Annotated in this window: 53 protein-coding genes and 2 tRNA genes (2 of these 55 cut by a window edge); 36 read left to right on the top strand and 19 right to left on the bottom strand. The window is 60.2% G+C overall.

Going from position 1 to position 57,387, the window contains the following annotated elements; all coding sequences use genetic code 11:
- Positions 1–3,130, top strand: partial view of an AMP-binding protein gene (locus tag AAFX04_13915; GenBank protein ID MEO1046531.1) — the 3' portion only. 2,330 nt of this gene lie to the left of the window's left edge; the window shows 3,130 of its 5,460 coding nt (coding positions 2,331–5,460); the start codon falls outside the window, past its left edge; its stop codon occupies positions 3,128–3,130.
- Between the two features lie 11 nt (positions 3,131–3,141).
- Complete coding sequence (locus AAFX04_13910) at positions 3,142–6,843, top strand: SDR family NAD(P)-dependent oxidoreductase (protein ID MEO1046530.1); 3,702 nt, start codon at positions 3,142–3,144, stop codon at positions 6,841–6,843.
- A gap of 94 nt (positions 6,844–6,937) precedes the next feature.
- Here the strand turns inward: AAFX04_13910 and AAFX04_13905 are convergent.
- A tRNA-Leu gene (locus tag AAFX04_13905) sits at positions 6,938–7,026 on the bottom strand.
- A 349-nt stretch (positions 7,027–7,375) separates the two neighbouring features.
- On the opposite strand from AAFX04_13905, the gene AAFX04_13900 reads away from it, so the two are divergent.
- Positions 7,376–7,573, top strand: a complete 198-nt coding sequence (locus AAFX04_13900) for a hypothetical protein (protein MEO1046529.1) — start codon at positions 7,376–7,378, stop codon at positions 7,571–7,573.
- Between the two features lie 8 nt (positions 7,574–7,581).
- Here the strand turns inward: AAFX04_13900 and AAFX04_13895 are convergent, their stop codons facing one another.
- Complete coding sequence (locus AAFX04_13895; protein ID MEO1046528.1) at positions 7,582–8,448, bottom strand: zinc-ribbon domain-containing protein; 867 nt, start codon at positions 8,446–8,448, stop codon at positions 7,582–7,584.
- 256 nt (positions 8,449–8,704) lie between these two features.
- Here AAFX04_13895 and ftsE point away from each other — a divergent pair, with 256 nt between their 5' ends.
- From ftsE to AAFX04_13875, 4 genes are read left to right on the top strand one after another with little or no spacing between them, the layout of a single operon-like run.
- Positions 8,705–9,451 (top strand): cell division ATP-binding protein FtsE, encoded by a 747-nt coding sequence (gene ftsE / locus AAFX04_13890; protein ID MEO1046527.1) that lies wholly within the window; start codon positions 8,705–8,707, stop codon positions 9,449–9,451.
- On the top strand, positions 9,448–10,344 hold the full coding sequence (locus AAFX04_13885) for an FtsX-like permease family protein (GenBank protein MEO1046526.1): 897 nt from the start codon (positions 9,448–9,450) through the stop codon (positions 10,342–10,344). Before ftsE ends, AAFX04_13885 begins: the two co-directional genes overlap by 4 nt.
- Positions 10,345–10,354: 10 nt before the next feature.
- The gene (locus AAFX04_13880; GenBank protein ID MEO1046525.1) at positions 10,355–10,885 is read left to right on the top strand and encodes a YdcF family protein; all 531 of its coding nucleotides are present in this window, start codon (positions 10,355–10,357) and stop codon (positions 10,883–10,885) included.
- A 6-nt stretch (positions 10,886–10,891) separates the two neighbouring features.
- A complete protein-coding gene (locus AAFX04_13875) occupies positions 10,892–11,635 on the top strand; it encodes a lysophospholipid acyltransferase family protein (protein ID MEO1046524.1) in 744 nt (247 codons plus the stop codon).
- Here AAFX04_13875 and AAFX04_13870 read toward each other — a convergent pair.
- Both AAFX04_13870 and hisC read right to left on the bottom strand, forming a co-directional pair.
- Complete coding sequence (locus AAFX04_13870; protein ID MEO1046523.1) at positions 11,632–12,537, bottom strand: prephenate/arogenate dehydrogenase family protein; 906 nt, start codon at positions 12,535–12,537, stop codon at positions 11,632–11,634. The two genes, AAFX04_13875 and AAFX04_13870, sit on opposite strands and share 4 nt — an antisense overlap.
- Entirely contained in the window at positions 12,534–13,658 is a 1,125-nt protein-coding gene (gene hisC, locus AAFX04_13865) for a histidinol-phosphate transaminase (GenBank protein MEO1046522.1), read from the bottom strand. The genes AAFX04_13870 and hisC overlap by 4 nt, the downstream gene beginning before the upstream one ends.
- 119 nt (positions 13,659–13,777) lie before the next feature.
- Here hisC and AAFX04_13860 point away from each other — a divergent pair, with 119 nt between their 5' ends.
- The 3 genes from AAFX04_13860 to AAFX04_13850 all read left to right on the top strand — a co-directional run bounded on the left by AAFX04_13860 (position 13,778) and on the right by AAFX04_13850 (position 16,181).
- Complete coding sequence (locus tag AAFX04_13860; GenBank protein MEO1046521.1) at positions 13,778–14,938, top strand: homoserine O-acetyltransferase; 1,161 nt, start codon at positions 13,778–13,780, stop codon at positions 14,936–14,938.
- Complete coding sequence (metW, locus tag AAFX04_13855; protein ID MEO1046520.1) at positions 14,935–15,528, top strand: methionine biosynthesis protein MetW; 594 nt, start codon at positions 14,935–14,937, stop codon at positions 15,526–15,528. The genes AAFX04_13860 and metW overlap by 4 nt, the downstream gene beginning before the upstream one ends.
- Positions 15,529–15,605: 77 nt before the next feature.
- A complete protein-coding gene (locus tag AAFX04_13850) occupies positions 15,606–16,181 on the top strand; it encodes a cytochrome b (GenBank protein ID MEO1046519.1) in 576 nt (191 codons plus the stop codon).
- A gap of 28 nt (positions 16,182–16,209) precedes the next feature.
- On the opposite strand, the gene AAFX04_13845 is transcribed toward AAFX04_13850, so the two are convergent.
- Complete coding sequence (locus AAFX04_13845; protein MEO1046518.1) at positions 16,210–16,839, bottom strand: TetR/AcrR family transcriptional regulator; 630 nt, start codon at positions 16,837–16,839, stop codon at positions 16,210–16,212.
- 205 nt (positions 16,840–17,044) lie between these two features.
- Here AAFX04_13845 and AAFX04_13840 point away from each other — a divergent pair, with 205 nt between their 5' ends.
- Positions 17,045–19,462, top strand: a complete 2,418-nt coding sequence (locus AAFX04_13840; protein ID MEO1046517.1) for a TonB-dependent receptor — start codon at positions 17,045–17,047, stop codon at positions 19,460–19,462.
- A 58-nt stretch (positions 19,463–19,520) separates the two neighbouring features.
- Complete coding sequence (locus tag AAFX04_13835; GenBank protein MEO1046516.1) at positions 19,521–19,910, top strand: DUF4345 domain-containing protein; 390 nt, start codon at positions 19,521–19,523, stop codon at positions 19,908–19,910.
- 28 nt (positions 19,911–19,938) lie between these two features.
- Here the strand turns inward: AAFX04_13835 and AAFX04_13830 are convergent, their stop codons facing one another.
- Entirely contained in the window at positions 19,939–20,772 is an 834-nt protein-coding gene (locus AAFX04_13830; protein ID MEO1046515.1) for a caspase family protein, read from the bottom strand.
- A gap of 781 nt (positions 20,773–21,553) precedes the next feature.
- Here AAFX04_13830 and AAFX04_13825 point away from each other — a divergent pair.
- Positions 21,554–22,573, top strand: a complete 1,020-nt coding sequence (locus AAFX04_13825) for a hypothetical protein (protein MEO1046514.1) — start codon at positions 21,554–21,556, stop codon at positions 22,571–22,573.
- Here the strand turns inward: AAFX04_13825 and AAFX04_13820 are convergent.
- Entirely contained in the window at positions 22,570–24,162 is a 1,593-nt protein-coding gene (locus AAFX04_13820) for a peptide chain release factor 3 (protein MEO1046513.1), read from the bottom strand. The genes AAFX04_13825 and AAFX04_13820 overlap by 4 nt on opposite strands.
- Positions 24,163–24,267: 105 nt before the next feature.
- On the opposite strand from AAFX04_13820, the gene AAFX04_13815 reads away from it, so the two are divergent.
- Positions 24,268–25,500: an FAD-dependent oxidoreductase gene (locus AAFX04_13815; GenBank protein ID MEO1046512.1), complete on the top strand. Its 1,233-nt coding sequence runs from the start codon at positions 24,268–24,270 to the stop codon at positions 25,498–25,500.
- Here AAFX04_13815 and pheT read toward each other — a convergent pair.
- From pheT to rpmI, 5 genes are all read right to left on the bottom strand, one after another.
- The gene (pheT, locus tag AAFX04_13810) at positions 25,497–27,935 is read right to left on the bottom strand and encodes a phenylalanine--tRNA ligase subunit beta (protein MEO1046511.1); all 2,439 of its coding nucleotides are present in this window, start codon (positions 27,933–27,935) and stop codon (positions 25,497–25,499) included. The genes AAFX04_13815 and pheT overlap by 4 nt on opposite strands.
- On the bottom strand, positions 27,932–29,044 hold the full coding sequence (gene pheS, locus AAFX04_13805; protein ID MEO1046510.1) for a phenylalanine--tRNA ligase subunit alpha: 1,113 nt from the start codon (positions 29,042–29,044) through the stop codon (positions 27,932–27,934). The genes pheT and pheS overlap by 4 nt, the downstream gene beginning before the upstream one ends.
- Positions 29,045–29,176: 132 nt before the next feature.
- Positions 29,177–30,097 (bottom strand): helix-turn-helix domain-containing protein, encoded by a 921-nt coding sequence (locus AAFX04_13800; GenBank protein MEO1046509.1) that lies wholly within the window; start codon positions 30,095–30,097, stop codon positions 29,177–29,179.
- 465 nt (positions 30,098–30,562) lie between these two features.
- Positions 30,563–30,925 (bottom strand): 50S ribosomal protein L20, encoded by a 363-nt coding sequence (rplT, locus tag AAFX04_13795; protein ID MEO1046508.1) that lies wholly within the window; start codon positions 30,923–30,925, stop codon positions 30,563–30,565.
- Between the two features lie 43 nt (positions 30,926–30,968).
- Positions 30,969–31,172: a 50S ribosomal protein L35 gene (gene rpmI / locus AAFX04_13790; protein MEO1046507.1), complete on the bottom strand. Its 204-nt coding sequence runs from the start codon at positions 31,170–31,172 to the stop codon at positions 30,969–30,971.
- Positions 31,173–31,481: 309 nt separating this feature from the next.
- Here rpmI and AAFX04_13785 point away from each other — a divergent pair, with 309 nt between their 5' ends.
- Entirely contained in the window at positions 31,482–31,919 is a 438-nt protein-coding gene (locus AAFX04_13785; GenBank protein ID MEO1046506.1) for a VOC family protein, read from the top strand.
- Position 31,920: 1 nt separating this feature from the next.
- Here the strand turns inward: AAFX04_13785 and hisN are convergent, their stop codons facing one another.
- From hisN to AAFX04_13765, 4 genes are all read right to left on the bottom strand, one after another.
- Positions 31,921–32,697: a histidinol-phosphatase gene (gene hisN / locus AAFX04_13780; GenBank protein ID MEO1046505.1), complete on the bottom strand. Its 777-nt coding sequence runs from the start codon at positions 32,695–32,697 to the stop codon at positions 31,921–31,923.
- A 17-nt stretch (positions 32,698–32,714) separates the two neighbouring features.
- Positions 32,715–33,122 carry a hypothetical protein gene (locus AAFX04_13775; protein MEO1046504.1) on the bottom strand — a complete coding sequence of 136 codons (408 nt, stop codon included), beginning with the start codon at positions 33,120–33,122 and terminating at the stop codon, positions 32,715–32,717.
- A gap of 27 nt (positions 33,123–33,149) precedes the next feature.
- Positions 33,150–34,085, bottom strand: coding sequence for a ribose-phosphate pyrophosphokinase (locus tag AAFX04_13770; GenBank protein ID MEO1046503.1), 936 nt, complete (start codon positions 34,083–34,085; stop codon positions 33,150–33,152).
- Positions 34,086–34,214: 129 nt separating this feature from the next.
- Positions 34,215–35,036, bottom strand: a complete 822-nt coding sequence (locus AAFX04_13765) for a LytTR family DNA-binding domain-containing protein (protein MEO1046502.1) — start codon at positions 35,034–35,036, stop codon at positions 34,215–34,217.
- A 233-nt stretch (positions 35,037–35,269) separates the two neighbouring features.
- Here AAFX04_13765 and AAFX04_13760 point away from each other — a divergent pair, with 233 nt between their 5' ends.
- From AAFX04_13760 to AAFX04_13695, 14 genes are all read left to right on the top strand, one after another.
- Entirely contained in the window at positions 35,270–35,845 is a 576-nt protein-coding gene (locus tag AAFX04_13760) for a DUF2306 domain-containing protein (GenBank protein ID MEO1046501.1), read from the top strand.
- A gap of 48 nt (positions 35,846–35,893) precedes the next feature.
- Positions 35,894–36,466, top strand: coding sequence for a DUF2306 domain-containing protein (locus AAFX04_13755; GenBank protein MEO1046500.1), 573 nt, complete (start codon positions 35,894–35,896; stop codon positions 36,464–36,466).
- Between the two features lie 51 nt (positions 36,467–36,517).
- Entirely contained in the window at positions 36,518–38,206 is a 1,689-nt protein-coding gene (locus tag AAFX04_13750; protein ID MEO1046499.1) for an NAD+ synthase, read from the top strand.
- Positions 38,207–38,209: 3 nt separating this feature from the next.
- Positions 38,210–39,547, top strand: a complete 1,338-nt coding sequence (gltX, locus tag AAFX04_13745) for a glutamate--tRNA ligase (GenBank protein MEO1046498.1) — start codon at positions 38,210–38,212, stop codon at positions 39,545–39,547.
- 128 nt (positions 39,548–39,675) lie between these two features.
- The gene (locus tag AAFX04_13740) at positions 39,676–40,356 is read left to right on the top strand and encodes a TonB family protein (GenBank protein MEO1046497.1); all 681 of its coding nucleotides are present in this window, start codon (positions 39,676–39,678) and stop codon (positions 40,354–40,356) included.
- 86 nt (positions 40,357–40,442) lie between these two features.
- Positions 40,443–40,901, top strand: coding sequence for a hypothetical protein (locus tag AAFX04_13735; protein ID MEO1046496.1), 459 nt, complete (start codon positions 40,443–40,445; stop codon positions 40,899–40,901).
- A complete protein-coding gene (gene ribD / locus AAFX04_13730; protein ID MEO1046495.1) occupies positions 40,898–41,890 on the top strand; it encodes a bifunctional diaminohydroxyphosphoribosylaminopyrimidine deaminase/5-amino-6-(5-phosphoribosylamino)uracil reductase RibD in 993 nt (330 codons plus the stop codon). The genes AAFX04_13735 and ribD overlap by 4 nt, the downstream gene beginning before the upstream one ends.
- Positions 41,891–42,047: 157 nt before the next feature.
- A complete protein-coding gene (locus tag AAFX04_13725) occupies positions 42,048–42,656 on the top strand; it encodes a riboflavin synthase (protein ID MEO1046494.1) in 609 nt (202 codons plus the stop codon).
- Positions 42,657–42,734: 78 nt separating this feature from the next.
- Positions 42,735–43,736, top strand: a complete 1,002-nt coding sequence (locus AAFX04_13720; protein ID MEO1046493.1) for a hypothetical protein — start codon at positions 42,735–42,737, stop codon at positions 43,734–43,736.
- 137 nt (positions 43,737–43,873) lie between these two features.
- Positions 43,874–45,190: a 3,4-dihydroxy-2-butanone-4-phosphate synthase gene (gene ribB, locus AAFX04_13715; GenBank protein MEO1046492.1), complete on the top strand. Its 1,317-nt coding sequence runs from the start codon at positions 43,874–43,876 to the stop codon at positions 45,188–45,190.
- Entirely contained in the window at positions 45,183–45,725 is a 543-nt protein-coding gene (locus AAFX04_13710) for a hypothetical protein (protein ID MEO1046491.1), read from the top strand. Before ribB ends, AAFX04_13710 begins: the two co-directional genes overlap by 8 nt.
- Positions 45,707–46,129, top strand: coding sequence for a 6,7-dimethyl-8-ribityllumazine synthase (gene ribH, locus AAFX04_13705; protein MEO1046490.1), 423 nt, complete (start codon positions 45,707–45,709; stop codon positions 46,127–46,129). Before AAFX04_13710 ends, ribH begins: the two co-directional genes overlap by 19 nt.
- 138 nt (positions 46,130–46,267) lie before the next feature.
- On the top strand, positions 46,268–47,140 hold the full coding sequence (locus AAFX04_13700; GenBank protein MEO1046489.1) for an alpha/beta hydrolase: 873 nt from the start codon (positions 46,268–46,270) through the stop codon (positions 47,138–47,140).
- Positions 47,141–47,197: 57 nt separating this feature from the next.
- A complete protein-coding gene (locus AAFX04_13695; protein ID MEO1046488.1) occupies positions 47,198–48,832 on the top strand; it encodes a DUF262 domain-containing HNH endonuclease family protein in 1,635 nt (544 codons plus the stop codon).
- A 45-nt stretch (positions 48,833–48,877) separates the two neighbouring features.
- On the opposite strand, the gene AAFX04_13690 is transcribed toward AAFX04_13695, so the two are convergent.
- From AAFX04_13690 to AAFX04_13680, 3 genes are all read right to left on the bottom strand, one after another.
- Positions 48,878–50,074 carry an amino acid aminotransferase gene (locus tag AAFX04_13690; protein ID MEO1046487.1) on the bottom strand — a complete coding sequence of 399 codons (1,197 nt, stop codon included), beginning with the start codon at positions 50,072–50,074 and terminating at the stop codon, positions 48,878–48,880.
- A gap of 199 nt (positions 50,075–50,273) precedes the next feature.
- A complete protein-coding gene (locus AAFX04_13685) occupies positions 50,274–51,086 on the bottom strand; it encodes a DUF1134 domain-containing protein (protein MEO1046486.1) in 813 nt (270 codons plus the stop codon).
- A gap of 172 nt (positions 51,087–51,258) precedes the next feature.
- Positions 51,259–52,515 carry a hypothetical protein gene (locus AAFX04_13680; protein MEO1046485.1) on the bottom strand — a complete coding sequence of 419 codons (1,257 nt, stop codon included), beginning with the start codon at positions 52,513–52,515 and terminating at the stop codon, positions 51,259–51,261.
- Positions 52,516–52,805: 290 nt separating this feature from the next.
- Between AAFX04_13680 and AAFX04_13675 the strand changes: the two genes are divergently transcribed.
- The 7 genes from AAFX04_13675 to AAFX04_13645 all read left to right on the top strand — a co-directional run.
- Positions 52,806–52,897: transfer RNA gene (locus AAFX04_13675), tRNA-Ser, on the top strand.
- A gap of 169 nt (positions 52,898–53,066) precedes the next feature.
- Positions 53,067–53,642 carry a hypothetical protein gene (locus tag AAFX04_13670; GenBank protein MEO1046484.1) on the top strand — a complete coding sequence of 192 codons (576 nt, stop codon included), beginning with the start codon at positions 53,067–53,069 and terminating at the stop codon, positions 53,640–53,642.
- A gap of 95 nt (positions 53,643–53,737) precedes the next feature.
- On the top strand, positions 53,738–54,367 hold the full coding sequence (locus AAFX04_13665; GenBank protein MEO1046483.1) for a DUF6445 family protein: 630 nt from the start codon (positions 53,738–53,740) through the stop codon (positions 54,365–54,367).
- Positions 54,364–55,164, top strand: a complete 801-nt coding sequence (locus tag AAFX04_13660; protein ID MEO1046482.1) for a TIGR03084 family metal-binding protein — start codon at positions 54,364–54,366, stop codon at positions 55,162–55,164. Before AAFX04_13665 ends, AAFX04_13660 begins: the two co-directional genes overlap by 4 nt.
- Positions 55,165–55,248: 84 nt before the next feature.
- On the top strand, positions 55,249–55,935 hold the full coding sequence (gpmA, locus tag AAFX04_13655) for a 2,3-diphosphoglycerate-dependent phosphoglycerate mutase (protein ID MEO1046481.1): 687 nt from the start codon (positions 55,249–55,251) through the stop codon (positions 55,933–55,935).
- A gap of 172 nt (positions 55,936–56,107) precedes the next feature.
- Positions 56,108–56,599 (top strand): 5-(carboxyamino)imidazole ribonucleotide mutase, encoded by a 492-nt coding sequence (gene purE, locus AAFX04_13650; GenBank protein ID MEO1046480.1) that lies wholly within the window; start codon positions 56,108–56,110, stop codon positions 56,597–56,599.
- Between the two features lie 35 nt (positions 56,600–56,634).
- Positions 56,635–57,387: the 5' portion of a 5-(carboxyamino)imidazole ribonucleotide synthase gene (locus AAFX04_13645; GenBank protein ID MEO1046479.1), read on the top strand. Its footprint extends 327 nt past the window's final position; the window shows 753 of its 1,080 coding nt (coding positions 1–753); the start codon lies at positions 56,635–56,637; the stop codon falls past the right edge of the window.

Here is a 57,387-nt window from a genome sequence, read left to right as displayed (position 1 = left end):
TGCGGTGCCCTCGGATTTTCTCGAGGTCGAACAATTTCCCGAGACCCGCAGCGGCAAATATATGCGCCGCATGGTGCGGGCACTGGTCGAAGGCGGCGATCTTGGCGATGTTACCACTTTGCGCAATCCGGAAAGCCTGAACGAGCTCGAACAGGTCGTCAGTGCATGGCAGCGCAAGCAGCGCTTCGCTGAAGACCAGCCGCTGTTCGAGCGCTACCGCTATTTCCTCGTCCAGTATAACAATGTCGGGCCGGGCCAGCGTGTGGCCACCGTCACCGTTTCCAACCCGCCGGTTAATGCGCTGAATGAGCGGGCGATCGATGAGCTGGTGCTGGTGGTCGACCATCTTGAGCGCAAGCAGGATGTCGTCGCACTGGTGTTCAAGGGGGCGGGCAATGCCTCCTTTGTCGCTGGCGCCGATATTCGCCAAATGCTCGAAGAAGTGCAGACAGAAGAGCAGGCGAGTATATTGCCCAATAATGCGCAGCTGGCGTTCAGGAAGATCGAGCAGATGGGCAAGCCCTGTATTGCCGCGATCCAGGGTGTGGCGCTGGGTGGCGGCATGGAGTTTGCGCTCGCCTGCCATTATCGCATTGCGGAGCCGGTGGCACGCTTCGGCCAGCCTGAAATCCGCCTGCGGCTGCTGCCCGGCTATGGCGGTACGCAGCGACTGCCGCGGCTTTTGACAGAGCGTCATGGGGCCACCGGCCTGCGCGATGCGCTCGACCTGATCTTGGGCGGGCGGACAATTGATGCGGCACAGGCCTTGGCAATTGGCGCAGTCGATTCGGTAGTCTCGGGCGCCGATGATGCGCTGTCGCGGGCGCATGCGCTGGTGCGCGAATATGTCGCCTGTGGCGGCGACAGCGTGCTCGGTCAGGCTTTTGCCGAACGCAACAGCCAGATCGCCAACTGGCAACAGCCGGGCACCGCCGATCTCGATGCGGTGCTTGAAGATGACTTTCTCCAGCGCATCCAGGCACAGCTCGACTGGGCCGGGCGCGGCACTGCTGGCCAGCGCGCGCTGGAAGCGGTGCGTACCGGCTGGAGCGAAGGCGTTGCTGCAGGCTATGCGCGCGAAGCGGCACTTTTCGCCGAGGCGATTATCGATCCCGAGGGCGGCAAGACCGGCATACAGCAATTCATCGACAAGCAAAGCCCGCCGCTGCCGGTGCGGCGGGACGGGGTGTGGATCGACGAAGAGCATGACGATCGTGCTGCGGCGCTGATCGCCAGTGGCGACCTTCTGCCTGTCGGCGCGCCCTTTTTTCCGGGCGTGACCCCGATTCCTGCGCACCAGCTCGCCTTTGGCATTGCCCGCGATCCCGATAGCGGTGCGCCGCGCTTTGGCGAACCGGCGGATCATGAGAAAGAGCTGATCGTGCCGGTGCGCGAACCCGCGCCCAATGAGGCGCTGGTCTATATGCTGTCGTCCGAGGTCAATTTTAACGATATCTGGGCACTGACCGGGATTCCGGTGTCGCCATTCGATGCGCATGAAGAAGATGTGCAGATCACCGGCTCGGGGGGTCTGGCGCTGATCGCGGCGCTGGGCAGCGAGGTGCGTGCTGAGGGTCGGCTGGGTGTCGGTGACATGGTCGCGGTCTATTCGGGCACCAGCGATCTGTTGTCGCCCAATGCCGGCAACGATCCGATGTATGCCGGTTTTTCGATTCAGGGTTATGAAACCGAGACCGGCAGCCATGCCCAGTTCCTCACCGTACAGGGGCCGCAGCTGCACCGGGTTCCAGGCGACCTGACGCTGGAGCAGGCGGGCAGCTATGTGCTCAATCTCGGCACTGTAGTCCGCTGTCTGTTCACGACTTTGCAGATCGAGCCGGGCAAGACGATCTTCGTCGAAGGGTCTGCGACCGGGACCGGGCTCGATGCGCTGAAAAGCAGCATCCGCACCGGCCTGGCGGCAACCGGCCTGGTGTCGAGCGAGGAACGTGCCGACTTTGTCAGCGATCAGGGTGCAGTCGGTGCGCTCAACCGCAAGGATCCTCGCTTTGCCGACTGTTTCAGCGCTGTTCCCGATGATCCCGATGCAGCGCGGGCTTGGGAAGCTGAAGGGGTAGGACTAGTGGCGGAATATAAGCGGCTGAATGGCGGCAAGCTCGCCGATTATGTCGTCAGCCATGCTGGCGAGCGCGCCTTTCCGCGCAGTTTCCAGCTGCTCGGCGAGGGTGGCAAGCTCGCTTTTTACGGTGCTTCGTCAGGCTATCATTTTAGTTTCATGGGCAAGCCGGGCAACGCGCGGCCGGAAGAGATGCTGCGCCGGGCGGCGTTGCGCGGCGGTGAGGCGGTGCTGCTCTATTATGGCCCCGGATCGCGTGAACTGCTCGATCAGACCGGGCTGGAGATGATCGAGGCGGCGCGGCGTTTTCGGGCGCGTACGGTGATTGTCTCGAACACCGACAGCCAGAAGGAATTTCTGCAATCACTGGGGCTGGAAGATGCGGTGGAAGGCATGATCAGCCTGGAAACGCTGCAGCGACGCTTTGGCGACCAGTTCCACTGGCCCGACACGTTGCCGCGGCTGCCCGATGCCAAACGGGATATCGAAGCGTTCAAGGCCGGCGTGCGCGACTATCAGACGCGGACGATGAAGCCCTTTGGCAGCGCCATCGGCAAGATATTGCGCGCGCCGGACAATCCACGCGGCGTGCCCGATCTGGTGATCGAGCGGGCGGCGCAGGACAGTCTTGGCGTTTCAACCTCGCTGGTCAAGCCATTCACGGGTCGTGTCATCTATGCCGAGGATATGTCGGACCGGCGCTTCACCTTTTATGCGCCGCAGGTGTGGACGCGCCAGCGCAAGATCATGATGCCGACCGCTTCCATCCTCGGCACCCATTTGTGCAATGCGCATGAGGTGACGGTGATGAACAGCATGATCGCTGCCGGGCTGCTCGATGTCACCGAACCGACTATGGTTGACTGGGATGGATTGCCTGAGGCGCATCAATCCATGTGGGATAATAGGCATACCGGATCAACCTATGTGGTAAATCATGCGCTGCCTGCCGAAGGGCTGCGTAGCCGCGATGAACTGCTCGAATATTGGGCGGCGCAGATGGCCAATCAATCCGCTGGAGCCCAATCCAGTGATGCAGAATCCAGCAAATAAGGGAAAAATTGATGACGACCAGGACCAAAAAGGCCGCCACCATGAAAGCTGTGCCGGATAATGCTGCACCTGGAGGCCGTCTTCAGGGCAAGGTGGCGCTGATCACTGGTGCTGCGGGCAATCTCGGTAGCTATATTGTCCGCCATTATGCCCGCGAAGGCGCGACCGTCATCATGACCGGACGGACAAAGGAGCGCATTGAGGCAGCGCGTCAGGCAGTAATCGACGAATTGCAGCTGGCCGAAGAGCGGGTCTCGACTGTGGTGCTCGACGGTGCCGATCCGGCGTCGGTGCGCGCTGGCCTGGCCGAGGTCGCCAACAGCCACAAGACCATCGACATATTGGTCAACAATGCCGGTTCGGCTGGCCCCAAGCAGACGCTGGAAAATGTGCCGTTGACTGCCGATGAGCTCAAGGCGCTGCAGGATGCCGGGCATGGCGATAGCGAGACCGTGGGCGACGCGATGCGCAATATTCTTGGCGTCACCTGGAATCTTGCCCGGGCTGCGGTGCCGCTCATGGGCACCGGATCGACCATGGTCAATGTCTCGACCATCTTCTCGCACACCCGCTATTATGGCCGCACCGCCTATGTTGTGCCCAAGGCCGCGCTCAACTCGCTATCGGCACAGCTGGCAGACGAACTGGGGCCGCGCGGGATCAGGGTCAACACCATCTTCCCCGGCCCGATCGAGAGCGACCGTATCCGCACTGTCTTTGCCGCGATGGACAGCATCCAGGGCAATAAGGAGGGTGCAACTGCTGATCATTTCATGGGCCGGATGTCGCTTGAGCGCAGCGTGGATGGCGGCAAAAAGGGCAAGACCCTGCCGACGCCGACCGATATCGCCCAGACCTGCGTATTCCTTGGTAGCGATGAATCCGCCGCCTTTAACGGCCAGGAATTCGATGTCACCCATGGCATGGCGGTCGACAAGCATTCGCAATCGACCTATCTCGCGCGTCCCTCGATGCGCTCGCTCGACGGCACCGGCCTGTCGGTGCTGATCGCGGCGGGGGAGCAGTGGGAGGATGCGCTGGAAATCGCGAAGATCCAGACCGCTTGCGGTGCCGAGGTACTGCTCGGCCTCAGGCGTCAGGCCGATGTTGCCCAGGCCGAGGCGCGGGTCAAGGCACAGGGCGCGGGCGAGGGGCTGACCATCATGCGCTTCAACCGCACCGACCCGGAAGGCATGGAAGCGGCGATGGAGGAATTCAGCCAGAAACATCCGGCGATCACCAGCGCCATTTTTCTGCCGGTCAAGTCCGCCGATCATTTCAAGAGCGCGTTGATCGAGGTCCCGGATGCCGACCTTGATGCGTTTATCGATGTCGAGCTCAACGGCATTATCGCGCTTGGCCGTACCATGAGCCGCTATTGGAAACGGCATGATGATCTGGTGCAGGAGCCGCGTTTCGTCTTCCTGTCAAATGCCAGCGACGGCGCCGGCAATCGTTTCAACGCCATACTTTCCGCCGCGATCACTCAGCTGACCACCATCTGGCGCGATGAATCGCGGGTCGACAAGGAACAGGGCAAGCTGAAACAGGCGGCTTGGGGCAACCAGATTGTCCGCTACACCAATGCGGAAGAAGAGAATATCCGCTTTGCCGGCGGCCAGGCGACACGGATTGTCTGCAAGAAGCACAAGATTCAGGAGACCACGCTCACCCTGCCGCAGTCGATCGGTGAGGCCACCGGCGCGCGCAAGGCGATGGTCGGCTTTGCCGAGAATATCACCGGGCTGCATCTCGGCAAGGTGGCGCTGATCACCGGTGGTTCAGCCGGTATTGGCGGCCAGGTGGCGCGGTTGCTGGCGCTCGCCGGATGCAAGGTCATGATGGTGGCGCGGCGCGAGAGTGAGCTCATGGCGGCGCGTGACCGCATCGTCGCCGAGCTGCAGGATGTCGGCTTTTCCGGGGTCGACCGCCGGGTGCAGATCCTGCCCGATATCGATGTCAGCAACTTTGCCTCGCTGCGCAGTGCGGTCGAGGAGACGCTCGAGACCTTTGGCCATGTCGATTATCTGATCAACAATGCCGGGGTCGCGGGCGCCGAGGATATGGTGATCGATATGGACATAGACACCTGGCGCTGGACGCTCGATGCCAATCTGGTCAGCAACTATCTGCTGATGCACGAGCTGGTGCCGCATATGAAGGAGCGGGGCACAGGTTATGTGCTCAACGTCTCCTCCTATTTCGGTGGCGAAAAATATCTCGCGGTCGCTTATCCCAACCGTTCCGACTATGCCGTTTCCAAAGCCGGGCAGCGGGCAATGGTCGAGAGCTTTTCCGAATATCTCGGCCCCGAAGTGCAGCTGAACGCCATTGCACCCGGCCCGGTCGATGGCGACCGGCTCTCGGGCGTCGGCGGCAAGCCGGGGCTGTTCCAGCGCCGGGCCAAGCTGATTCTCGAGAACAAGCGGCTCAATGCGGTCTATGCCGCTTTGGTTCACGCCATTCGCGATGGCGCGGATATTGATCACATTCTCACCCGGCTGGCGCGCAACGATACCGCGCATCTGTCTCACGATCCGGAAATGCCGCGTGAGTTGCGCGATCTGGCGCTGAACTGCGCGCGTGAGGGGGACGGCATGTGCAGCTGGGACCGGTTCCTGCTGACCGGGGAAATCGCTGCGAGCCTGCTGTCCAGGCTGGCGCGTGCCGGCTATCTGCTCGACCTGCCAAAATGGCAGGACAAAGCCAGCAAGAATGATGGTGGCTGGTTGACATTTGTGCCGCCCGAGGACGCGCCCTTCCTGCCAGCTGCCAAGGTCGACAAAATGGCGGAAGGTGTGGGCAAGGGCGTATTGTCGCAGCTGCATCTCGGCCGCATGCCGACCGAGGCCGAAGTGGCGCAGGCGACAGTGTTTTTCCTCGCCGATCGGGCCGTCAGCGGCGAGACCTTCATGCCTTCGGGCGGGCTGAGCGTGCAGCGTTCGGCGGTCGAGCGCGAGCTGTTCGGCAGCCCGAAACAGGAGCGTCTCGATCGGATGAAGGGCACCACCGTATGGTTTGTCGGCGAGCATCTTGACGATTACAAGGCCGAGGCGATCAACCAGATGATCGACCAGCATGGCGTCGCCCGGGTGGTGCTGTTTGCCACTTCCAGGGCCGGTGCGGCGACAGTGCTCGATTATTGTACCGACAGCGCCCGCAAGGCGGTCGAGACAGTGCTGTTCAGCGATGGTATCGAAGATGCGATGGACAAAGCGCTCAAACAATGGGGCCGACCGACCATTGTCGTCTCGACCCCGTTGCAGGGCCTGCCCGACAAGCTGTTCGACGATGATGCTGTGCTCTCCCCGGATGAATTTCGCACCATGGTCGAGCAGAATCTGACCCAGCATTTCCGTGTCGCGCGCAAGGCCAGCTTCTATGATGACTGCCAGTTGGTGCTGGTATCGCCCGATGTCCCGCTCGACGCCAAGGGGCCGGCTTTTGCCTTGGCCAACTTCATCAAGACCACGCTGCACGCCTTTACCGCGACACTGGCGGTGGAGAATGAGCGGCTGGTGCATGATGTGCCGACCAACCAGATCAACCTGACGCGGCGCGTGCGTTCGGAAGAACCGCGCAATGAGGAGGAGCATCAGGAAGAGCTGAAACGCTTTGCGCGCGCGGTGCTGCTGGTCGGCGCGCCGCTGCCCGATGTCGAGGATTCACGCTATCGCGCCCGCATTTATCGCGGCACCTCGATGACGGTGTAGGGCAAAAATCAGACCCGTAAGGCCCGCAAGCGCGACCGCGCGTCCGCAGCAGCTCCGAAGTGGAGCGGAGGAAATGGCTGCAAGGATTGGAAAATGGTGCGGTCGAGAAGACTCGAACTTCCACGGGATTTAACTCCCACAGCGACCTCAACGCTGCGCGTCTACCAATTCCGCCACGACCGCACGCTTCGATGGTGAAACCGGCCTGTCGCCGGTAGCTGGTAGCGCCGCTGACAAGCGGCAGGGGCGAGCCATTAGCAACTCCCTCGCTCCGGTGCAAGCCGCGTTATGCGCCATCGCTGTCCGGCTTTTGGTTCATCACCGTGGCATTGGCTGTGTCAGCATGGGGCAATTTGCCGCGAGTCTCGCAAAATAGCAGAAATGCTGCGGCATTTTCCGGTTGTTAACCACCTTTCCGGCTCGACAACCAGGGTAAACGTCCGGTTAATCCAGCGACATGTGCCGCGTCATAGTCTCTTGTATTTTGCTGATACTGGCTTCCTCTGGCTCTGCCGCACCGGCTTTGGCCGGGATGGATTCGGCTCAGCCCGCGCAATCTTCCGGCGCCCGGGCTTCCGCTACGGCGACTGCAACCATAGCGCGCGTCTCGACGACGCGTGAAGCAATTGAGCGACAAGCGGCCCTTGGCGAGAAGCGTGGGCGCATCTTTGAGACCAGTGCATCGATCAAGCGGCTGGAGAATGGTGCCATACTGGTCGAATATCGCTAGGGCCAGCCCTAGAGCGCGCCGGGGGCCCAGCCAATTTCTGCCTTGACCGCCGAACGCGGGATATCGAGCAGCGCCTCGTCGAACCGTGCCTCTTCACCCGGCCCCAGGCTGTCGACCGGGGCGCGGATTTCCTGCTCATAGACAATGCGGTCATCGGCATTGCGCAGCACGATCAGCATGTCGGGCACGTCGCGCCGTTCGCTGCCCTTGTTGACGACGCTGCCGCTGGCGGCGAATAATTCGGTGCCATCGGGCAGGGTACGCCGGTCATCCTCATCGATTGGCAGCATGATTTCCAGCCCCGCAATTTCCTCACCCATCTCCGGCTGCCCCACGGTCAGCCATTGCGGCAGGCCATAGGCATAGATGGCGCCGCCCAATATCACCGCCACCATGGCAAAGGCGATGGCGGCGCGTGTCCACAGCTTGACAGGGTTGCGTCGCGGCTTGAACGGCGGTTCATGCGCGAACGGATCGGATTGAGGCGCGTCGATCTGGTCCTCATGATAAGCGCCGGCATCGCCATGCAGGGGTGTGTCGGCGATGCCACCCATTGGCGGTGTGTCGGGGGCGCTGCGGAAAGAGGGCGGCGCATCAATGCTGTCGGCGGCGGGTTCCGGCTTTGCCGGCGTCGATGGTTCGGGATCGGGTGCGGCGACCTCAGGCTCTGGTGTTTCCGGCACCGCTGCAGGCTCCGGCGCTGGCGGGGCTTTGGCCGGGGGCGGCACTGCCCGGGGCTGTCGCACAGCCTGGCCCGGCCCGGCCTGGTGCCAGCTATGCCCGCATTTGGCGCAACGTACGGTGCGCCCGGTGGCTCCAATGGCACTGTCCGGTACCGCATAGCGCGTACCGCAGGAGGGGCAGGCAATAATCATCGATAACGTCCGGGCCGTTCATTCATTGCGATGCGAATCTAAACACGCGCGGTGAAAATCGTGCAAGGGGGGAACCGCATTTATGCGCCGAAAAACCACCTTTGCCGGGATGGCGTGACGCCATTGGTGTTGCGCCGCCCCTTGCAGGATCATTGCCGGGGCGTATAGCATTGCCATGACCAGCGCCATTTCCGTGCCAGCTCGATGCGCGGGACATGCCGCATTCGCCGGGAAAGAACCGTATAACGCAGCGCATATGCAGGAAATCGTCACATTCGATAATGTCGGACTGCGCTACGGCACAGGCAATGAGGTGCTCTCCGATATCAGCTTCCGACTTTATCCGGGGAGCTTCTATTTCCTCACCGGGGCGTCGGGCGCCGGCAAGACGTCGCTGCTCAGGCTGCTCTATCTGGCGCAGCGTCCCAGCCGTGGTGTCATCCGCATGTTCGATACCGATACCATTACCCTGACGCGCGACCGGTTGCCGGGTTTCCGTCGGCGTCTCGGTGTTGTGTTTCAGGATTTCCGGCTGGTGCCCCATCTGTCCGCCTATGACAATATCGCGCTGCCACTGCGCGTTGCGGGGGTGGTGGAGAAGGATCTCGACGATCCGGTGTGTGAGATGCTCGAATGGGTTGGCCTGGCCGATCGTGCCAGCGCGCGACCGGCGACGCTTTCCGGGGGTGAGCAGCAACGCGTCGCCATTGCCCGTGCGGTGATCGCCCGGCCGGAGATACTGGTGGCGGACGAGCCGACCGGCAATGTTGATCCGGAGATGGCGATCCGCCTGCTCAAGCTGTTCGAGGCACTGAACCGGCTCGGTACCACCGTGGTGGTTGCTACCCATGATGTCCATCTGCTGGCCCAGGTGCGCGATGCCCATATGATGCGGCTCAATCGCGGTGCCTTGTCGGATCCGACCGGCGCTTTGCGCAATCCGCCACGTCCGGCAGATCGTGACGGCATGGCGCCAGAGTCGGATTTGGGGACAATGTCGTGATCGGCCTGTTCCGTGCCACCGCAGCCGAGCGACGGCTGATCCCCGAAGGTCGGCTGTCCGGCCCTATGCCCTGGGTGATTGCCATCATGATCCTGTTTACCGTGCTCGCAGTCGCCAGCGGTCTGACGCTGCGCAGCGCGGCGCAGGGGATCAATGCCGATCTTGCCGGCCGGGTGACGGTGCAGATCGTCGCCGCCGATCCGGTGCAACAGGCACGCGAACGCGAGGCCGCCGAGGCGATGCTTGACGGTCTCGATATCGTTGCCAGTCGACGGACATTGAGCGACGCCGAGCTGCAGGCATTGCTGACACCGTGGCTGGGCGCAGAGGATATTGCAGAAACCATCACCATACCGGCGATGATCGATCTCGATCTTGCGGTGCCCGCCGATGCGGCGGCGCTCGATCGGCTGCAACAGGCGCTGGCCGATGCCGCACCATCGGCGCAGATCGATGCCCATGGTGCCTGGTTGCGACCGGTATTTGACCTGCTGGGCTCGCTGCAGATACTCGCGATAATATTGGTGACGCTGCTGGTCATCGCCACTGCATCCGCCGTTGTGCTGTCGGTGCGCAGCTCGCTCGACACCCATCGCGCCACCATCAATGTCATGCATCTGCTTGGCGCCACCGATGTGCAGGTGGCGCGGCTGTTCCAGCGGCGCATCGCGCTCGACGCCGCTTTTGGCAGCCTTGTCGGCGTGGTGATTGCCGGCGTATTGCTGCTGCTTCTCGGGCGGCAGGTTTCCAGGCTCGATGCCGGACTGTTCGCTGCTGGCGGGCTGGACTGGCCCGACATATTGGCGCTTGCGCTGGTGCCGATAGCGGTTATTGCGCTGAGCATAGTGACCGCGCGGATCACGGTTCTGGTCGCACTCAGGAAAACATTATAAACATCACTTCATGATTATCCGTATCCTTGCCCTTGTCATGCTGAGCTGGATTGTCGGCTTTATCGTCTTTGCGGTATCGCTGCCGCTGCCGCTCGATGACCGTGAGACCGATGCCATTGTGGTTCTCACCGGCGCCCCGATGCGGATCGAGCGCGGGCTTGAAGCGGTGGAGAAAGACTGGTCGAAGGCGATGCTGATCACCGGGGTCGACCGCCAGGTGCTGCGCGAGGAGCTGGTGGCGCAATATCCTGACCATGAAGCGACGTTCAACTGCTGCATCGATCTCGGCTTTGCTGCCGTCGATACCCGCACCAATGCGCTGGAAATGGCACGCTGGGTCGCCAAGGGCGAATATGACAGTGTACGGCTGATTACCTCGGACTGGCACATGCATCGTGCCGCTTTCGAGATTGAACGCGCGATGCCGGACAATGTCACCATCTATCGCGATGCCGTGCGCGGCGAACCGTCGCTGCGGGTGCTGTTCACCGAATATAACAAATATCTGCTGCGCCTGGCCGGGGCGTTGACCGGGATATAGTCGCCGATGCTATCGGGCCTGAAGACCATCATCGCCGCTCTGCGTACGGCGCTGTTCACGCTGGTCTTTTATACAGGGTCGGTGCCCTTTGTTGTGCTCGCGGCACTGGCCGCGCCGCTTTCCATGTCGCTATTGCGCTCGGCGGCGCATGGCTGGGGGCATTTTCATTATGGCTGTGTGCGTTGGCTGCTGGGGATCAGGGTTGTGGTCGATGGCCATTTCCGCCATGGCCCGGTGCTTTATGCGCTGCGCCATGAATCCTTTTTCGAGACGATCGAGCTGCTGCGGCTGCATGAGCGTCCCGTGCCGATTGCCAAGCGGCAGCTCTCGGCGATTCCGCTGTGGAGCGGTGTCGCCAAGAGCTATGGCATGATCTATGTCGATCGCTCGGGCGGGGCCGGCGCCTTGCGGGCGATGATGAAGGCGGCAAAGACCTATATTGCCGATGGCCGGCCATTGGTGATTTTTCCCGAGGGTACGCGGATGCGCCATGGCGAGCGGGGCAAGCTACAATCGGGTTTTGCCGGGCTGTATCGTGCCTTTGGCCTTACCGTAGTGCCGGTGGCGGTAGACAGTGGCCGGTTGTTGGGGCCGTATAATCGGATAAAATACCCCGGAACAATAACCTACAGAGTTGGTGATCCGATACCGCCCGGGCTACCGCGCGCCGAGATGGAGGCAAGGGTGACGGAAGCGATCAATGCGCTCAATGACTGCGGCGCTAACGCGGAAGATGCCGTTCCGGCCTAGTCATGGCGGCGGCCGAAATCGGCAGAGGCATCATCCTGTCCCTCATCGATAATCCTCCGCCTGATGGCGCGGGTGCGGGAGAACAGGTCCTCGAGTACATCGCCTTCGTCACGGCGGATGGCGCGCTGCAATGCGGTCAGATCCTCGGTGAAGCGTTGCAGCATGTCGAGTACAGCCTCCCGGTTGGAGAGGAAGACATCGCGCCACATTACCGGGTCGGAGGCGGCGATTCGGGTAAAGTCGCGAAAGCCGCCAGCAGAATATTTGATCACTTCCGAGCGGGTAACGCTCTCCAGATCACTGGCGGTGCCGACAATGGTATAGGCGATAAGATGCGGCAAATGGCTGGTCACCGCCAGCACCCGGTCATGATGCGTCGCATCCATCCGTTCGGTATCCGCGCCCAGTGCGGTCCAGAACGCCTCCAGCCTGGCAATATCCGTCTCCTTTGCATCAGCATCCGGGGTCAGGATGCACCAGCGGCCTTCAAACAGGCTTGCAAAGCCGGCATCGGGGCCACTTTTCTCGGTGCCCGCGACGGGATGCGCCGGAATGATTGCGGCACCGGGCAAGGCAGCGCGCAGATCGGCGAGCACGCTGGCTTTGCACGAGCCGACATCGCTGATGATCGCATCGGGGGTAATATGGGGTGCGATATCGCTGGCGACATCGCCCATCGCCCCTACCGGGACGCACAGCAGCACCAGATCAGCCGCCGACAGCGCGGCATAATCGTCATGCACCGCATCGAAGAGCCCCAGTTCACTGGCGCGGTTGCGGGTAGCTATATCGCGGTCAAAGCCCGAAAGCTGCATATCGGGCAGTTTTTCGCGTACCGCCCGCGCCACCGAGCCACCGATCAGACCCGTGCCGATGATCGCAATGTGCCGAAACGCCGTCATGACGCCGCGCCATTGTCGCATAGCGCCCGCAGGGCCCGCATCATGCCGTGCATCTCTGCTTCGGTGCCGATGCTGATGCGCAGGCAGTCAGGAAGGCCCTGGCCCGGAAGCCAGCGGGCGATATAGCCTGCTGCCGCAAGGCCATGATAGGCCGATTCCGCAGTCAGGCCACCGCCAAACCGGACCAGCAGGAAATTGGCATGGCTGGGAATGGCCTCGAGCCCGTAATTGCCGAGCGTTGCCAGTTCATTGACAAGCCATTGTCGCCACCGGGCATTATGTTCGCGTGAGCGGGTGACGAAATCCTGATCGCCAAGTGCCGCGAGGGCCGCTGCCTGACCCGAGCTGGTAACGTTGAATGGCGCACGGATGCGGTTGATGGTGTCGATCAATCCCGGTGCGCCAAAGGCCCAGCCGATGCGCTGTGCCGCCAGACCATAGATTTTCGAGAAGGTGCGGGTGATCAGCACATTGTCATGGGCTCGCGCCAGCGAAAACGGGTCGCTCCCCGCAGCGGGTTCGAGATACTCGCCATAAGCCTGGTCGAGGACCAGCAGCACGGTGTCAGGCAGCGCGGCATGCAACCGCGCGATCTCGCTATCGGCGATGATGGTGCCAGTGGGGTTATTGGGGTTGGCGAGATAGATGACGCGAGTCTTGTCGCTGACACAGGCCAGGACCGTGTCGATATCGGTACCATAATCCTTGTCGGGGGCGATCACCGGCACCGCGCCGATACGCCGTGTTGCTATGTCATAAACGGCAAAGCCATAGCGTACATGGATGATCTCATCGCCGGGACCAGCATAGCCTTGGGCTGCCAGATTGAGCAACTCGTCCGATCCGGTACCGCAGACAATCTGCGCGACCGGCAGATCGTGTAACGCACCCACAGCCATACGCAGCTCTGTAGCATCGGGGTCGGGATAGCGGGCGGCTTTGGCGGTCGCATCGCTGGAAAGGCTGGCGATTGCTGCAGCGCAGGCACCGAGCGGGTTCTCGTTCGACGACAGCTTGACCGGTGTCATGCCCTGGCCGAGGCGCGACTTGCCCGGGCTATAGGCCGATATCGCACTGATCCAGGGCTTGGGCTGGGGGCCGGAAGGGGAAGGGACGGTCATGATATGTCTTTTTCTCGCTTTCCTGCGGCCATTAACGGTGGTGATGGGTCCCTGCCAAGCGCGAAATGTCACAGCCTGCGACATTGACAGCCCGCGGCAAACCGCTCTAGCGCCGCTGCATGACATCCCCGGCCCCTCCTTCCGCTGCCGGAGACAGCCGTTTTGGCCGCGACAAGCGGGTTGAACTGCTGGGTCCGCTGCCGCTCGATTGCGGCGCTGCGCTGAGTCCTGTGGCGCTGGCCTATGAAAGCTATGGTACATTGAACCGGGATGCCAGCAATGCGGTGCTGGTGTGCCATGCGCTGACCGGCGATCACTATGTCGCCAGCCCCCATCCGGTGACCGGGAAGCCGGGCTGGTGGTCGCGGCTGGTAGGACCGGGCAAGCCGATCGACACCGACCGTTTCTGCGTCATCTGCATCAATGTCATCGGCAGCTGCATGGGCTCTTCCGGTCCCGCGACGCTCAATCCTGCGACTGGTGTGCCGTGGGGGATGGATTTCCCGGTGATTACCATTTTCGATATGGTTCGGGCGCAGGCGCTGCTGATGGACCATCTGGGTATTGACCGGCTGGCGGCGGTGATTGGCGGTTCGATGGGCGGGATGCAGGCGCTGGCCTGGCCGGTGCTTTTTCCCGATCGGGTTGCGGCGTCGCTGGTCATTGCCTCGGCGGCGCGCCATTCGGCGCAGAATATCGCCTTTCACGAGGTTGGGCGCCAGGCCATCATGGCGGATCCGCGTTGGCGCGGCGGCGGCTATTATGGTGCCGAAGGAGAAAGGGGCGAGGCACCGGCTTCGGGGCTGGCGGTGGCGCGCATGGCAGCGCATATCACCTATCTGTCGGAGGCCGGGCTGACCGAGAAATTCGGCCGGCGGCTGCAGGATCGTGACGCCAAGACGTTCGGTTTCGATGCCGACTTCCAGATTGAGAGCTATTTGCGGCATCAGGGGATCAGCTTTGTCGATCGCTTCGATGCCAACAGCTATCTCTATATCACCCGGGCAATGGACTATTTCGACCTTGCCGACGCTGGCGGTGGTTCGCTGGCCAAGGCCTTTGCCGCAGCGCGGGCACGTTTCTGCCTGATCAGTTTCGACACTGACTGGCTATATCCGACGGCCGAATCGCGGCGCATCGTCCATGCGCTCAACGCTGCCGGGGCCGAGGCCAGTTTCGTCGAACTGTCGTCTCCATTCGGCCATGATGCCTTCCTGCTGGAAAACCCGGAAATGGATCGGATCATCAGCGGTTTTCTTGCCAATGGAGAAGCTGTGTGAGCGCGGCGCTGCGTCCCGACCTTGCCGTTATCTACGACCAGATCGCACCGCAATCCCGGGTGCTCGATATCGGTTGTGGCGACGGCACGTTGCTGGCGGCATTGCGTCAGGACAAGCAGGTCGATGCGCGCGGACTGGAGATCGATGCTGCCAATGTTGCCGCAGCCATGGGCCGCGGCCTGTCGGTGGTCCAGGGTGATGCCGATACCGATCTTGCCGATTATCCCGCAGCGGGGTTCGATTATGCGGTGCTCAGCCAGACGCTGCAGACCACAGGCCGCCCTGACAGGATTGTCGAGTCCTTGCTGCGCATTGCCAGCCAGGCCTTTGTGAGCTTCCCCAATTTCGCCCATTGGCGCATCCGCACCGCGCTGTTCACTGGCGGACGGATGCCGGTGACCCGACTGATTCCCGAACGCTGGTACGATACCCCCAATATCCACCATGTGACCATTGCGGACTTCGAGGATCTGATTGCAGAGCGTGGCTGGCAGGTGGAGGGGCGCTGGTTTCTCAGTGGCGACAGCCGCACCGGCACCGCCATGGCCAATCTGCTTGCCGAGCATGCGGTGTTTCTGCTGCGCGGTTGAGCCGCAAACACTTCTCCGTAGTCTCGCAACACATAATTGCTGGTCTTGCTCACACCCCGATACTAATGATGCGCATTATGAGTTTAGCCAACCCGTCTATCGCATCGTCCGCCAGCCAGCAGCAGCGCTATCATGCTGTTGCCCAGTTGCTGCATTGGGTGATGGCCTTTGCCATCATCACCATCGTCGCCATCGGCCTGTTCCATGATGGCTGGAGCGATGAGGTCAAGGGCGTCACCATGCGGCTACACAAGTCGCTCGGGATCACCATTTTCGTACTGGCACTATTTCGGCTGGGCTGGCGGTTGACACACAAGCCGCCGCCCTATGAACCGCCGCTGCCAGCTTGGCAAAAGGCGCTGGCCACAGCGGTGCACTGGCTGTTCTATGCGCTGATGATCGGGCTGCCGATTGGCGGTTATCTGATGTCTTCGGGCGGCAGCCGACCAATGCTGTGGTTCGGTATCGAACTGCCAAAGGTGCCGATTGACCGCGAATCGACGCTTTGGGAAATGGCGCATAGCGGCCATAGCTGGGGCGGCTATATCATGGCCGGGTTGATCGGCTTGCATATTGCTGCCGCCGGTTATCATCTGCTTGCCGGAATGGACAATTCGGTCGAACGGATGATGCCCGGCATGTCAGGTGACTAGGCCAGGCAGTTGTTCATGCGGTCCATCGTCACCGAGGCCCGACGCCGTCGCGCAACAGCCGGTTGGCGCGGGCGCTGATCGCGGCGATATCCTCATCTTTGCCGCTCCACACGCCGTAGCGTAGCCCGAGAAACACGTTCATCCCCATCAGCGCCCAGGCTTCGAGCTCGCCAAGACCCTCGCGCATTTCTCCGGCCTCCGATCCGGTACACAACCGTGCGGCTATGCGCTCGGCGACAGTCTCATAATGCTGGCGATAGCTCTCCGGATCGACAAATTCGGCCTCATCGATAATGCGGTAAATTTCCTTGTGGCTGCGTGTGAAGGCCAGAAAGCCTTCAAGCGCGCGTTGCTCGCGCTCCAGCGCGTCGCCGGCTCCAGCCATGGCGCTGGCGGCATGACGTCCGACTTCGCCCGACATGTGCTGCACCAGCGCCCGGAAAATCTCGTCCTTACTGTCGAAATAGGTGTAGAAACTGCCCAAAGCGGTGCCGGCGCGACGGGTGATGCTGCTTACCGAAGCATCATGATAGCCCTTTTCGCCAAATTCCAGCGCTGCGGCATCGAGCAGTTTCTTCCGGGTTGCGCGGCCACGCGATGTGCGCGGTTCCTTTGCGGACAGCCGGGCTGTCTTTTTCCGGCTGGTCTGCTGATCCACCCATAATCCCCTTTACTGGCCGCCGCATTCACTGGGGCCTGCACCCCTGTGTCCCGATTGCATCAGTCTAACCGAGGAAAGACAGAGGCGCAAACTAAAAGTTGAAAGGTGGTTCATCTTTCATTATAGGCCGTCAACAGAGAATGTTTGCGGCGTCCAAATGACAGCATCTCGAAAAAATGCCGCAGGCCAAAGGAGAGAGATTATGGGGATCGCCAGCAACCAGCGGGCCGAGGGTTCGTATTTTATCGGCACCACAACCGCGACACGGCGCTTGCGCTACAGGCTGCTGGGCGGCACCGCTGTGGCGGTGGCCGGCCTTATCGGCATTTCTTCCCCGGCCATGGCGCAGCAAGCACTGCCGGATGCGGCCCCTGATGCAGCCGATGACCAAGCCAGCAATGCCGATGACGATGATATCATCGTGGTCACCGCACGGCGGCGCGAAGAATCGCTTCTGCAGGTCCCGGTCGCGGTTACCGCGCTGAGCCAGGATGACCTTGCCGACCTGCAGGCACAGGATCTTGGTGGTATTCAGGGCGCGGTCCCCAATCTCAACCTGGTGCAGGGCCGCGGCTCGGCGACCAGCGCCAATATCTTTATCCGTGGTGTCGGTCAGCCCGATGCGTTGCAGACCTTTGATCCTGCTGTAGGCGTCTATGTAGACGGTGTGTTCCTCAGCCGGATTCAGGGCGCGCTCCTGACACTCAGCGATGTCGAGCGGGTCGAGGTGCTGCGCGGCCCGCAGGGCACGCTCTATGGCAAGAACACCATTGGTGGCGCGGTCAATATCATCTCCCGCAAGCCCGATCTCAACGAATTTACCGCCAGCGGCAGCTTCCTTTATGGCAGCTTCGACCAGACCACGATCAACGGCTATGCCTCGGTTCCGCTGGCCGAGGATGCCGTGGCGCTGTCGGTTGCCGGGCAATATGACAATCGCGACGGCATCATCACCAACCCGCTGACCGGTGAACGCTTCAACGATCGTGACAATCTGACTTTCCGCAGCATTTTGCGGGCGCAACCTTCGGACTCGGTCGAACTCAGCCTGTCTGGCGATTATACCCGGCAGCGCAATGCGCTCACCCTTGGCTCGCCGACCGCGCCGATTATCCAGACCGATTTCCTTACCGGACCCCGGGTGCTGGTACCTGCCAACCAGTTCGGGCCGTTCGACTTTGAATCGGCGACCAGCTTCACCAATGGCGAGGGCCAGGAGCTCGATCACTGGGGCATCGCCCTGACTGCGAATTTCCAGCTGTCCGATTCACTCGAACTGGTGTCGATCACCTCCTATCGCGATCTGGAAGCCGACTTCTTTATCGATATCGACGCCACACAGGCCGAGATTGGCGATGTTTTTGTCGGCATCGACCAGCGCCAATGGAGCCAGGAACTGCAGCTGCGCTACAGCAGCGATCGGCTCAACGGTGTGTTCGGCCTCTATTATCTCAACGAACGGGTGGACTCCGATCAGCAGGCCTTTGCCGATGACCTGTTCACTTTTGGCGGTGCCCCGATCAGCTTTGAACGGCTTATCAACGATGCGCAGGAAACCGACAGCTATGCGGTTTTCGGTCAGTTGACCTATGATATCAGCGATTACTGGGCGATCACCGCCGGTCTGCGCTACACCTATGAAGAGAAGCGCTATAACCGCTTCACCACCACGGTTTCCGATCTGGCGCTGCTCAACGGCATTGATTTCAGCTTCCCCGATGACCTGCCGCCGCCGCTCAACGGCACCGACACCCAGGATTTCGATGCCTTCACGCCCAGCCTGACGATCAGCTATACCCCGGCACCCGACCGGCTGCTTTATGCCAGCGCCAGCCGTGGTTTCAAATCGGGCGGTTTCAACGGTCGTGCCAACAGCCTTGCCGACCTCACCCTGTTCGTCGACGGTGCGCCACAGCTGGTGACGACTTTCGAACCGGAAACCGTCTGGACCTATGAGATTGGCGGCAAGGCCTCGTTTCTTGACGGTGATGTCGTCGTGTCGGCAGCGGTCTTCTATTCCGACTATCAGAACTTCCAGGCGCGTGTCGGCGGCGGTGTCGATGGCGGTGCCGGGGTCGGCGTGTTCCCGGTGCTCAACGCCGGTGAGCTGGAGATTTTCGGTTTCGAGATCGAGGCCACGGCCAAGCCGATCGAGGGCCTGACGCTCGCCACTTCGCTCGGCTATCTCGATGCGCAATATAATGAGTTCAATGATGGCCGCCGGGTGCCGCCGCAGAGCTTTTCGTGCAACCCCACGGGGCAGGAAATTATCTGCGAACCGGCCTTTGCCCCGCCGATCAGCGCGCGGCTCGCGGGGGATTACACCTTCTCGGCGGGTCCGGCCGATATCTCGTTTGGCGGTGAAGTTCGCTATGTCGATGCCCATTTCCTCTCGGTCGACAATCGCGAGGGCCTGCGCGAGGATGGCTATGCGCTGCTCAATGCCTATGTTCAGGCGTCGTTTGACGATGGCCGCTATTTCATCCGCGGCGGCGCGCGCAATCTCACCGACACGCTCTACCGCACCGACGGGCAGGAATTCAGCTCGGTGGGCAATATCCAGACCGTCTATTTTGGCGATCCGCGCACCTTCACCATCACTGTTGGCTTCAACTACTAAGCCGATTGAGGCGACTCTCTCGCCATGTTAGCCTGCTCCTTCGCAAAGGGGCGGGCGCATGCGCAAATGGCTGGAATATTTCGTCATCTTCTTCGGCAGCGTCTGCTGCCTGATCGCACTGGCGCATATCGCATTGGGGCCGAAATCGATCCCCGGGGCGATCCCGGTCAACGCCACCATGGACAGCGAGGACCGTTTCTATGCGACGCTGTTTCTCGGCTTCGGTATTGCACTGATCTGGTGCGCCCGGGCGCTGCATGAGGCCGAACGCATAAGGGTGTTCGGCTTTCTGCTGGCAGTGTTCTTTTTCAGCGGCGTAGCGCGGATCATATCCTGGGCGATGGTCGGCCCGCCAATTGCGCTGTTTATCTTTCTGATGTTCGTCGAACTGCTGCTGCCGCCACTGCTCTGGTGGTGGCATAAGGCAACTTTGTCGGCGCAGCGCTAGGGGGCACATTACCCAGTGACAATGTCGCTCAGGGCGTGGGAGCGATGCTGTAGGTCAGCCGGTATTCACTCTTGTCGCCATTCAGCGTCACGCTGTGCGAACCCTCGACCGGCGCCAGCTGGACGGTTCCGAGCAGGTCATGCCCGCCGACATCGTCATATTCCATCACCCGGAATGACGACCCGGCCGGCAGGGTTACTGTGTCCCCCGGTTCCCATATATCGCCCTTTTTCACCCGGTAGGATGATTTCGGCTCGCCCGGGATGCGCTGGCCGTCGGGAAATTCGATGAACAGATTGTCGGGCCTGCCGAAAAACCCGGAGAGCTTGATCGTCTCGATGCGGATATCCGATACCAATACCGCGCCGCTGGTCAGCACCGCCGGACCGGATGGCGCTGCACCGGCTTCGCCCAGCGCCGGGCGGGTGCGCAATTCGGGCCGCAAATAGATCGGTGTGCCGGTGACGCTGGCGCTGACAAAGGGGCGCTGGTCGCCATTGGTTGCCGCCAGGACGTCATCGCGCACCGACCCGCCGAGCAGCTGCAACGGCAGGTCAATCTCCGGCAGGCGTCTGGCCAGCGCGGTGGCAAAGGGCGAGTTTGCCGCGCCATCGCCATCGCTTGCGGTTTGCCCCGGCGCGGCGGCATAGATGACGATGACATCATCGACCTCGATACCGGCAAGGCCGCGCCGCACCGCGCGGGTACCGCTTTTCCAGGTGCGCGCAAAGGGATTGTTGCGACAGGCATCAAGCACCACCATGCGCACCTGGGCCCCGTCGAGTGTTTCCATTACCCGCTCCAGATCGACCGCCTCATAGGGCAGGTCGCGCGCCTTGTTGAGAATGGCATCGACCGGCAACAGCCAGTTCCGGCCCTGGCGATCAGTGCCGCATCATTGGCCGGGTTGGTAAGCGGGGCGGCCTGGCCATAATCGGAATTGCCGATAATCAACGCCACCTTGCGCGCCTCGGCGGGACTCGCCGCCACAAATGCGCACAACGCCACGACAAAAAATGCAAACCGCCCCCACATAAGGAAAGCGTATCAGGAAATGGTGATGATGTCAGGGTGCGCACAGCGTGGCGGAGCTGTATTTCACGCAAAGGTGCAAAGAATTTCAAGAGAGTGTGCCACGCAGCCAGAGCCAGCCTGTCAATTTTGGCGATCCGCGCACCTTCACCATCACTGTCGGCTTCAACTACTAAACCGATAGAGGCGACTCTGTCCGCATCTTAGCCTGCTCCGGAAAGGAGTAGGCGTATGCGCAAATAGCTGGCCTATTTTGTCATCTTTCTCGGCAGCGTCTGCTGCCTGATCGCGTTGGTGCATATCGCATTGGGGCGGAAATCGATCCTTGGTGCGAGTTTGGTCAACGCCACCACCGACAGCGAGCATCGCTTTTACGCAACGCTGTTCCTAGGCTTCGGCATCGCGCCGATCTGGCGCGCCCGGCCTTTTACGTCTTGTCCAGCGTCATGGCTTCATTCGTCACGCGCACAGTATAGAATCGGCAAATCAACTCTGAAATGGAGCAGTTTAATACAATCCCCGCTTTGTGAACTGGTAGTACAGGCCATAAACACTCAGGAAAGACACCTTCCATGAATGGCCGAATCCATATTTGATAAGCGAGAGGGAAAATGCGAATATTACTGTTTCTAGCTTTACTGACCTTCAGTTTTCCTGCGCATGCCCAGAATAATGATGGGTGTCAGGCTGTTCTTGAATATACAGGAATGGAGAGGGAGTTCTTCTGGTCGAAGAATATTGGTCGTATCTACTTTGCGAACAAGAATCAGTCTTCAGACGGCCTAGCCTTGGCATATAAGGCCTTTGAACTAGACTGGTCACAAGGGAGACAAGAGGTTTCTACCCGCTTTGAAGAGTGGAGCGATGAATATATGTCGCAAATCGACCGTGTCTATGCGCCTGCCGTAAGTGCGTGGTCTGAATGCAAGCGAGCTGCCCAGAATCGGCTTAGCCTGGTGCCGCAGATCAGGGGAGGAAATCTCTACATCACTTTAAAAAAGCCGTTTGGCGTTGGCATAGACTATTTTGGCGTTTCGGCCGACCAAGACTATGTCGCTTGCTCGGACGATCTCAAATCCGAGAATCTGTCTCTTCGCAGGATCGATGTCAGCCGATCAAGTGCGATTAAAGATATAGGAACACCGCTCCCTGATCGCGCTGTCACCATAGCCTGCGTGCGCAAGGGGAATGCCCTTGGTCCAGCAACGGTGAGAATAAGAACCGGACCAGAGGTATTTACGTTTGACATGCCCCAAATGGCCGGGACCTTGAAAACCTATCATGAGGGGAATAATCGCGTTTATGACTTTGGCGGTTGCAACAATGTCAGCGAACTTGTCGCCGCCGCCGACTTTCCCAGGGTTGTGCGATTGGAAAACGTGCAAGTCTATGGGCCATGGGAGCCCGATTCCACCGGAGTCGTCAATGTCACCGTCAATGGCAGGGAGCGGCTGGCGAACAAAAGCTCAAAGCCAGAAGATGCCAATCCGAGTGGCGGGGTAACTGCTGGACCGTCCGAAATTGAAATTCCAGCTTTTGTACCGGTTATAGTTCATATGACGGGCGGCATCAGTTCTGGCGGAACCTGTCAATCCGGCAAAAGCACTGGCAGAATTGTTGTCCCCTATTAACGCTCCCTAGTCGCCTTAAACGCAATCTCCGGGTTCTTCTCCTCCTGATAGCCGACATCCCAGGCCGATTTGGCGAGGAACACCAGATTACCATCGCGGTCTTTGGCGAGATTGGCTTGGGATATGCGCGCAAAGGCATCGAGCACGCTGTCTTCGCCATGGATCCAGCGCGCGGTTTCGAAGGGCGCGGCTTCGAGCACCGCCTCGACCTTGTACTCCGCCGCCAGCCGCGACACCAATACGTCAAGCTGGAGCTGGCCGACCACGCCGACAATCCACTGGCCGCCGATCTCGGGGTAAAAGACCTGAATAACGCCCTCTTCGGAGAGGTCATCGAGCGCCTTGCGCAGCTGCTTGGTCTTGGTCGGGTCTTTGAGCGCGACGCGGCGCAAAATTTCGGGGGCAAAGTTCGGCAGGCCGGTGATGCGCACATCGTTTTTCTCAGAGAGCGTATCGCCGACGCGCAGCGTGCCGTGATTGGGAATGCCGATAATATCGCCGGGCAGCGCGGTATCGGCAATCTCACGATCCTGGGCGAAGAACATGATCGGCGAATGCACCGCAATCGGCTTGCCATGGCCGCTTGGCGTCAGCTTCATGCCGCGCCTGAAAGTGCCCGAGGCCAGCCGCATAAAGGCGATGCGGTCGCGATGCTGCGGGTCCATATTGGCCTGCACCTTGAAGACAAAGCCGGTGACATCGGGCCGCGCCGGGTCGATCGGATCGGGTTCGGCCGGTTGCGGCCGGGGTGGCGGGGCATGGCTGGCAATCGCCTCGATCAGCTCCTCGACGCCGAAATTCTTCAGTGCCGATCCGAAATAGACCGGCGTCAGATCGCCATGGCGATAGGCGGTCAGGTCGAATGCGGCATAGCCTTCGCGCGCCAGCTCTGCTTCTTCGCTGAGCTTTTCATGCGCATCGGCAGACAGCGCCTCGCCCAGCTTTGGGTCATCGAGCCCGGCAAATTGCCGCGCATTGCCGAGATATTCTTTTGCCTCACCCTCGGGCTGGCTCAGTCGCCCGCTTTCAAGGCTGAAAATCCCTTCGAACAGCCCGCCCATGCCGGCGGGCCAGCTCATCGGGCAGACATCGAGCGCCAGCATATCGGCGACCTCGTCCATCAGTTCGAACGGATCGCGGCCCTCGCGGTCGACCTTGTTGATAAAGGTGATGATCGGCACTGAGCGCAAGCGGCAGACTTCGAACAGCTTGCGCGTCTGCGGCTCGATGCCCTTGGCGGCGTCGATCACCATGATCGCGCTGTCGACCGCGGTCAGCGTGCGATAGGTGTCTTCGGAGAAATCCTCATGCCCCGGCGTGTCGAGCAGGTTGAAGGTGATGGTCTCGCCATTGGTGCCGGTCCGCTCGAAGGTCATCACACTCGAGGTGACCGAGATGCCGCGCTGCTGCTCGATTTTCATCCAGTCCGACCGTGCGCGCCGTGCCTGCCCGCGCGCCTTGACCTCGCCGGCAAGATGGATCGCACCACCGGTGAGCAGCAGTTTTTCGGTCAGCGTCGTCTTGCCCGCATCGGGATGCGAGATGATGGCAAAGGTGCGGCGGGAATTGTTATCGGGGCTGTCGGTCATCGTGCCCGCGTCTCTAATCGTTTATTTGCCGCTGGCAATGGCTATTGAGCGGGACTGTTGTACCGGGCGGTTTTTCCCGATGGCGAAATCGGCTAGCCTTGGCGCATGGACCGACGGGTTGTGCTCAAACATATGGCGCTTTTGAGCGCTGGCGCTGCCTTGCCCATGGGTTTTCGCGCTTTCGCAGTCGAAGCACCGCGCGGTGCCAAACTGCTGGGCTATATCCGCACCAACTGGAGCCGCGATCGCTATAGCCTTGGCGCCTATTCCTATCTCGCCCATGGCTCGAATCGCGGAGATCTTCGCGCACTGGCCGAACCTGTCGCGGACTGGCTGTACTTTGCCGGAGAGGCCGCCAATCCGGATTATACCAGCACTGTCCATGCCGCCTATGAATCGGGCCAGACGGCGGCGCGCGCGGCCAGCCGCAGCGGGGCACAGAAAATCGCTATTGTCGGTGCCGGGATGAGCGGGCTTTCGGCGGCGCATTTCCTCGCGACGCGTGGTTATGATGTGACGCTGTTCGAGGCCCGCGATCGGCTGGGCGGGCGGCTATGGACCGATCAAAGCCTCGGCCTGCCGCTTGATCTGGGTGCGAGCTGGATCCACGGAATCAAGCGCAATCCGCTGACTGATCTGGCGAGGCAGGCAGGCGAGAAATACATCCCTACCAATGACAGCTACCGGATAAGGGGCGGCGATGGTCGCATGATCAGTATCCGGAACGCGCCGGAATGGCTTTATGAGGTCGGCGAGGTGCAGAATGAATATGCCGCCGATAGCGACCAGATCGATTTTGGTGCCTATAATTATCAGCAGGACTATGGCGGCAGGCATGTGATCTTCCCCAATGGCTATGCCGGGATATTGGATGCGCTAAAGGCCGGTTATGATGTGCGACTGGGAAGTGTTGTCACCAGCGTGACGAAAGGTGAGCGGGGCCCTGCCATCGGTCTGGCGAGCGGTGAGAAACCGGCTTTCGATGCCGCTATCATCACCCTGCCGCTCGGCGTGCTGAAAAAGAAGCTGGTGCGGTTTGATCCGCCACTGCCACCACGCAAGCAACAGGCCATTGACCGGCTGGGCATGGGCACGCTCGACAAAGTCTATCTGCTGTTCGACCGGCCTTTCTGGGATACATCGACCTGGATTGCCACGCCGGAAAACGGTCTGAAACAGGGGCAATTCAATCTCTGGCTCAATCTGAATCGCTATATCCAGCGCCCGGTCATCGCCGCATTTAACGGCGGTTCCGCGGCACTGGCACTGGCCGGGCAAAGCGACAGGCAGATGGTGGCGCAGGCCATGGCGACACTGGCGCGCGCCTATCCGGGCTAGCGGCGCAATTCCGCACCCAGCTTGGCCGCATTGGCAACGATCTTGTCGGAAATCGCCTTCAGCTCGTCATCGGTGAAGCTTGCCACGCCGGGGCGCAGCGTGACTTCGAGCGCGAGCGATTTCTTGCCGTCGCCCAGCTCTGCGCCGGTGAACAGATCGAAGATCCGTGCGCCGACAATTGCCTTTTTGTCTGCGCCCTTGACCGAGCGCACCAGATCATCGGCAGGCAATGCTGCATCGACGATGAAGGCAAAGTCGCGCGTCACATCCTGCAGCGCCGGGGGCGCGTAGGTGGATCGCATATGGTCACTGCTGCGTCTGGCGGGAATGGCGTCGAGGAAGATCTCTGCCGCCATCACCGCGCCTTTGAGGCCGAATGCCTTGGTGGTTTTGGGGTGCAGCGTGCCATAGGAGGCGAGCAGCTTTTTCGGGCCGAGGCGCAATGTCGCCGACTGGCCGGGATGGTAATGCCCACCCGGCCCCGCATCATCGGGGACGAAATCCATCAGATTGCCAACCGGTGCGCCTGCCGCTTCGAGCAGCGCCAGAACTTCGGCCTTTATGGCATAGGGATCAAACGCCAAAGGCTTGCCCGTCTGCCATTGGCGTGGGCTGGCTTCGCCTGCCAGCACCAGCCCGATGGTGGCACGCTCGTCGCTCGCATTGGTGCCGCTACGAAAGTAGCGCCGCCCAACTTCGAACAGACGGATTGACGTCGCGCCGCGGTCCATATTGCGCTTGGCCGCTGACAGCAGGCCGGGCAGCATCGAGGTGCGCATGACTTTCAGGTCTTCAGAGATCGGATTGGCGAGCACCCAGGGGATGATGTTGTCGCCACCCTGATTGCCCTGTCCGCGCAAGGCTGCGTCTTCTTTCTCCGAGATAAACGACCAGTTGACCGCCTCGTTAAGACCGCGCGCAGCCGCAGCGCGACGGACTTTGCGCTCCATTAGCTGCGCTGGCGAAGCAGTGGGTTTGGCAACACCCGGTGCACGCGGCAGCGGCGTTGAAGGCACGGCATCCAGCCCCGTGATGCGAATGACTTCCTCGACAATATCGGCCGATCCATGCACATCGCGCCGCCATGTCGGCACGGTAATGGTCCAGGGCGTTGCGACGCTGTCCACTGCGAAGCCCAGTCGCTCCAATATCGCCACTTGCGCGTCCAGCGCGACATCGACTCCGCCGAGACGCAAGCAGTGCGATGGATCATAAGCGACGGTGTGCTGCTCGGTTGGTGGTGTGCCTGTGCGGGTAATGTCGCTGGCGCTGCCGCCGCACAATGACACGACATACGCCGTCGCAACTTCGATACCATCATCGAGAAAAGCCGGATCGACGCCGCGCTCGAAACGCTGGCGCGCGTCCGAGGTCAGCATCAGCTTCTGCCCGGTGATGGCGATATGCTCAGGCGTAAAATAGGCACATTCGATCAGCACATCTGTTGTGTCGTCCGCCGCGCCGGTGGCTTCGCCGCCCATAATCCCGCCAATATCATGCGCGCCATTGTCATCGGCGATCACCGTCATGGTCTCGTCGAGCGAGTACTCCTTGCCGTTGAGCGCGGTCAGGCTTTCGCCCGACCTGGCCTTGCGCGCTTCGAGAGGGCCGTTGAGCTTTGCCATGTCATAGACGTGCAGCGGGCGACCGAGATCGAACATCACATAGTTGGTGATATCGACCAGCGCCGAAATCGGGTTCTGGCCAATGGCGCGCAGCCGCTGCTGCATCCAGTCCGGGGCCGTGCCATTGGCCACGCCCGAAACGGTGCAAGCATAAAAAGCCGGGCAGCCTTCGCTATCGCTGATCCTGATATCGGGGCCAGCGCCCAAGCGCTCTACAGCATCGATGTTCAGCGGCTTCAATGTGCCAATACCCGATGCTGCCAGATCGCGCGCAATGCCACGCACGCCCATGCAATCCTGCTTGTTTGGCGTTACCGACACATCAATCACCGGATCGTCGAGCCCGGCATAATCGGCATAGCTCTGGCCGACAGCGCTTTCCGCATCAGCATCGAGTTCGATAATGCCGTCATGGTCCTCGCCCAGCTCTAGCTCGCGCGCCGAGCACATCATGCCGAAGCTTTCAACATCGCGGATCTTGGCGGGCTTGAGGGTGAAGTCACTGCCCGGAATATAGGTCCCCGGCGGGCCGAATACGCCGACCATGCCGGTGCGCGCATTGGGCGCGCCACAGACCACCTGCCAGGGCGCATCATCGCTGCCGTCATCGACCTTGAGCAGTTGCAGCTTGTCGGCATTGGGATGGGGCCCGGCTTCCAGCACCTTGGCGACACGGAATGGACGCAGCGCATCGGCGGGGTTCTCCACCCCCTCCAGCTCCAGCCCGATGGCGGTCAGCTTTTCGGTGATCTCCTCAAGGCTCGCTTCGGTGTCGAGATGCTCTTTGAGCCAGCTTAGCGTGAACTTCATGCGCCCACTCCCCCGGATAATGTCGGCGTGTCGAGCGCGCCAAAGCCATAATGGCCGAGCCAGCGCAGATCGCCGTCGAAAAAGGCACGCAGATCATCCATACCATATTTCAGCATCGCCAACCGGTCTATGCCACAGCCAAAGGCAAAGCCCTGCCACTCATCGGGATCAAGGCCGCAATTGGCGATGACATTGGGGTGCACCATGCCGCTACCGCCCAGCTCCATCCAGCCACCATCGGGGCCATAGGGATCGCCGCCAATAATCCGGCGACCTTTTTCAACGGTGAAGCCCATATCGATCTCGGCCGAAGGTTCGGTGAACGGGAAGAAGCTGGGGCGCAGGCGCAGGGTAATGTCATCGCGCTCGAAAAAGGCGCGCACAAACGTTTCCAGCGTCCATTTGAGATGCCCCATATGGATATCGCGGTCGATCACCAGTCCCTCGACCTGATGGAACATCGGCGTGTGGGTGGCGTCGCTGTCGGAGCGATAGGTGCGGCCCGGTGCGATGATGCGGATCGGCTCACCCTTGCCCTGGCTGCGTTCGGCAACATCCACCATGGTGCGGATCTGCACCGGGGAGGTATGGGTGCGCAGCAGCATCGCCCGTTCTTCGCCATCGGTATCCGGGAAATAGAAAGTATCATGCATTGCCCGTGCCGGATGCGTTTCGGGGATATTCAGCGCAGTGAAATTGCGCCAATCATCCTCAATCTCCGGGCCGGTAGCGACGGCAAAGCCGAGGTCTGCGAAAATCTCCGCCAGTTCATCCATCACCTGTGACACAGGGTGAACGCTGCCTTTGGGGGAGTCTGTTACAGGAAGCGTCAGATCAAGCGATTCCGCCGCCAGCTTTGCATCCAGCGCCGCATCCTCCAGCGCCTGTTTGCGTGTGGCGATGGCATCCGCAACCGCCGCACGCGCGCCATTGATGCGCGGGCCTTCGGTCTGGCGCTGTTCGGGCGTCATTTTGCCGAGGGTCTTCAGCAACAGGCTGATTTCGCCCTGCTTGCCCAAGGCTGCGACGCGCAGCTGTTCCAGTGCCTCAAGGTCGGCCTCGGCGATTTGGGCCAGATAGCCATCGCGGATGGTTTCTATGTCGCTCATGAGTCATTTACCGTTGTTGCCGGGTGGTGATTGCCCGGAGCATGTACAGCGAGTCGCTAAAGCAAGGCTGGCGGGCGAAAGCAAGCACGGGCGATGGCATGACGATAAAAAAAGCGGTGTCGTGGCATTGCCTCAGCTGTCTTCGATGTCACTCTCTGATGTCACTGGTTGGTGCAGGGCCTGCATGGCTGCACCGGCGGCGGCCATGCGCGCCTTGGCCGCCGCCATCATGATCGGATGTGGTCTTGCCGCATATTCGCCCGGGCGCATCCCCATGAAGCGCAGAAAATCACGGCTGAAATGGGCCTGGTCGTGATACTGCCAGTCGAGCGTGTTGATCCAGCGCAGCGAGGGATCGATCATGAATTGCGCCAGTGAGCGCAGGAAGCGCTGGCGGCGTAACAGCAATTTGGGCGGGAAGCCGAATATCCGCCGGCTGAAACGTTCGAGCGAGCGTTCGGTCATCGCCAGCCGTTCAGCCATCGCGGTGACGCTGTCGAGACGGTCATCGACCAGTGCTGCATGGGCGTTGGCGATACGCGGGTCGGGCGCAGGCCGGTCGGCAATGATGGCCTCGAGCGCGGCATTGATCGCAGCGGCCTCGATATTGGCATCACCCTGGTGATCCATGTCGATGGCCTGGCTTACCTGTATCAGCTCTTCCAGGGCAGGTTCGGCCTCGGCGTTAACTGATTGGTCGGCATAGATATCGGCCGCTGCGCCGCTGGTGAATATGTGCCAGCCCAGTGGCAACAGGCCGATGCCGAAAATGCTGGCATTGCGCTGGGTGAAATAGGTGGCCTGGCTGGTCGGGCCAATGAGGAAAGCGCGTGGCTGTTCGGTCAGCTCCATCTCGCCGATGGAGCCGCTGACCGGCTCACCCCGGACAAGGCGCAAATTGGCCCATTCGGGGTGGAGGTGATCCGCCAGCGCCGGTTTGTCGCCACGCAGGATATCGAGACGGTAGAGCGTGGAAATATAGGGGGCGAGCAGCGGCGAAGGCGCGAAGAAGCGCAATTCGACATCGGATATATCGAGCGTGCCGTCCGTCATTGCCCCTGATCACCAAGCGGTGTGCTGTCTGCAGATCGTTGCGAAAGTGAATGAATTGTCGGAAACTTACAAGAAGAATAGCGCGGTTTTTGGGCAAGTTACGACCATTCGCAAGGGGAACTGAAAGACAGAGACAACCGCCAATGTGCACAGGGAGGGGGCACAGGATGATTACGGCACGGTCGTCCGGGCGTCGGTGGAAGATTTGCGATAAGTGCTGTGGGTCACAAACCGGGCCTTAGGGTTAGGGTAAACCGGCATTACAAATCGTCACGTCCCCCGCAGCGGGCAATTTTCAGCGACCCTTTTGACTGCTGCGGAGTGACCAGATGCCGCCTTACCCCCGGGGAGGGCGGCATCCGCGCCGGATCGGCTTTCGGGCCGGTCCGGCGTTTTACATGTAGCGGACGCACAAACGCCGCCACCCCAAGGGCAGCGGCGTTTTGAAACGGTTCGGCTAAAGGTTTATGCCTTTGCCAGCGCGTCCTGGGCCTGTTTGACGATGGTTTTGAACACATCATTTTCGTTCATCGCCAGATCGGCGAGAATCTTGCGGTCGAGATCGACCTCGGCCAGCTTCAGTCCGTGCATGAACTGGCCATAGGTCAAGCCTTCGGCGCGGACAGCGGCGTTGATGCGCTGGATCCACAGGCTGCGGAAATTGCGCTTTTTGACCTTGCGGTCGCGATAGGCGTACTGGCCGGCCTTTTCGACCGCCTGCCGCGCGACGCGGATGGTGTTCTTGCGGCGACCATAATAGCCTTTGGCTTGTTCCAATACCCGCTTGTGCTTGGCGCGGGTGGTCACACCGCGTTTAACTCGTGCCATGATAATATCCTTTCAGAATGTCGCTGAATAATGGGTGCGCGGCTTATTTCAGCCCGTAAGGCGCCCATTTCTTGATGGTTTTCGCATCGGCATCGGCGGCGACCTTGGTGCCGCGATTCTGGCGGATATATTTGGAATTATGGCTGATCAGCCGGTGGCGCTTGCCTGCGACACCATGCTTCACCTTGCCGGTAGCGGTGATCTTGAAGCGTTTCTTGACCCCGCTCTTGGTCTTCAGCTTGGGCATTTTGGTTCCTTTCTGTTGCTTCGGCACCAGCCCGCTCCCCCACCCGACCACGCCAGATTATACCATTGGGTGGTCGGGTGGGGGAGCGGGCCGGAACCGCATGTTTCGCCTGTGAGCGAAACAAAGTCTCCATTACGGACAGACATGGCAGCCCTAACCGGCCAGCCCGTCCTGATTCTCACATTTTCATGCGAAGCGCGGCCATTAGCGCCGTGTAACGGAAAATGCAAGCGGCAAAGCCTGGTACCATGCCCATCGTCATGCCGCTTCTGCTCTGATAATCTTGCGCCATGGAGAAGGGGACGAATCATGAGTGACACCACACCACCCAATGACCAGCTGAGCGGCGTGACGCCGCATATCACCATTCGCGGCGGCAGCAAGGACGAGAGCATGGCCGAAAAGGCCATTGCCTTTTACCAGCAAGCGTTTGGTGCCGAGCCGCTCTATCGCGACCATGAGCAGGGCGGCAAAAGGCTGATGTACGCGCATCTGAAAATCCTCGGCGGCGGGTTGATGCTCAATGACGAATTTCCCGAATTTATGGGCGGCGAGACCATGGCCGCGCCTTCAGGCGCAACGCTGCATTTGCAGGTGCCCGATGCCGATGCCGCCTGGCAACGGGCGCTCGACGCCGGCGCGGAAGTGCGCTTCCCGATCGATAACCAGTTTTGGGGTGCGCGCTACGGCCAGCTCACCGACCCGTTCGGCTTCATCTGGTCGATCGGCGGGCCGGTGAAGGAATAGACTAGCCGGTTGCCATCGCCCCGAGCACATCCTCCAGCCGTGCCGGATCGCCAATCGCCATCACCCGACCGTCGCTATTGGCGTGGAGCGGGTCGCCATACCAGTCGCACATCATGCCGCCGGCGCCTTCGACGACCGGTACCAGCGCCGCATAGTCATGCAACTTCAGGCCGCTTTCGCAGACAATGTCGAGATGGCCGCTGGCGAGCAGACCGTAATTATAGCAATCGCCGCCCCAGATCAGCCGCTGTGTCTCGGTCTGTTTGGCCAGTGCGGCAAAATAGTCCGCGTCCTGGTTGCTGAACAGATGCGGACTGGTGGTGGCGAGAATGGCTTCGTCGAGCTTCGGGCAGGGGCGGGTAGTGACCGGCTTGCCATTGAACAGCGTTTCGCGGCCCGAGACGCCGAGCCAGCGTTCACCCGAAATCGGCTGATCGATGATACCGATCACCGGAAAATCGTTGACGGTCAAAGCGATCAGCGTGCCGAATATCGGTCGTCCGGCGATAAAGCTGGTGGTGCCATCGATCGGGTCGAGCACCCAGCAGCGGCGTGACGTGCCTTTCTTGCGGCCAAATTCTTCGCCGATAATCGCATCATCGGGGCGCTCGGCCTCCAATATCTGGCGCATCGCGGTTTCGGCCGCCTTGTCCGCCTCGGTCACGGGTGAGCTGTCGCGCTTGCGCTCGGTCTCGAAAGCAGCGCGATAATAGGGCCGGATTGCCGCCGCGGCGGCATCGGCCAGGCGTTGGGCAAGGATGATGTCTTCAGGAGTCATTGCGCGCCTTTTTGGGTTTAAATGTCCTCAGTCTCAATCGTAGCAGGACGCCATGCCCAGAGATAGAGAATCAGGCCGGTGATGATGAACAGGGCAAAGCCCGACAGCATCCAGGCATTGGCATACCAATATTCGCCCCAGCTGAACTCGCCGCCCATGATCTTTGCCCAGCCGTTGAAATGCTGCATCCCGGCGACGACGAGTCCGAACACCGCCAGCACAGAGGCGGTCCAGCGGGTAAACCAGTGTTGCGGATTGACGAGGAGAATGAGGCCGAGCAGCCCGATCACCGTTCTTTGTGCGCGGCAATAGGGGCAGACATATACCAGCCCACCCCATTCGGTGCCCCAGGCGCCGAGACAGATAATGATCGCACCGATGGCGATGGCCAGGCGATAGCGCAACAGACTTTGCCAGCTGGGCATGAGGTCTCTTCCCGATCGCGCTGTGGCTCAGTCAAACAGGCTTGAAACCGAGCTTTCCTCGGCGATGCGGCGCATGGCCTCGCCGAGCAGCGGCGCGATAGGCAGCGGGCGGATATGGTCGGAAGCCTGCACCGCTTCGGTGGCTTCGATCGAATCGGTGATCACCAATTCCTTCAGCGTGCTCTTGTCGACGCGCTCGACCGCCGCGCCCGAGAGCACACCATGGGTGACATAGGCGGCGACATCGACGGCGCCGGCTTCTTTGAGCGCATCGGCGGCGTTGCACAATGTGCCACCCGAATCGACAATATCGTCGATCAATATGCAGAAACGCCCTTCAACATTGCCGATGATGTTCATCACTTCGGACTCGCCGGGCTTTTCGCGGCGCTTGTCGACAATGGCCAGTGGCGCGTTGTTGAGCCGTTTGGCGAGTGCCCTGGCGCGGACCACACCGCCGACATCGGGCGACACCACCATCAGCTCATGCGCGCCGAAGCGCGCCTGGATATCGGCGGCCATTACCGGCGCGCCATAGAGATTGTCGGTCGGTATATCGAAAAAGCCCTGAATCTGCCCGGCATGCAGGTCGACCGAGAGCACCCGATCGGCACCGGCAACGGTGATCAGATTGGCCACCAGCTTGGCCGAGATCGGCGTGCGCGGGCCAGGCTTCCGGTCCTGCCGGGCATAGCCGAAATAGGGGATGACGGCAGTAATCCGTCGTGCCGAGGCGCGTTTCAGCGCGTCGATGCAGATCAGCAATTCCATCAGATTGTCATTGGCGGGATAGCAAGTCGACTGGATTAGAAACACGTCCTCGCCGCGCACATTTTCATGGATTTCGACGAAAATTTCCTCATCGGCAAAGCGCCGCACGCTGGCATCGGTCAGCGGCATCTCCAAATAGCCGGCAATCGCCCGCGCCAGCGGCAGATTGCTGTTTCCCGACATGATTTTCATGGCTGATCGCTCCCCGAAATATGTGCCCCAAATCTGATCGCCAAAGCAGATGCACCGTCTTTAGCATTGCGCGCCTGATTCGAAAGACGAAACTTTTATGACAGTGGGAAAATGGACTGTGACGACTGCTTATGACTCGGTTTGCGGCTGGATATTTTCCAGCCAGCCGCGTGCCCGGGCACCGGGAACATGGGCGCGTGAGACCGGAACATGGAGGCCATTGGCCAGGGTCAGGCCGATATTGCGGCCCAGTCGCATGGCCCCGGTCACGGCATGATCGGCGACCCACCAGCTGCGATGCACCTGCATGCCGGCAAGCGGTTCCATTTCGTCCATCGCATCGCCCAGCCGCATCAGCAGCATTTCGCTGCGCTCTGCCCCATGGACCCGGACATAATGGTCCTCGACATTCAGCGCCATCACCGGACCGGCAAAACCAGGCGGCAGACGCTTCATCAGCGCTGGCTCTGCGGCCTGTGGATCATCTGGCACCGCAGGGGTGAGTGGTGGATCGACCAGCAGTTCGCGCTGCATCCTTCCGTCCTGGAGACGAGAATCCCTGCCGCTGCCGAGGCGCAGAAACGTCATGACGGCATAGATGGCGGCGCCAATGCCGGCAACCTGAAGATAGAGAATCAGGTATCGCGATCCGTCAACATTGGTGGGAATCGCCATTCCGTTCATCGCAAAGGCGACGATCCAGCTCATTGGTAGCGACGCCAGTGCAACCGCCAGCAAACGGCACAGCGCCAACGGCACCGCAGAGCCTTCCGCCAGCCATGTCGCCGCCAGTGTCACCGGGCGAAACAGCAAATAGCCGATAATCGCGAACACTACCCAATAGGGCAGGCGATAGGCGGCCGGCATCTCGAAGGTGCCAAATGGGCCGAGCAGTCCGAGCAGAAACCCGATCGCGGCGGCGAAAAAGATTTCGGCGGCAAATTGGCGCATGCCGTATCGGCCCTTCTTTGCTGATCCTGCTCTTGCAACCCGGTCTTCCGGAATCGGGCGCAAGGGCGATGAACGGGTTACCCATTGACGCTTCGTGAATGGGCGAGTGCGTATTTTTGCCGTATTTGCGTAGTTTGCGCAACCGCTTACGCAGATGTGCTGGTGCCCTTTTGTCACGCTCTCCATGCTTTTCATCGATGGACGGTCGCTTCAGGCCATAAGGGAAGAACGCCATGCACAAACCTGCTGCGAAAAATGGCCTGGGCCGCCTTGTGATCCGCAACGAGGCACAGCATCGCTGGAAAAATGCACCGATGACTGTCGCCGCCACGCTATTGGGAGCAATGCTGCTCTACGCGCTGGCGAGTCTGGCTGTCAGCTATCTGGACGGTGATATCTCAATGGGCGGTAGCCGTGATCTGGAGGGGCGTTTGCCCCTGCCGGTGATGCTGCATGTTGGTGCGGTCATCCCGGCCATCCCGCTGGGCATATATGTCTTCTGGGCCAGAAAGGGCACATCGCGGCACAAGCGGCTGGGTCGGATCTGGGCACTATTGATGGTGGTTATCGCGCTATCCAGCTTCTGGATCGGCAATCCTGATCGCGGCTTTGCCGGAACCCATTTCAGCTGGATCCACCTGCTCTCACTGTTCGTGCTGTTCTCGGTCACCCGCAGCATCGTGGCGATCCGGCGCGGCAATGTGCAGCGCCACCGCAATGCGATGGAGAATATGTTCATCGCATTGCTCGTCGCCGGGGCCTTCACCTTCGTTCCCGGCCGCGTCCTCAACATCCTCGCCTTTGGCTGACTGTGCCTGTGCACTTCTGCCTATCACAAATGATCAGGAGCCATTCCCATGTCGCTTGCCGAAGATATTGCTGCCGTTGATCGCCCCACCCCGGTGCGCATCGTCCGCATGTTGTTGCTGGCCGGGGCGGCAGTGCTGCTCACACTGGTGCTGATGGCGCTGAGCAGCCTGACCGGCGGTTATGCCGTGGGCACCGACCGCGTTGCCGCCGAAGCGGATATGGTCCAACGCGCCGCCGACCGGCTCACTCTGCCGATTATCATCCATCTGGTGACTGTGATTCCTGCGCTTCCCCTCGGCATCTATGTTCTGGTGCGGCAAAAGGGCGATGCGCTGCATCGGCTGCTCGGTCGCGTCTGGGCCGGGTTGATGTTTATCACCGCGTTGACCAGCCTGTTCATCGGCCGCCCGGGCACCGGCTTTGGCGGAAGCGGCTACAGCTTCATCCATATTTTCTCGATTATCGTGCTGGTGTCGGTACCGATGGCGATCTGGCGTATACGCAAGCGTGATATTCGCGGTCATCGCGGCGCCATGGAGGGTGTGTTTATCGGGCTGGTGCTGGCTGGCCTGTTCGCTTTCCTGCCGAACCGGATATTGGGCCTGCTGGTGTTCGGATAAGCCCGGCACAAAAGCATTGCCGCAGAGCAAGCCGCTTTCTATCAGGCTGGCATGACCGATCGCCTGATACTGACCATGGCCCAGCTGAACCAGAAAATGGGCGCGCTGGCCGACAATGCTGATGCGATGCTGGCGGTGCGCAGCCAGACCATGGCCGACGCACCGGACAATGCGCAGCCGGACCTCATGCTCTATCCCGAGCTGCAGCTGATCGGCTATCCGCCCGAGGATCTGGTGCTGAAGCCGGCGCTGATCCAGCGCGCAGCGGAGCAGCTCGACCGTCTGGCCGCAGCCACCGGTGATGGTGGTCCGGCGATGCTGGTGGGCAGCGTCTTTCTCGATGGTGACCGGCTGTATAATGGCGTTGCGCTGCTCGATGGTGGCCGGATCGCGGCGGTGCGCTACAAGCATGAACTGCCCAATTATGGCACCTTCGATGAATTGCGCCTGTTCAAACAGGGCCCGCTGCCCGAGCCGGTGGACTTTCGCGGCGTCCGCCTTGGCCTGCCGATCTGTGAGGATGGCTGGCTGCCCAAAGTGCCGCGCCATCTTGCCGAGCGCGGTGCCGAACTGCTGATCTCGGTCAATGGCAGCCCCTATGAAATCGCCAAGGACCAGCATCGCGAGCTTGAGGTATTCCGCGCCAGGACCAGGGAGACCGGGCTGCCGCTGTTGTTCCTCAACCGGGTTGGGGGGCAGGACGAGCTGGTGTTCGATGGCTGCTCCTTCGTGCTCAACAGCGATGGCAAGACGGTGCACCGCCTGCCCGACTGGGAAGAGCATGTCCGCACCACGGTCTGGGAAAAGGGCGCCAATGGCTGGGCCTGTGCCAATTGCTCGGGGCCTGATGCGCTGGCGGCATGGGATCATCACCCGGCGGACATCTATAATGCGATGATAGTTGGCTTGCGCGACTATGTGAACCGCAACGGCTTTCCCGGCGTGGTGCTCGGCCTGTCGGGCGGGATAGACAGCGCGCTGTCGGCGGCGGTGGCGGTTGATGCGTTGGGTGCCGACCGGGTGTGGTGCGTGATGATGCCGAGCCGCTTCACCAGCCAGGAAAGCCTTGACGATGCAGCGGGCTGTGCAGCGATGCTCGGTACAAAGCTCGACACCATCCCGATCAACCCGGCGGTGGAGGGGTTTGATGCGATGCTCGAGGACAGCTTTGCTGACAGTCAGGTCGACATAACCGAGGAGAATATCCAGTCGCGCATTCGCGGCGTGACCCTGATGGCGCTGTCCAACAAATTCGGCCATATGCTGCTGACCACCGGCAACAAAAGCGAGATGAGCGTCGGCTATGCCACCATCTATGGCGATATGGCCGGCGGCTATTCGGTGCTGAAAGACGCTTACAAGCTGACGGTGTTCGCCCTGTCACGCTGGCGCAACGCCAACAGGCCGTCACTCGGCATGGGCCCCGATGGCCCGGTGATGCCGCAAGGCGTGATCACCAAGCCGCCCAGTGCCGAGCTGCGCCCCGACCAGAAGGATTCGGACAGCCTGCCCGATTATGCCGTGCTCGACCCGATCCTGCACGGGCTGATCGAGCAGGAGCAATCGGTCGACGATCTGGTGGCGCAGGGGTTCGACCGCGATGTCGTGGTCCGCATCGAGCGATTGCTCTATATCGCCGAATATAAACGCCGCCAGTCGCCGCCCGGGGTCAAGCTGGGGAGCCGCAATTTCGGCCGTGACCGGCGCTATCCGATTACCAATGCGTTTAGAACTGTTTGAAAAATGACCACAAAAACCCGTTTCGCGCCGTCGCCGACCGGCCATTTGCATATCGGCAATATCCGCACCGCGCTGCATAACTGGATGTGGGCGCGCAAGAATGGCGGGCATTTTGTGCTGCGCATCGATGATACCGATAAGGAGCGCTCCAAAGAGGACTATGTCACCGGTATCCAGCGCGATATGCAGTGGCTCGGGCTCGATTGGGACAGCAGTTTCCGCCAGTCTGAACGGTTCCACAGTTATGAAGCGGCGTTTGACAAGCTCAAAGCCGATGGCCGGGTTTATGCCTGTTATGAGACAGCGCAGGAGCTTGACCTGAAGCGCAAGGTGTTACGCTCGCGCGGGCTGGCACCGGTTTATGATCGCGGTGCGCTGGAACTGACAAAGGAGCAGATCGCGGCTTATGAAGCGGAAGGGCGGACCCCGCATTGGCGCTTCAAGCTCGACCATGATGCGCCGATTAGCTGGGATGATCTGGTGCGCGGGCCGCAGAAATTCGATCCGCCGGCCCTGTCCGATCCGGTGATCCGCCGCGCCGATGGCTCCTGGCTCTATATGCTGCCTTCCACCATTGACGATGCCGACCATGGCATCACCCATGTGGTGCGCGGCGAGGACCATGTCGCCAATACCGCAGCGCAAATCCAGATGTTTGAAGCCCTTGGCGCGGATATTCCCACCTTTGCCCATAGCGCGCTGCTAATGGGCAAAGAGGGCAAGCTCTCCAAGCGGCTCGGCTCCATGGGAGTCAGCGACTTCCGCGAACAGCATATCGAGCCGCAAGCGGTGCTGGCGCTGCTGGCACGGCTCGGCACCAGCGATCCGGTTACTCCAGAGGGCGATATAACCAAATTGGTTTCTACGATCGATTTCAGCCGCTTCGGCCGCGCGCCAGCGAAATTCGATCCTGAGGATTTGGCCCGGCTCAACACCCAGATCGTGCACAAGCTCGATTATAAGGCGGTTGCGGATCGTCTTCCGGCGGCGATGGATGCAGCCGCCTGGCGTGCGATCCAGCCCAATGTCGCGCATCTGGGCGAGGTCGCCGACTGGTGGGCGATTGTCGAAGGGCCATTGGAGTTGCCGGACTTTGATGATGAGACGCGCGTCTATCTGAAGGACGCGCATGATATGCTCACCGGGTTGGACTGGTCCGATGCCGTTTGGGGCGAACTGACCGGCGCGCTCAAACAGGCGACCGGGCGCAAGGGTAAGGCGCTGTTCATGCCATTGCGCCAGGCGCTGACCGGGCAGAGTCATGGTCCCGACATGGCCGAACTGGTGCCGCTATTGGGCCGCGACGTCGCCTTGCGGAGACTGGAGCGCGGGGCGCAATAAGCCGCGTAGATTGCAAAGCGAAAGCTGATTGACGTTACGGAAAGCTGGATTTTTCCTGTATCAGACGCTATGCCATGGGGTGACACGGAATACCGTGCACCCCGTTTAGAGCCTTTTGGGAGAGAGCTATGAGCTATGCCGAAACATCCGGATTTGGCGCCAATGCGCAGGATCGTGTCAGGAGCGCGGCCATTGTCACGGCGATACAGGGCAGCGCGATTGCGGCGCTGATACTGGTGCCGGTTGCCGTGGTCACACAGTTGCCCGAAGAGGATGATCCGGATGCCATCCAGATAAGTCTGCCCAAGCCGCCACCGTCCAAACCGGTGGTCGATCCGCCGCGCCCGATGACGCGGATAGACGCGCCGCATCCGCCCAAGCCGCTTCCTGTCGACAAGCCTGTCACCGTGCCGCCGCTTGATGATTTCACCATTGATCCGCCGCTCATCGGCGATGCCGGAAATGCTAACATTGCCGGCCCTGATTTGGGCGATGGCGTCGGTGCGCGTGTCCCGCTGCCGGTGCTTGTCGCGCCGCGTCGCGACCCGCGCTATGCCCGTTTCTTTCAGCCCAGCTATCCGACGCAGAAATTGCGTGCCGGCATTGAAGGCCAGGTGCGGATCAACGTGCTGATCGGTATCGATGGCCGGGTGAAGGCGGTCAAGCAGCTTGCCGCCAGCGATCCGGCCTTTTGGCGCACCACCGAGCGGCAGGCCATGCGGCACTGGCGGTTCATTCCGGCAACGCGCGACGGTGAACCGGTCGAGCAATGGCATACAGTGACGGTACAGTTCACCATAAACCGTTGATTATCGATCCCTTCGACAACCAATGCCGGTAACCTTGCATCAGAGGGGACTGGTACGCGGCGATGCGGATAGCTATATCCCGGACAATGACATCGCCGCCGCCACCCCGTCCACCGCGCCGCCATACACCCCGGGCATTGACCGAGGCCAAGCTGCGCGCGGCCTATCAGGACCAGCCGGAGCGCATCCGCTATTTCAAACGTGTCTCGCCGAGCGGCGCGGTGAACGATCTGGTCGCGATGCTCAAATGGGACAGCCCCTATCGCATCCGCTTTCTGGCACTGGCCGGGGCGCTGACCATCTGTGTTGCGGGTGGCTTTCTGGTCCAGTCCTCGGGTTTTCGTATCGAACCGCGCAAATATGAGATCGATTATGTTGACCTGCCACCACTGAATGAGACCGAGGAGCAGAAAGCAGAGCGCTATGCCCGCAATCGGGCCGAACGGGACGCCCGGCTTGAGGCCAATCGCCGCAAGGCCGAGCGCATAAAGCAATTTTATCGTGATCTCGGCGAAGCCACCGGCGTTGATGTGAACGACGAGTGAGCCACGATAGCGAAGATCTGCGCTGGATGCAGGCGACGATTGCCCTGGCGGCGCGCAGCCCCGCCCTGGCCGCGCCTAATCCCTGTGTCGGCTGCATTGTCGTCAAAGATGGCGTGGTTATAGGACGCGGTGTTACCGCTAACGGTGGTCGCCCTCATGCCGAGGCCATGGCACTGGAACAGGCGGGGGAATCGGCCAAGGGCGCAACCGTTTATGTCACGCTCGAGCCTTGTGCGCATAAGTCCAATCGTGGTCCGGCCTGTTCCGATCTGCTGAGCGCGGCGCAGCCCGAGCGGGTGGTGATTGCGCTGACCGACCCGGACCCGCGCACCGCAGGCAGTGGGACAGCGCGGATGCGCGCCGCCGGCATCGCGGTTGCAGAGGGTGTGGCGGAAGAGGCGGCAGCCTATCAGCTCGCGGGCTATCTCAGTCAGCAGAGGCCCAATGACGATAGAGGGGGCCGCCCGCATATCATGCTCAAACTGGCGACGTCGCTTGATGGCCAGATCGCCATGGCCGATGGCAGCAGTCAATGGATCACCGGCGAACCATCTCGCGCCCATGCGCATGGCGAGCGGGCGCGCTATGAGGCGATATTGGTGGGCGGTGAGACCCTGCGGCAGGATGCGCCGCGCCTTGATGTGCGTTTGCCCGGACTGGAAGAGCGAAGCCCGGAGCGGATTGTGCTCAGTCGTTGGACTGCGCCTGAGGGATGGGCTGGAATCTCTGCACCTGAAGCGGTGTATGATCTGGAGGCGCAAAGCCTGATGGTCGAGGGCGGAGCTGGAGCCGCGGCAGCGTTTCTGCGCGCCGATCTGGTCGATGAACTTCTGCTCTATCGTGCGCCAATCCTGATCGGTGACGGTCGAGCGGCGCTCGGCGATATCGGCCTTGCCAGCCTGTCCGACGCGCATGGCCAATGGCGGCGTATCGAAAGCCGCGACCTTGGCAATGACCATATGGAACGCTATCTGCGAACCAGACACTGATTGCATATGATAGTAACGTCATTGCGAGCGCAGCGAAGCAATCCAGGGCGTCTCGCGCTGCTCTGGATTGCCACGTCGCTTCGCTCCCCGCAATGACGGGTTCTCAATCAATGGCATTGTGTTCAAAGCAAGTGTAACACCTAGGAGCCCACATCACATGTTCACCGGCATAGTCACCGATATCGGTACCATCCGCAGTAGCGAGCAGCGCGGCGATTTGCGGCTGGAAATTGGCTGTTCCTATGAGATGCACGACGTCGCCATTGGTGCATCCATCGCCTGTTCGGGCGTGTGCCTGACCGTAGTGGATAAGGGCGAGGACTGGTTTGCGGTCGATGTTTCGGGCGAAACCATCAGCTGCACCGCCGATGGGCAGTTTGCCGATGGCGCGAAGCTCAACCTCGAACGCTCGCTCAAGCTCGGCGATGAGATGGGCGGGCATATCGTCACCGGCCATGTCGATGGCGTCGGCAGTATCGCTTCGGTCGACAGGGTCGGCGACAGCTGGAATATCCAGGTCGCCGCGCCTGCCACTCTGGCGCCGTTTATCGCCGCCAAAGGATCGATCACCGTTAATGGCGTGTCGCTGACGGTCAATGCGGTCGAGGATGGTGCCGATGGCACCAGCTTCGCACTCAATATCATCCCGCATACTGCCGAAGTGACCACTTTGGGTGACCTCAAGACAGGCGACAGCGTCAATCTCGAAATCGATGTGCTAGCGCGCTATTTGCGGCGGATGAAGGACCATATGGCGGCTACATAAAGCAGTGCCGGCATGACGTGACCGCCATCACGGGTGACAGGCATGGATATTCTCTACCTCCTTGAAAGGAAAAGGAGGATGAATATGCAAAATTTTATCGATGATTATGCGGTGCTGGATGATGTTTCAATTCAATCTGCATCTATGGATGAGCTGTTTCCGCCAGAGATTGCAAAGGCGGTGGCAAACGCCGAACGGATAAAGATCTTCAACGTTTCAGATGAAACACTGGAGCAACCCATCGTTCGCGCAGACCGCATCGTGTTTGAAAGCGGCGCGAAACTCAGAATTCCCGAAAGTAACTGGCCCTATGTCGTTCTCTGGGCAGATGAGCTGCTGTTTGCCAGCCCGCAGGCGCGGGCAACGATTTACCGTGATCTGGAGTGGGAGGCGCAGGATGGCAGTTCGGGCGCAGCCGGTGCCAATAAGCCCACAGCAGGCCGGAGCGGGCGTCATGGACGAAGAGGTGATCAGGGTGGCCCGGGAGGAACGGGCAAGCCAGGGGCTTCTGTTGAACTGCCCGAACTGTACATCATAACCAACAAAGTGGTGGTTCAGGACGGCTCGGTGCCCGATTTCGTGAATCTGAAGATCCTCGTCCCCGGGGTCGATGGCGGCACAGGCGGTGCTGGTGGCCGGGGCGGCAATGGTGGCGCTGGCGGCCCCGGTTTGCGAGGGGCCTCCGGCGGGATTGGTTGTCGGCGCGGTCCGGGCAATGGTGGCCATGGCGGTGACGGCGGACCCGGCGGCCGCGGTGGCGATGGTGGCGCCGGCGGCGATGGCGGCGATGTCGTATATTTCGGCCCCCAGGCTGCGATTGACGTGCTGCAATTCAGCGGTGTCGTCAACATCCCGGGCGAGCCGGGCAATGCAGGACAGCCGGGCCCCCATGGCAATCCTGGCAAAGGCGGTCCGCGCGGTGCGCGCCCAGGCCCGTGCGGAGGGGGACGCCGTGGCAGAAACGGCAGCATCCCTAGCCCTGCGAATCTTGGGCGGGGGAATATCGGCGAGGCTGGCAGCAAGGGCAGTACTACTGCCTATATCGTCAAGAAAATCGATGATTTGCTGCCTGCGACTTAGTGTGGCCGGCGGAACCATATGCGCTACATGGCGCATATGGTTCCACGCCCTTCTGCAACCAGTGTAATCCCAACAGCTTGCAATCACACTGCAGTGTGATACATAATCTTCATCGCACATTGTGATGGAGTCGCCTTATGAGCGCGCAACTGATCGAGCAAATTACCGATATTGTCGAAAGCGGTGAACTGACCCGCGCCGGGCTGGCCCGCGCCGCCGGGCTGCATGCCAATTCGCTGCGGCGGCTGGGGCATGATGACTGGAACCCCACCGCCGAGACGTTGACCAAGCTGGAGCATTATCTGGCGCAGGATGGCGGCGCGGTGATGGCCAGCGCCGAAGAGATTATCGACGAGGCGCGCAATGGCCGCATGTATATCCTGGTCGATGATGAGGACCGCGAAAATGAGGGCGATCTTATCATCCCGGCGCAGATGGCCACCCCCGATGCGATCAACTTCATGGCCAAATATGGCCGCGGCCTGATCTGTCTGGCGATGACGCAGAACCGGGTAAAACAGCTCGGCCTTGGCATGATGAGCCAGAATAATCGCGGCCAATATGAGACCGCTTTCACCATCTCGATCGAAGCGCGCGAGGGCGTCACCACCGGCATCAGCGCCGGCGACCGGGCGCGGACCATCGCCGTCGCCATCGACCCGAGCAAGAACAGCACCGATATTGTCACGCCCGGGCATGTCTTCCCTTTGCAAGCGCGCAATGGCGGGGTGCTGGTGCGTGCCGGGCATACCGAGGCCGCAGTCGATGTGTCGCGGCTGGCGGGGCTCAATCCATCGGGCGTGATTTGCGAGATCATGAAGGATGATGGCGAGATGGCGCGGCTCGATGACCTCATCGCCTTTGCCCATCGCCATAAGCTGAAAATCGGCACCATCCGCGACCTGATCGCGTACAGGCTGCGCAATGATCATCTCGCCGAAAAGCGGGTCGAGGCGCGCTTTACCAGTCGCTGGGGCGGCGAGTGGAACGCCATCACCTATTATAACCACGCCACCGAGACCGAGCAGCTGGTGCTACAAAAGGGGCATATCGACCCGGGCAAGCCGACATTGGTGCGGATGCATGCGCTGGCGGTGTTTGACGATATTTTCGGTCTGGAAGGGCCAAGCTCGGGCATGTTGGCCGGGTCGATGAAGATTATCGGCGAGGAAGGCGCGGGCCTGATCGTGATGATCCCGCAACCGGGCCGCAGCTTCCTGTCGTCACAGGTCAAGCGCCTGCTGGGTGAGAAACCCGCCGCCCCGGCGCCCGCACCTTCGACTGGTGGTATGCCCGATCAGCTCCGCGACTATGGCGTCGGCGCGCAGATTCTGGCTGACCTCGGCGTGCAGGATATGGAATTGCTCACCAATAGCAGTCATGATCTGGTCGGACTCGATGCCTATGGCCTGCGCATCGTCGGTTCGCGCGCGGTTCCGGTAGGCAATGCGTAGCGGCGAAGACGAAGCACGCTCGCCCAAATATGCCCATATTGAGCGCGAGCGCCGCTGGCGTGTCGATCCCGCTAACAGGCCAGATCTGACAGAGCGGCCCTATACGCTTATCGAGGATCGCTACATCACCAACACCAGGCTGCGCCTGCGCCGGATGACCGATAGCAATTCGGGTGAGACGGCACATAAGCTGACCAAGAAATATCTCTGTGACGACCCGCTCGCCAGACCCATAGTGACCAGCTATCTCAGCGAACAGGAATATGCGCTTCTCACCACGCTTCCGGCTTTTCCGCTGACCAAAAAGCGCTATCAGGTGGATGTGGACGGCATCATCTGGAGTCTGGATTGTTTTGCCGGGGCGCTGGCGGGGCTGGAGCTGGCAGAGATTGAATGGCCTGATGATGCGGGGTTGCGGCAATTGATGCCGCCCGCATGGGCCACAGAAGAGGTTAGCGAGAACCCGCTCTATCAGGGCGGGGCATTGGCGGAATTTGGACTGGCGGAGAAACAGATATGGCGCATTTTGGAATAGTCGAAGCGCGGTTTTATGATGAGTTTAACGATATGCTGGTCGCCGGGGCCAAGGCGGCGCTGGAGGCGGCGGGGCATACGCATGAGGTGACCACTGTGCCCGGCGCGCTGGAAGTGCCGGGGGCGATCTCGATCCTCTCGGACTCAGGCCGTTTCGATGGCTTTGTCGCCATCGGCGTGGTGATCCGCGGTGAGACCTGGCATTTCGAGATTGTTGCGGGCGAAAGCGCGCGCGGGCTCATGGCACTGACGCTCGATGGCCTGCCCATCGGCAATGGCATCCTCACCGTGGAAAATGCCGATCAGGCCCGCGTTCGCGCTGACCCGGCGCAAAAGGACAAGGGCGGCGAAGCGGCGAAGGCGGCGATCCGGCTTTATGATCTGGGGCAGTTGGACGAGACCTGATCGATTGTTGACAGTCCCCTCTCCCAACCCTCTCCCCTGAAGGGGGAGAGGGCTATAATCTCCCTCCCCTTCAGGGGAGGGATTAAGGGAGGGGGCTATCGCAACGCTTGGTGTATAAACACAGGAGAACCCACCCATATGACCCTGATCGGTCCGGCCTCGAACAGCTTTTATTCGCAACGCCACCGGCTGCATTATGTCGATTGGGGCAACCCGGATACGCCGCCGCTGATCCTGCTCCATGGTGGGCGCGATCATTGCCGTAATTGGGACTGGACGGCCGAGGCGTTTCGCGACCGCTTCCATATCATCGCGCCCGATCTGCGCGGGCATGGGGATAGTCAATGGGCCAGCGACGGCAATTATCCGATGCTCGCCTATATCTATGATCTCAAACAGCTTATCGACCAACTAGACTTGGCACCGGTGACCATCGTCGCCCATTCGCTCGGCGGCAATATCGCCACGCGCTATACCGGGCTGTACCCGGATACGGTCAAAAAGCTGGTGGCGATTGAGGGGCTGGGGCCATCGCCCAAGGTGCAGCAGGAAATGGCCGAGAAAGGCTTTAACAACCGGCTGCGCGGCTGGCTGGAGACCAAGCAGAAATATGCCGATGTCGCGCCGCGCCGCTACAAGGATTTCGCCGCCGCGCTGGAGCGGATGCAGCAGGAGAACCCGCATCTCTCCGACGAACAGGTGCGCCACCTCACCGTCCATGCGGTGATCCGCAATGAGGATGGCAGCTATAGCTGGAAATTCGACCCGCTGATGCGCAACTGGTGGCCGCACGACCTGCCCAATGCGGCGACCGAGGAAATGTGGCGCGCCATCACCTGCCCGACGCTAATGCTCTACGGTGCCGATAGCTGGGCCAGTAATCCGGAAAAGGACGGGCGGATGGCGTTTTTCGGCGACAATGTCGAGGTGCGCGAGTTCCAAAAGGCGGGCCACTGGCTGCACCATGACCAGTTTGCTTTGTTCAGGGAGACGCTGGAGGGGTTTTTGTGAGAGAGTAATTTTGCTAGATAAGAATCCGATTACGGATCACTATTGGATGGCCATAATATGAGCAATTTTGACTCGAAAACAGTCAACGTCGGAGATTTGTTTTCAGATGATAAGTTTTACAAAATCCCAAATTATCAGCGCCCATTTTCGTGGGATGCAGACAATTTCAGTGATCTCATTAACGACACTTTGCACGCGGCTAGGCACAATGAGTATTTTTTAGGCACGGCAGTATTTTATATTGATGAGACCTATAGAATAGTCGTAGACGGGCAACAAAGATTAACTTCTTTGTTGATACTAATATCGTGTATAAGAGATTCTATAAAAGACGAGAACTACAAAAAAGAGCTCCAAGGATTTATAATACAGAAAGAGCAGCTTTTGAAGCAAATTCCCAGTAGAGAGCGTCTAGAGGTCAAAGATAGAGATATATTCCAGAATGTTGTCTTGGCCGAGGGCGGAACTCAACAAGCTTTAAACCCTAAGGACTTAACTGAGCCAGCAAATAGATATGCTACAGCCGTTGAAATATTTCATGAAAAACTAGATAAACTACCAGAGCAAGAGAAAATTGAATATGCTAATTATTTAATCCAGAAATGTGTAATTATCTATCTTCAAGCAGATAATTTCGAAGAAGCTTTTAGGCTGTTTGAAATTGTCAATGATAGAGGCAAGCAATTACGCAGAATAGACGTACTTAAATCCGTAAACCTTTCACCTGAAAACGTACCCAGCAATGCTGTGAGGGATCAGCTCGCGCGTAAATGGGAAGAAAATGAGGAGGTTTTGGGTGAGGATATTTTCGAAAATATATTCTTCCTCATGAGGCTAGCATTAGTTAAAGAAAAACCGCAGGGAGATCTTTTAGCTGAGTTCCGGGATAAAGTTTTTGGAAAAGATTTAATCAAACCAGGTGAGCCATTCATTCAATCTGTTTCAGAATACGTTGATTTGTATAGGAAAATATTTCTGGATCGTAGCTATCTTCAAGGTGAAGAAGAGGATTTTAGATTTCAGTCACTCATGTTCATAATGGACAAAGAGTTTAGAGCATCTGAATGGCGCTCATGTATACTGAGCTTCTGCAATAAGTTCGGCCGAGAGAGTTTTTATGAATTTTGCTTAGCGATTGAGAAGCTATTCCTGACACATTGGGTTGATAGTGTGAGGAAAGATGAGCGATATGCAGATTATACTACGGTTCTGAATCTGATTGACGCTTCTAAAACACCGCAGCCAGTTATAGACAATATTCCTAGCAACAATGACCGTATTATAGCGGAACTTACATCATCTGATGTATACGGAAAGGGTTATGCTAAATACGTTCTTTTGAGGTTGGAACTCACTGCCGCTGAGTTTGATCAACCACGCTTGTTTGAAGCGAAATCTATAGAGCATGTGTTGCCACAAAACCCTGATGAGGGAAGTGATTGGGTTAAGCTTGGTGATGAGGAGCAGAGAGGGGATGTTGTAAATAAACTGGGTAATCTTGTATTGCTTAGTAAAGGTCGAAACTCATCGGCTGGAAATAGAGAGTTCGTTGAAAAGAAGGCTACATATCTTAAAAATAGGGTAAGTGATTATCCACGTAGTATCCAAGTTTTACAACAAGATGAATGGGGTTTAGAGTTAATTCTTGCCCGTACTACAGAAGCAGCATCGCGCGTCATTGAAAATCCGTAATATGAAGCGTCTCTCCTGCATGTCAGACGACGACACCTCATAAACTCACCCGCTCACCACCCCAACCGCCTCGATAAACTTGCCGATATTCCCCTCGGTCAGCCCGGCGATATTGATGCGGCCGGAGCCGGCCATATAGATTGCATGGTCATCGCGCAGCGCCTGGATTTGCTCGGGTGTCAGCGGCAGCATAGAGAACATGCCGTTCTGCGTTGCCAGCGGGGTGAAATCGACGCCGCCCTGGCCGCTATTATGGCCGACATGCCCTGCAGCAGCCAGCGTATCGCGGACCCAGCGCATGCGGCTGCGCATTTCGGCGACTTCATCGCGCCACATCTGGGTCAGATCGGCATCGTCGAGGATAATCCGCACCGCTGCGCCGCCATGATCGGGCGGCATCGACCAGTTGGCCCGCGCCAGCGCCGCCATATTCGACTTGGTGGTCGCCATCACTTGCTTCTCCTGCGCCACCGCATAGAGCGCGCCGACGCGATCGCGGTACATGCCGAAATTCTTGTCGCAGCTATAGGCGATCATCGCCTGGGGCAAGCGGGCGAGCACGGTTTTCAGGCCCGCACTGTCTTCCTCAAAGCCCTGACCCAGCCCATGATAGGCAAAGTCGACCAGTGGGAACAGGCGCTTCTCCGCCATAATCTCGACAATATGCGCCCATTGCTCGGCGGTGTAATCAACGCCGGTCGGGTTGTGGCAACAGCCATGCAGCAGCACCACATCGCCATCCTTGGCCTTATAGAGCGAGGAGAGCAGCGCCTCCATATCGAGGCTCTGGGTGGCGACATCCATATGGCTATAGGTCAGCACCTCGAAGCGCGAGGCGGTGAAGATCGGCGCATGGTTGGGCCAGCTCGGCGTGCCCAGCCAGATGCGGCGCGCCCCCGCGGCATAAAGCGTATCCGCCGCCAGCCGCACCGCGCCGGTGCCGCCCGGCGTCTGCAGGCCGTCAATGGTGAGGTCTTTGGCGAGGTCTTCGCCCAGAATATGGCCGAGCAGACCGCAGACCATGCCCATATCGCCCTCGGGACCGAGATAGCTTTTGCTGTTCTGGCTCTCAAGCAGTCGCTGCTCCGCTGCTTTGATCGCCCGGAACACCGGCGTGTTGCCGGCATTGTCTCGATAGACACCGACGCCAAGATCAATCTTGTCGGCGCGATCATCAGCGGCATAAAGCTTGATCAGCGCCAGCAGCGCATCGGGCTTTTGCGGGGCGAGCTTTTCGAGCATGGACGGGCTTTCCTTTGGCCGGGTGTTTATCGCTGCAAGCTATAAGCAAAGCGCAATGATTTGGCCAAGGGATTTGGTAATAAAGCCCCCTCTTCTTCAGGGGAGGGGGTTGGGGGAGGGGCTATCAACGGGCGCTGCGCAAGCGGAGGGTCCCCCCTCCCAACCCTCCCCCTAAAGGTGGGGAGGGCTATTCAGCCCATCAGAATGGCAGCCAGCGCTGTTTCTTGCTGAATTTGCGATAGCCGATATTGGCGCCCAGCCGCACGCCGGCGCCGAGATGCACCGGGATCAGCACCACGTCACCGCGGCGCAGATAGCTGACATTGAAGCCGCCGACAAAATAGGCCGCGCCTTCGCCGGTGCCATAGCGCTTGAACAGGTCCTCCGTGTCATAGAGATTATAGACCAGAGTGAAGCTGTTGGCGGCATTGGCCCCGGCGTCAAAGCCGATCGATGGCCCGGTCCAATAGACTTTCCGCTCGCCTTCTACCTTGTGATACAATGTGCCCGAGCCATAGCGCAGGCCAACGACCAGTGCGCCGCCCGCCTCGCGTCCGACAATATAGCCATTGGGCTCGCCCTGGTCCTTGAGGATATCCTCGATCACTCCGGCCAGACCCTTGGCGCCCTTGCCGAACACACCTTCGGCGGCACCGATAAGGTCATCCTTCTGATAGGTGCTGTCGGCATCGGCGGTTGCGGTACCATCACCAGCGGTGGCGTCGGTGGCGAGATCGTCACCCGTCGCGCTGCCCGGCCCGTCGGGATTGCCCGGGTCGGCGGGCAGGCTTTCGGGCGCGTCATCCGGCAGCGGCTCATAGTCGAGCGCATCGGTCGCCTCTTCAGGGATCGAAGCCTCGGTGCTGGCCGGCGGCTCGATCAGATCGGCATCGATCGCCTCATTCGGATCGATCGTCTCCACCTGCGCCATGGCGGGTGCGGCGACCATTGCCAGCAGAGCGGCCATCATCAGACCCATATTTCGACCCGGCCCGGGCCGCTTGTTCGGCATGCGCATGGCCAGAATTCCTCCTCACACTATCAGACCATTGAAGCTCCGCCATTTCTGCACCGGCGACAATGAATGCGCGATGACCCGAGTCGAAAACGCGCCCTGTTGAATCTTCGCAGCTGATTATAACCGGTTTTTCAGTGCTTTTCGGGTGTTCAGTGCTATCCGCCCGCTACAGCAATGAGCGGAAGAAGGCATAGACCAGTTCAACGCCATTGGCTTCGCGGCATTGCGGGCCGAGCAGATTGACAAATTGCCGGCCGCGTGGCGGTGCATCGGGGTCCGGGATGCTGTGGCCGGCACCATCAGCCTGATAATAGAGCAGCGCAACCGTACCGGAGCCGGTCGAGCGGTAGATATTTTCGGTAATGCGGCAGCCGTCATCAGGGTCACGATCGGGGAAGACCGTGATTTCGTCCGGCGTGGCTCCGGCCATATTGGCCGTGGCCCAATAGGCCAGGGTGTCTGGCACCGCGCGTGTCGGCGGCCCATTGGCGCCGACCACGCCGCCGTCAAAGCGGATCAGCGGATCCTCCGTGCCGTTCAGCATCATGATCGGCGTGGGTGATGTCGGGAAAGGCACAGGTTCCTCCGGCAGGCTGGCGATAAACGCCGCCGCGCCGAAATAATCGAGGGGGCGCTCGATCAGCAGTGTCATCGACATGATACCGCCATTGGAGGAACCGGTGACGAACAGGCGACCGGCATCAAAACCGCGCCCGTAGAGCACCTGCTGTCGCACCGCGCTCAGAAAGCCGACATCATCTTCCGATGAGCGGTTGGGCTGGTCGCGGCGAATGTCATTCCATTGCTGGTCATCGCCCAGGCCGTCATCATCGCCGGGATTGTAGCCATTGGGTACGATCAGCAGGAAGCCATCCTGATCGGCCAGGTCGAGCCAGAGGCGGGTTGTGCGGGTGTCGCCCAGCACGTCGCGCATACTGCCTGAACCGCCATGAAGCAGCATGACAGCCGGGGCGTCGCGGCGATAGCTAACCGGGGTGTAGAGCGTATAGGCGCGGGTTACCCCGTCAAAGGGCATCTCCACTTCCAGCCGGGTGGCACGTGGTGCCGGATCAATGGTGATGGTCACGCTGTCGGTGCTGGTTGCGCCATCATCATCGGTCACGGTCAGAGAGAGTTCGGCCTGTTGGCGCGACAGTACCAGCGGCGCGGCAAAGGACAGTTCAGCGCTATTGGCACTGTCGAGCAACAGGGTCGGGCCAGATGTCTGCATCCAGCGAAAGGCGGTTATACTGCCATCATTGTCGCGGCTTTGCGCACCGGACAGGGTAACGGATTGTGCCTCTGTCACATTTTGTCCGGGGCCGGCCTCGGCCACCGGGGCGATATTGGCAGGCGGCGGGGGTGATGCCGGTGCGGGGGCCGGCGCCGGGGCGCTGTCATCGCTGCCACAGGCGGAAAGCATTGCGAGCGACAGAACCAGGCAAAAGGTTCGCCTTGCCGACGCTAGACAGCGATGGCCCGTATATGCATGAGCTGGCAGGTCAGACAGTAAGAGCATAGGCTTATCGAAAAGCGCAGATCATATGCGCTATCAAGTCGCAATCTGTATCAGCCGGTTGTGCATCAGCGATCTGCGCCACGCTTTTTGGGATTATGTCTGGGCAAGATTGTTACCAAAACCATTGATCGCGCCGCGCTGGCTGGCTATAGCCCCGGCCCTGATGCAAGCCGCACCGGCATCGCACATGGTATGGACACGTGGGTGAGCGGCTGAAACCACCTCCCTGCTAAGGAGGCAAGCCTGGTAACGGGCTTCGAGGGTTCGAATCCCTCCGTGTCCGCCATTACTTTACAGACTGGCTCCAGCTGATCATCCCAAAGGGGGGATATTATATGGCGACGCCGGTTGATATACGCATATCGCGTCACCAGCCTGTAAAACTTGCTTCTTATAGTTAAGAAGTATTGGGAGACATCCTGACCTGAACCCCATCCATACTATTGGAGCAAAAATTGGAAGATGAAAGCGGCTGCTTTGAGGTCCTGATGCCTGCAATTCTGGGCATTATTTATGGATATGGATGGTGGAGCGCGGCTGCGGGAAATGACGGCGCCATGGCGTGGGTGGCGATTTTGTCGTGCCTTGTCGCTTTCCCATTCTTTCTGATGCAGTCTCTTGGCGCCATGATAGGCGGAAAGATCATCGCGCTCATACTGATCCTTATCGGCTTGTTCATTCCGCTGGTAAACATCCTTCTGGCGGTGTTGATAATTGTGACCATAGTGACGAAATTCGACACGCTTTTCAAAAGCCTGCCATTCATATTGGCGGGCGTGATACTGTACAGCCTGCTATGGGCTGTGCCGTCATATTTCACCACTTCCGTTCCGGTTCTGGGGACGATTTTGCCGGTGCTGATGGGCTTGGCAGGGTGCGCCATCTTCTATGCCTATGCCCGGCTGTGCCTGGAAAATGGTCACCGCGCATCGACCGCCTCGGCCCTGGCTCTTGGTTCGGCCAGTTTTCTGCTGCTTTTTGTGGTGTTCCTGCTGCTGCCCGGGGATCAGGGAGATTTGTTCGACGAATAATGAGGGCCTGGTTCAGGGTGGTGCTCATCGCCCTGTGTTCGCGTCTATCCCATGCCGGCCTTTCCTTTTGGTATCGCCAGAGATAGAGCATCGGCATGTCTCTGCCTTCGCTTGTCGTCATCGATGATTTTCTCGCCGATCCGCACGCCGCGCGGCGCTCTGCGCTTGGGCTGACCTATAATCCGGCCAATAAGCGTGGCAATTATCCCGGCATCACCTCGGATGACGCGCTCGATGTCGCGGCGCTGAACGACCAATTGTCGCATTTTGTCGGTGTGCCGGTGGCGGGCGATCCAAATACGCTGCATGGCCATTGCCGCATCACGCAAAAGGCCGACAAGGGCGCGACCGGGGTGCATATCGATCCGGCTGACTATTCGGGCATTCTCTATCTTAGCGAGGCGGCGCAGGATCGCAGCGGCACCAGCTTTTTCCGTCACAAGCCGACCGGACTGGAGCGTATCCCGACAACGCCGATAGCGCTCGCCAAATCAGGGTTTACCGATATCAACGCTGCGGTTGAGCAGGTGGTCAATCGTGATACCAACAAGCCGGCACGCTGGGAAAAGGTGATGACCGTGCCGATGCGGTTCAACCGGCTGATCCTGTTCAGCCCGTGGATGTTCCATGATGCAGGCCCCGGCTTTGGCAAGACGCCGGAAGAGGCGCGGCTGGTAATGCTGCTGTTCTTGAAGAAGCAGCGGAAGCAAAAGGGGCAGGGATGATGCAGCAGGCCGAGGATTTCAAAACCGAATGCGACGCGATTCACGCGCTGGTGGCGTCGCTCGATGCTGCGGCGCTGGCACAGCCGACGGCGTTCAAGAGCTGGAGCGTGGATGCGATCCTGCGCCATCTGCATGTGTGGAATATCGCTGCCGATCTGTCGCTCACCGATGAAGCGGCGTTTCGCGCTTTCTTTGCCAAGGTCGGGTCTGCGGTTGCCAAGGGCGGAATGAGCGCCTTTGAGGCGGACTATCTCAACGGCCTTTCCGGTCCCGATCTGGTTGCGGCATGGGCGGAATTCTACCCGCAGCTTGCGACGCATTTTGCTGCTGCCGATCCGAAACAACGCGTTGCCTGGGCCGGGCCGAGTATGAGTGCGCGTTCCTCGATCACGGCGCGGCTGATGGAAAGCTGGGCCCATGCCCAGGCGGTTTATGATGCCTTGGGTGTAGAGCGCCAGGATGGCGACCATATCCGCAACATTGTGGTGCTTGGCGTGAATACCTTTGGCTGGACCTATAGGAATCGTGGACTGCCGGTGCCCGAGACGATGCCGCTACTCGAACTGACAGCGCCGCAATCGGGCGAGGTCTGGCGCTATGGTGACACCGATGCTGGACGGATCAGCGGTGCGGCGAGCGAATTCTGCCAGGTGGTAACCCAGACGCGCAATATTGCCGACACCGCGCTGCAGGTGGAAGGCGATATGGCCCGCGAATGGATGGCCATGGCGCAATGCTTTGCCGGCCCGCCACACGACCCGCCGGCACCGGGAGTACGGGGAATAGGCAAGGCATGAATTTTGCGCCTCCAAGGGGGTGACCTTTTCGCAGTGCATGGCTAGGGGTGGGGGGATATCGCCATCTTGTCAGGAGACATTTCCGTGCCCCAGCTCGTCCTTATTCGCCATGGCCAGTCGCAATGGAATCTGGAGAATCGCTTCACCGGCTGGTGGGATGTCGATGTCACAGAAAAAGGTGCCGCCGAGGCGCGCGCCGCCGGTATATTGATGCGGGAAAAAGGGGTGGATTTTGACCAGTGCTTCACGTCGCTGCAGACACGGGCGATCAAGACGCTCAATCTGGCGCTCGAGGAAATGCAGCGGCTATGGCTGCCGGTCGAGAAGGATTACCGTCTGAACGAGCGGCATTATGGTGGTCTGACCGGTCTCGACAAGCAGGAGACCCGCGACAGGCATGGCGATGAACAGGTGCATATCTGGCGCCGCAGCTTTGATACGCCGCCGCCGCCGATGGAAACCGGATCGGCCTATGACCTGTCGGCCGACCGGCGCTATGCCGGGATCACGGTGCCGGCATCGGAGAGTCTGAAGGACACGATCGAGCGGGTTTTGCCCTATTGGCAGGCGCGCATCGCGCCCGATCTGAAGGCCGGCAAGCGGGTGCTGATCTCCGCCCATGGCAATTCGCTGCGGGCACTGGTCAAGCATCTTTCGGGCATTTCCGATGCCGATATTACCGGACTGGAAATCCCGACCGGCCAGCCCATCGTCTATGATCTCGACGACGATCTGAATGCCCGCGACCGCTATTATCTTTCCGAACGCTGAGTAGCGCGCAGGGGCTGTTCAGTCCGGCGATTGCACTATGGATGCTGGCTGGATGAAGGCGGAGAGCATTTCCTGCAACCGCCATGTCCGGCAGCCATTGCCAGCATGCGCATAACCAATTAAGGCAAGGCGCTTCCCATGCAGCCATGCTGCATCGCAATCGGGAGGCATTATGTCCCAGGCTAAAATCAAGGATGTGGCCGTCATCATGGGCAGCCAGAGCGACTGGGGCACCATGCTGGCCGCCTCAAAATGCCTTGAGGCGCTCCATGTTTCGCATGACTGCCATATTGTCTCGGCGCACCGCACCCCGGGGCGGCTGGTTGATTTCGCCAGTGGTGCGGTCGATGCCGGGTATAAGGTGATTATCGCCGGAGCCGGTGGCGCGGCGCATCTGCCCGGCATGGTTGCCAGCATGACCCGGCTGCCGGTGCTGGGGGTGCCGATACAATCGAAAGCGCTGAATGGCATGGACAGCCTGTTGTCGATCGCGCAAATGCCCGGCGGCATTCCGGTGGGCACGCTGGCCATTGGCGAGGCCGGGGCGAAAAACGCCGCGCTGCTCGCTGCGGCGATATTGGCGGTCAACGATCCGGCGCTGGCCGAACGGCTCGATGCCTGGCGCGCGCAGCAGAGCGATGCGGTGGCGGAGCATCCCGAATGAGCGAGGCACAGCCCGCTGCCCAGGGCGAGACCTGTCTGACGCCGCTGCCGCCGGGGCGCACCATCGGCATTATCGGCTGCGGCCAGCTCGGGCGGATGCTGGTGCTGGCTGCGGCGCAGCTTGGTTATCCCTGCCATGTCTATGGCCGCGAGCCGCTGGGCCCGGCGGGGCAGGTTGCGGCGCATTTTACCGAGGGTGACTATGACGATGCCGGCGCCATTGCCGCCTTTGCCGCAGCCTGCGACGTCGTCACCTATGAATGGGAAAATCTGCCCGCCGATCCGCTCGCGGCGCTCGATCCGGATGTCGACCTTTTTCCCGGTGTGCGACCGCTCGAAGTGGGCCAGAGCCGGCTGGCGGAGAAAACCTTTGTTGCGGCGCTGGGCGGCCTGACCGCGCCATTTGCGCCGGTGCGCGGCGAGGGTGAACTGGCCGATGCGATAGACAGCAGCGGTGTGCCGGCGATCATCAAGAGCGATCGCATGGGTTATGACGGCAAGGGCCAGGTGCGGCTGCACAGCCGCGACGATCTCGACGGCATATGGCAGGCGCTGGGTGGCCAGCAGGCGCTGGCCGAGGGCTTTGTCGATTTCGAGGCGGAATTTTCGATCCTGCTGGTGCGTGGTCGCGATGGCGCCATTCGCTTCTGGGACGCGCCGCACAATGTGCATGAGGACGGCATATTGCGCTGCTCAAATGTGCCTGCACCGGAAAGCATTGCCACCCATATCCCTGCCGCCCGGGCACTGGCGCGCAAGGTTGCAACCGAGCTCGATTATGTTGGAGTG

The sequence above is a fragment of the Pseudomonadota bacterium genome (assembly GCA_039818985.1).
Taxonomy (GTDB): Bacteria; Pseudomonadota; Alphaproteobacteria; order Sphingomonadales; family Sphingomonadaceae; genus Alterisphingorhabdus.
This window is presented reverse-complemented; position numbering and strand designations above follow the sequence as displayed.

Excerpts from the sequence above, each read along its gene's own strand:
- hisN (MEO1046505.1), bottom strand. The coding sequence starts at position 32,697 with ATGACTCCTGAAGACATCATCCTTGCCCAACGCCTGGCCGATGCCGCC.
- AAFX04_13820 (MEO1046513.1), bottom strand. The coding sequence starts at position 24,162 with ATGACCGACAGCCCCGATAACAATTCCCGCCGCACCTTTGCCATCATC.
- AAFX04_13735 (MEO1046496.1), top strand. The coding sequence starts at position 40,443 with ATGACATCGCCGCCGCCACCCCGTCCACCGCGCCGCCATACACCCCGG.
- AAFX04_13660 (MEO1046482.1), top strand. The coding sequence starts at position 54,364 with ATGATGCAGCAGGCCGAGGATTTCAAAACCGAATGCGACGCGATTCAC.
- AAFX04_13825 (MEO1046514.1), top strand. The coding sequence starts at position 21,554 with ATGCGAATATTACTGTTTCTAGCTTTACTGACCTTCAGTTTTCCTGCG.
- AAFX04_13725 (MEO1046494.1), top strand. The coding sequence starts at position 42,048 with ATGTTCACCGGCATAGTCACCGATATCGGTACCATCCGCAGTAGCGAG.
- AAFX04_13840 (MEO1046517.1), top strand. The coding sequence starts at position 17,045 with ATGGGGATCGCCAGCAACCAGCGGGCCGAGGGTTCGTATTTTATCGGC.
- ftsE (MEO1046527.1), top strand. The coding sequence starts at position 8,705 with ATGCAGGAAATCGTCACATTCGATAATGTCGGACTGCGCTACGGCACA.
- AAFX04_13710 (MEO1046491.1), top strand. The coding sequence starts at position 45,183 with ATGCGTAGCGGCGAAGACGAAGCACGCTCGCCCAAATATGCCCATATT.
- AAFX04_13800 (MEO1046509.1), bottom strand. The coding sequence starts at position 30,097 with ATGACGGACGGCACGCTCGATATATCCGATGTCGAATTGCGCTTCTTC.
- AAFX04_13685 (MEO1046486.1), bottom strand. The coding sequence starts at position 51,086 with ATGCCGAACAAGCGGCCCGGGCCGGGTCGAAATATGGGTCTGATGATG.
- pheS (MEO1046510.1), bottom strand. The coding sequence starts at position 29,044 with ATGAGCGACATAGAAACCATCCGCGATGGCTATCTGGCCCAAATCGCC.
- pheT (MEO1046511.1), bottom strand. The coding sequence starts at position 27,935 with ATGAAGTTCACGCTAAGCTGGCTCAAAGAGCATCTCGACACCGAAGCG.
- AAFX04_13765 (MEO1046502.1), bottom strand. The coding sequence starts at position 35,036 with ATGCGCCAATTTGCCGCCGAAATCTTTTTCGCCGCCGCGATCGGGTTT.
- AAFX04_13700 (MEO1046489.1), top strand. The coding sequence starts at position 46,268 with ATGACCCTGATCGGTCCGGCCTCGAACAGCTTTTATTCGCAACGCCAC.
- AAFX04_13860 (MEO1046521.1), top strand. The coding sequence starts at position 13,778 with ATGACATCCCCGGCCCCTCCTTCCGCTGCCGGAGACAGCCGTTTTGGC.
- AAFX04_13770 (MEO1046503.1), bottom strand. The coding sequence starts at position 34,085 with ATGAAAATCATGTCGGGAAACAGCAATCTGCCGCTGGCGCGGGCGATT.
- AAFX04_13680 (MEO1046485.1), bottom strand. The coding sequence starts at position 52,515 with ATGCTTTCCGCCTGTGGCAGCGATGACAGCGCCCCGGCGCCGGCCCCC.
- AAFX04_13835 (MEO1046516.1), top strand. The coding sequence starts at position 19,521 with ATGCGCAAATGGCTGGAATATTTCGTCATCTTCTTCGGCAGCGTCTGC.
- AAFX04_13750 (MEO1046499.1), top strand. The coding sequence starts at position 36,518 with ATGACCGATCGCCTGATACTGACCATGGCCCAGCTGAACCAGAAAATG.
- AAFX04_13665 (MEO1046483.1), top strand. The coding sequence starts at position 53,738 with ATGTCTCTGCCTTCGCTTGTCGTCATCGATGATTTTCTCGCCGATCCG.
- AAFX04_13815 (MEO1046512.1), top strand. The coding sequence starts at position 24,268 with ATGGACCGACGGGTTGTGCTCAAACATATGGCGCTTTTGAGCGCTGGC.
- rpmI (MEO1046507.1), bottom strand. The coding sequence starts at position 31,172 with ATGCCCAAGCTGAAGACCAAGAGCGGGGTCAAGAAACGCTTCAAGATC.
- AAFX04_13850 (MEO1046519.1), top strand. The coding sequence starts at position 15,606 with ATGAGTTTAGCCAACCCGTCTATCGCATCGTCCGCCAGCCAGCAGCAG.
- AAFX04_13870 (MEO1046523.1), bottom strand. The coding sequence starts at position 12,537 with ATGACGGCGTTTCGGCACATTGCGATCATCGGCACGGGTCTGATCGGT.
- AAFX04_13775 (MEO1046504.1), bottom strand. The coding sequence starts at position 33,122 with ATGCCCAGCTGGCAAAGTCTGTTGCGCTATCGCCTGGCCATCGCCATC.
- ribH (MEO1046490.1), top strand. The coding sequence starts at position 45,707 with ATGGCGCATTTTGGAATAGTCGAAGCGCGGTTTTATGATGAGTTTAAC.
- AAFX04_13755 (MEO1046500.1), top strand. The coding sequence starts at position 35,894 with ATGTCGCTTGCCGAAGATATTGCTGCCGTTGATCGCCCCACCCCGGTG.
- AAFX04_13760 (MEO1046501.1), top strand. The coding sequence starts at position 35,270 with ATGCACAAACCTGCTGCGAAAAATGGCCTGGGCCGCCTTGTGATCCGC.
- purE (MEO1046480.1), top strand. The coding sequence starts at position 56,108 with ATGTCCCAGGCTAAAATCAAGGATGTGGCCGTCATCATGGGCAGCCAG.
- rplT (MEO1046508.1), bottom strand. The coding sequence starts at position 30,925 with ATGGCACGAGTTAAACGCGGTGTGACCACCCGCGCCAAGCACAAGCGG.
- AAFX04_13695 (MEO1046488.1), top strand. The coding sequence starts at position 47,198 with ATGAGCAATTTTGACTCGAAAACAGTCAACGTCGGAGATTTGTTTTCA.
- AAFX04_13880 (MEO1046525.1), top strand. The coding sequence starts at position 10,355 with ATGATTATCCGTATCCTTGCCCTTGTCATGCTGAGCTGGATTGTCGGC.
- ribB (MEO1046492.1), top strand. The coding sequence starts at position 43,874 with ATGAGCGCGCAACTGATCGAGCAAATTACCGATATTGTCGAAAGCGGT.
- AAFX04_13690 (MEO1046487.1), bottom strand. The coding sequence starts at position 50,074 with ATGCTCGAAAAGCTCGCCCCGCAAAAGCCCGATGCGCTGCTGGCGCTG.
- AAFX04_13875 (MEO1046524.1), top strand. The coding sequence starts at position 10,892 with ATGCTATCGGGCCTGAAGACCATCATCGCCGCTCTGCGTACGGCGCTG.
- AAFX04_13720 (MEO1046493.1), top strand. The coding sequence starts at position 42,735 with ATGAATATGCAAAATTTTATCGATGATTATGCGGTGCTGGATGATGTT.
- AAFX04_13900 (MEO1046529.1), top strand. The coding sequence starts at position 7,376 with ATGGATTCGGCTCAGCCCGCGCAATCTTCCGGCGCCCGGGCTTCCGCT.
- gltX (MEO1046498.1), top strand. The coding sequence starts at position 38,210 with ATGACCACAAAAACCCGTTTCGCGCCGTCGCCGACCGGCCATTTGCAT.
- hisC (MEO1046522.1), bottom strand. The coding sequence starts at position 13,658 with ATGACCGTCCCTTCCCCTTCCGGCCCCCAGCCCAAGCCCTGGATCAGT.
- AAFX04_13910 (MEO1046530.1), top strand. The coding sequence starts at position 3,142 with ATGACGACCAGGACCAAAAAGGCCGCCACCATGAAAGCTGTGCCGGAT.
- AAFX04_13895 (MEO1046528.1), bottom strand. The coding sequence starts at position 8,448 with ATGATTATTGCCTGCCCCTCCTGCGGTACGCGCTATGCGGTACCGGAC.
- AAFX04_13785 (MEO1046506.1), top strand. The coding sequence starts at position 31,482 with ATGAGTGACACCACACCACCCAATGACCAGCTGAGCGGCGTGACGCCG.
- AAFX04_13740 (MEO1046497.1), top strand. The coding sequence starts at position 39,676 with ATGAGCTATGCCGAAACATCCGGATTTGGCGCCAATGCGCAGGATCGT.